This window comes from Kitasatospora phosalacinea (assembly GCF_000716545.1).
GTDB classification, from domain to species: domain Bacteria; phylum Actinomycetota; class Actinomycetes; order Streptomycetales; family Streptomycetaceae; genus Kitasatospora; species Kitasatospora phosalacinea.
Map to the genome: position 1 here is coordinate 53,955 of NZ_JNWZ01000011.1, position 52,036 is coordinate 105,990.

Sequence of the window (52,036 nt, forward strand, 5' to 3'; positions counted from 1 at the left end):
GGCCAGGTACCCGGCCCAGGCCCCCCAGTCGTGGGCGATCAGGAACGCCGAGTCCAGCCCCAGCGCGTCCAGGAAGCCCACCAGGTCGGCCGCCCGGGCCTCGGTCGACCAGCGCCCGGGCGCGCCCTCCGACCAGCCGAAGCCGGGCATGTCCAGGCAGAGCAGCCGGAAGTCCCCGGCCAGCAGCGGCACCACCCGCCGCCACGCGAACCAGTGCTGCGGGAAGCCGTGCACCAGGACGACCGGCGGCGCCCCGGCGGGCCCCGCCTCGGCGTAGTGCAGGCGTAGGCCGCCCACCTCGGCCGTGCCGTGCCGCACTCCCGCCAGCTCGGGCAACGGCCTTCGTGAAGACATCGGTTGACGTGGCATCGGTTCTCTCCCCAGTCGGTTCCGGCGAACGCCTCGCCCTTGCAGAGGAGCGGAACGGGCACCGCACTCCACCCGGGCCCGCGTGACGTGCGTCACCACCTCCGGGCGGCGGTCAGGCCGCGCTGTCGGCCCGGCCCGGCGGGGTGTCGGCGCCGGGGACGCCGTAGGCGGTCCAGAGCGGCATGACGCGCGGGGTGACGGCCGGACCGGGGGCCCGGTGGACGGCGATCCGGGTGGCGGGGCCGTGGACGAGCGGGAGCCTGGGCATGATCGTGCGGCGCAGCGAGTGCGGGGACAGCGGGTGCCGGAACCGGGAGCAGACCGGGAGCGTGTTCGGCGGCCGGACGGGCGCCGGCGGCGGGACGACCGGGGCGGCGCCCGCCCGGTGGCGGCCCTTGCGGGCGTCGGCTCCCGTGCGGTGGCGTCCGGTCGGGGTGTCGTGGGCGCCGGAGAGGTACCAGGCGAGGGTGAAAACGAGGAAGAGTGCGGCGATGGCGATGCAGGGGGCTGCCCAGGCGCTAAGGTGGAACACGTCGAAGTCCCTTGAATTTGCGATGTTCGGGAGGATCGCTTCGACTCCGCCCCGGGGGTGTTCGCAGCACCCGCCGGGGCACTTCTCTGTCGAGCGACCCGATTTCCCCGAACGCTAGGCAGCGGTGAGGGAACTGTCGAACCGTCAGGTTCGAACAGCGACACCCGGACCGGACCTGCGTTCACCCCTCCGGGCGGTCGAGCTCCCCGGCGTTCCCCCAGCTCGCGGCCGGTACGCCACAGTTGCGCCCGGGGATCGCCAATTCCACGCCACGGCAAGAGTGTTCGGCACGCCTGGGAGTGAATTCCGCGATCCGCCGGTTGACGCCCGGCAGCCCGCCGAACGCCCGCTCAACTCCGCCCGTGCCACCGCCCGTTGTAGTCCTCGGCGGCCCTCAGTACGGCGGCCCGGGCCTCGGCCGGGTCGATCTCCGGCAGGGCGAACAGGCCCGGCGCGGCGGCCAGGTGACGGTCGTGGTCGTCGTCCCAGCGCCGCACCGTCCAGCCCGGCCAGCGCGCCGGGACGGCCTCCGGCTCGGGGAGGTTGGTGAGCGTCCACCAGCCGAGCGTGCGGCGCTCCGGGTCGAGGTGCAGGCCCGCGTCGGCGGCCACCTCGCAGTAGCCGAAGTCGGCCGCCCCGTCCAGGCGTTGCAGCAGTCCGGGGCCCTCCGTGACGGGGTGGCCGCCGATGTCGGCGAGCAGGTGGCAGCGGTCCTGCCCGACCGTCACCACGACGAGCGCCGGCTCCTCGGCCCCGGTCTCCCACTCCTCGGTGACCAGCGGCGCGGGCACCGGTCGGACGTCCCGGTCGCGGACGGCCTCCGGGTCGAGGCCGAGGTGCCGCAGCAGGTCGGCGTTGCCGTCGTGGCACCAGCGCAACTCCCAGCCGGGCCAAGCCTCCTGGAGCAGCTCGAAGGTGGCCGCACGCAGCCGGGGGTCGGTGCTCGGGCCCTCCCAGGCGAAGAACAGCAGCACCCGGCGCGGCAGGTCGACCAGCACCGAGCCCTGGCAGAACACGTCGTCCAGCCAGTACCCGCCGGGTCCGAGCGCCCGCATCCGTTCGACGGTGCGCGCCGGCCCGGACAGCAGCGCGAGGTCGAGCCCGACGGCTCCGTACCTGTCCACGTACGGCCCGTGCACGGCCCGGTTCCCGTCCAGCAGTACGTAGTTCGCGCGGTCTCCCATGCCCGCCAGCCTGCCCCGGAGACCGCCCCGGCCGCCAGCGCCGTACCGGCGGCCGGGGCGGAGGCGGGTCAGAAACTGTCCGGGTTCCAGGGGGCGCGGGCGGTGCGCAGCAGGGTGTCCGCCCGGGCGGCCGCGTCCGGGGTCAGCTCGGTGAGCAGGGCGGCGTCGGCGAGGGCCGCCGCGCTGCCGCCGCCTAGGTAGAGGGCGCCGAGCCGGGAGACGTCGAGCGCGAGGTCGGCCCGGTCGTAGGTGGGGGTGACCCGGCCGGTGCCGTCGGCGGCGCTCTCCAGGGCCCAGCGCCCGGCCGTCCAACCGGCGCGGTCGGTGACGTCCAGCACCAGGCGACCGGGGGCCTCGTAGCGGCGGGCGGCGAACGCGGCGGGCAGGTCGAGCAGCCGCAGCCAGGTGAAGTCGGCGGCCTCCTCGTGCGGCTTGGCGCCGCGCGGGTCGTTGAGCAGCAGCGGCAGCACGTCACCGGGGCCGAGGTGCGGGGCGACCACGTGGCGCACCCAGTCGACGGAGAAGGCGAACGTCCAGAGCGCGTTGGCGGTCTTCCGGTCGAGCGCGATGAAGTCCCGGACGGTCAGCGGGCAGTCCGGGTAGGAGCCGTCCCACTTGTCGTCGACGGTGTAGTTGACCATGCCGGTGAGGGTGCCGTCGGCGGTGCGGTGGAAGGCGGTGAAGCCCTGCTTCCAGTCGAAGCCGGGCAGGTCGATCTCGCCCGCCCGCAGCCGCCACCAGGCTTCGGGGCGGCCGATCGCACCGGGCTGGGTGGGCTGCCAGCGCTCGTGCAGTTCGGGGCCGTGCTTGCGGAACTCCTCCAGGGTCGCGAAGTCGATCCGGTGGCCCTCGTGCACGGGCAGCCCGGCCCGGACGCCGCCGGAGCGCAGCACGTCGACCCGCCAGCCGGCCAGCGGGGCGGCCGAGCCGAAGCCGAAGCGGCCGTAGATGTTGTGCTCGGCGGCGATCAGGATCGCGGCGGCCGCACCGCGCTCGCGGGCGGCGGTCAGGTCGTGCCGCATCATGCCGCTGAGCAGGCCGCGCCGGCGGTGGGTGGCGTTGACCGTGACGCCGGTGATCGCGTCGACCGGCAGCAGCGCCCCGCCGGGCACCGTCAGCCCGGTGTCGAAGCTGCGGAAGGTCGCCACGCAGCGCGGCCGGCCGCCCGCCGCCGGGCCGTCGTGGTCGAACGCCCCCAGCATCCGCCCCGGCTCGAACAGCAGCTCCCGCCACTCCGTCGCCGGGGCGACGTGCGGACGCATGAACCCGAGCGCGACCGCCCGGTCCCAGTCGGCCAGTTCCTCGTGGGTGATCGGCCGGATCTCGATGCCCCGGTCGGGGCCCTGCTGCGCGTCGTTGCCCATCGAGCCACCGTACGACGGCTTCCCGCCCCCGGGCATCCGGTTTTCCGGCCGGTCGGAGCCGGTGCGGCCCGCGCCCGCACGAACGCGAGCACGGGCGCGGGCACCGGCCACGGGGCCTAGAGGCCCCAGGTACCGCTGGCCCAGAGCACCCGGCCGTCGCGCTGGTAGACCACGAAGTTGCCGTCGTCCTGGAGGATGGCGTACGCGCCGGGGTGCCCGCCGGTGTTGGTGGACCAGATCGCGTTCGTCCAGCTGCCGAAGCTCTCCAGCGGGTAGAGCACCAGGTTGCCGTCGTCCTGCATCCGCAGCGTGGAGCGCTCGTGGCCCCAGGTGTTGGTGGACCAGATCGCCTTGTCGTCGCGCTTGCGGTACATCACGAGGTTCCCGTCCCGCTGGAGGATCAGCCAGGCCGAGGCCGACTCCGTCCAGGAGCCCGAGAGGATCACGCCCGGCGAGTCCGCCACCCCGGGGCAGAAGGCGGACGGCTCGTCGAAGGTGCTGGTGCTCCACAGCTTGCCGGGCGTGCCGACGATCAGGAGGGCGCCCGGCAGGATGGACAGGGTGGCGCCCGGCTGCCCCCAGGTGCCGCTGGACCAGAGCGCACCGCCGGTCTCGGGGCCGCCTCCGGCCTGGTACACCACGAAGTTGCCGTCGTCCTGGAGGAGGCCGTACGCGCCGGGGTGGCCCCAGGTGCCGGTGCTCCAGATCGGGTGGTTCGGGCCGCCGGTGGAGTTGACCAGGTAGAGCACCAGGTTGCCGTCGGGCTCCATGGTCAGGACGGCCTTCCCGTCCTTCGCCGCCAGGCTCTGTCCGCCGGTCAGCTTCCAGCCGGCCGTCTGCCGGTCCGCCACCGTGGTCGGCGCGGGCAGCTGGCACTTGGGCGACGGCGCCGCCGGGTCCGTCGCCGCCTGTGCGGCCGGCACCGTGCCGGCCATCGCCGCGGCGGCCAGCAGACCGGCCGCCGCCGCACGCATCACGCGTCGCCGCATGAGGTTCCCCCCTCGTGTCACTGCGAATTTTCGTGGGCGAACCTAGCCCGCGCCGGAGACAGCGGGAAAAACGTTTCCCCGCAGCCCTCTTGGCATCCTCGGCCACGATGTCTCCCGGTGCCTCCCGGTGCCCGGCCGCACCGCGCACCGCAGAAAACGCTTTTGAGCCAAAGTGGCTGACGCATGCTACGTTCACCCGCGAAATTCAGCGGACGACACCGAGGAGACTCCATGCGACGGCGGGCGATACGTGCAGCGGCGGCCGGTCTGCTGGCCGCGGCGGCGGTGGCCGGCACCGTGCCGGCCGCACAGGCGGAGCCGGTGATGCCGACCAGGAAGTGCCAACTGCCCTTCTACCCGTGGGCGGGCCTGGCCGAGCAGACGGCCGGGTGGCGGCTGACCGCCGGCCAGAGCCTGGTGGCCAAGGACAACGAGTCCATCCTGGTCATGCAGGCCGACGGCAACCTGGTGCTCTCCCTGGTGAACTCCACCGGCGGCCCGAACCACGAGATCTGGAGCAGCGGTACCTGGGGCCATCCGGGCGCGTACGCCGTCCTCCAGGACGACGGCAACTTCGTGGTGTACCGGGCCGGAGGCGGCCCGGAGACCGGTGGTGCGCTCTGGTCCACCGGCACCTGGGGCCTGCCGGGCGCCACCGTGGCCCTCTGGCCCGGCGGCAACCTGATGGTCGGCACCCCCGACCGGACGTGGCGCACCTACACCGCCGAAGAACCGTCCGCCCTCTGCCCGGGAGTGGACGGCGCGACGGACGAGCTCCGCCAGGGCTCCTGGGCGCAGTCGGCCTCGGTCTGGCTGGTCGTCCAGCCGGACGGGAACGTCGTGCTGTACCGCAAGCGCGACGACAAGGCGATCTGGTCCACCGGCACCTGGGGTCACAGCAACTCCGTGCTGCGGATGCAGGCCGATGGGAACCTGGCCGTCTACCCGGTGGAGAGCTACGGCAGGTGGGACAGGTCCCTCTGGGCCAGCGGTACTTGGGGCCACCCGGGCGCGTATGCCGTCCTCCAGGACGACGGCAACCTCGTCATCTACCAGCGCGACGGCCAGGCGATCTGGGCCACCGGCACCTGGGGACAGTGACCGCCGCGGACCTGGGCCGACGCCCCCGCCCGCCCGAGCGGGCGGGCGTTCAAGCGCGGGCGGGCGCTCAGGGGCGGGCGGGCGTTCAGGGCCGGGCGTAGAAGTCCGGGCGGCCCATGATCCACAGGCTGGCCTGCTTGATGGCCGCACCGGGGCGGGGGGCCTCGATCATCTGGTCGTCGCCGAGGTAGATGGCGACGTGGTAGATGTCCGCCGCGCGGCCGGTCTTGGTCCAGAACACCAAGTCCCCGGGCCGGAGTTGGGCGTAGCTGACCGGGGTGGACTCGGCGTACTGGTCGGCGGCGAAGTGGGTCAGGCTCTTGCCGCCGCGGCGCCAGGCCATCATGGTCAGGCCGGAGCAGTCGTAGCCCTGCGGGCCCTCGCCGCCCCAGATGTAGGGCAGTCCGACGACGGAGCGGGCGAAGGCCAGGGCGGCCGCGGAGCCGCCCGCCGACCAGGCGCTCTCGCGCTGCTGCGGGGCGGCGTGGTGCCGGGCGGCCTCCTCGGCGGCGGCCCGCTGCTCCGCCTCGGCCTGGGCGCGGCGGGCGGCCTCCTCGGCCTCGCGGGCGGCGATCGCGGCCAGCGCCTCCTGCCGCTGCCGTTCGAGTTCGACGGTGGTGTCGCGGGCGGCGGCGAGTTCGGCGAGCAGGGTCTCCCGGCGGGCGGCGGTCTCGGCGACCTTGGCCTGCTGCTCGGTGACGCGCCGCTGGGCCTGCTCCTTGGCGGTGCGGACCGCCCCGGCGGCCGCTCGGGCGGCGGACTCGGCGGCGCGGGCCTCGTCGGCGGCGCGGGCGGCGGCCTTCGCGGTGGAGGTGGCGTCGTCGAGGATCTGCCTGGTCCGGGCGCCGGCGGTGCCGATGGCGGCGGCCCGGCCGGACAGCGGGGCGGTGCCGCGCGAGTCCAGCAGGGCGTCGACGGCCGAGAGTTGGGGGGTGGCGCCCTGCCGGTAGATCTCGGCGAGCAGTTCGGCGGCCCGGTCGGCGGCTTCGGTCCGGTCCGCTTCGGCGGCGGTCGAGCGCGCGGCGGCGGCCCGGGACGCCTGCTCGGCCCGGCCGAGCCGGACGAGCGCGCCGTTGTACGCCTCCACCGCCTGTTCGGCGGCCTGCCCGGCCTGCTCCGCCTCCCGCCGGGCGGCGGCGAGTCCCGCTTCGACGGCGGCGGCGTCGGCGGCCTTGGCGTCCGCGTCGGCCCGGGCCCGGCCGACGTCCTCCGCGGAGGGGAAGCCGGGCTGCGGGTCGTCGGCGGGCCGGTCGGCTCCGGGTGCGGCGGCGGGCGCCGCGGGGGCGTTCGCGGCAGGGGCGTTCGCGGCGGGGAGCAGGGCGAGCAGGGCGGCGGTGGCGAGGAGGAGGGTGGGCAGGAGCCTGCGCGGCATGACGGTCCCCTCTCGGCGGGCGGCGAGCGACGGCGGGTGCCGGTGACGGTCTCTGACGACCAGCCGGACATCCCATGAGGTGATCATTCGGTCACGCACCGCAAGATTCTCAGACCCGGCGGTGGCTCAGTGCCATCGCCATGCGGCCGCGCGGGTGAGATGTCGGATTGTCCGAACGGGCCTGTGCGCCGAGCGGCCGGGGCGTCCGAGGACCTCGCGGACCGCCGCGCCCGGCCCTGCCGCCCTCGTCGGCCCCCGGGTCAGCGCACCCGCCCCGAGGGCCGCCCCGGCCCGGTCGCGGTGGTCCGCGGCCGCCCGGCCCGGACGGTGCGCCGCCGCCGCTGGGCCCGGGCCCGCCGCGCCGGGTCGCCGTGCGCGGCACCGGCCCCGGCCGCCCCGCCCGCACCCCCGTACCCGCCGCTCCCCGCGCCGACCGCGCCCCGCCCGGGGCGGCGCCGGTGGGCCAGCGCCCGGGCGGCCATCCGCTCGGCCACCGCCTGCGCCTTCGGGTGCCCGGCCGGAACCTTGTCGGGCGCCCCGGCGATCAGGTCGAACAGCCAGGTGCGGGCCCGGTCCGTCCGCGCGTGCAGCCGCCGCTCGCGCCGGGTCGCGCGCGCCATCCGCCGGGGGCGTCCGGTGTAGCGCCAGCGCGCCCACGGGCTGCCGGGGCGGGCCAGCCGGATCGCGCCGATCCAGGACAGGCCGGGCACCATGATGCCGAGCAGTCCCGTCCAGACCTTGCCCTTGAGCAGCGCGACCAGGCAGACCAGCGCGTTGATCCCGATCACCGCGACCAGCCCCCAGCGGGTGTCCTGCCCGGGCACGACGCCGAGCGGCACGTAGCCGGTGAGCAGCAGTGCGGTGAGCAGGATGCCGAGGATCACCGCGTCCACCGACTTGCGGCCCTGTTCGCTCCAGTACACGTCGTCCAGGTGCAGGATCAGCGCGAACTCGTCCAGCACCAGCCCGCAGCCGATGCCGAAGGAGAGGCCGAACCAGTCGGTCCAGGGGTGCCCGCCGTCGGTGGCGAAGGTGCCGATGCCGCCGAGCAGCAGGAAGCCCAGGCCGAACACCATGTGGTGGATGTGCAGGCCGCCGGGGGTGATGTTGCCGGGCCACCAGCGCACCTGGGCGCGGATCATCCGGGTGCTGAACCGGATGAACGCGAAGGAGGCGATGAACCCGACCAGCAGCAGGAACAGCGGCTGCTTGTGGGCGTCCACGATGTGGTGGCGGTAGCCGTCCAGCAGTGCACTGATCATCGGGCGGTGCCTCTTCTTGCAGGGGGTGGCGCGGGGTCAGAAGCCGCGGGTGCGTTTCGCCGCCCGGCGCGGGATCAGCGCGTGCGGGGTGTCCCGGTCGCTCGCGCCGGGGTTCTTCAGGAACAGCCGGGCCACCTCGCCGCCGAGGTTGACGCCGATCGCCAGCGCCAGTGCCAGCGCGACCGCCCGGGAGGCGGAGACCAGCCCGGACGCGGGGTGGCCCTGGGCGAAGGCCAGCATGCCGAGGTACAGCGCCGAACCGGGCATCAGCGGACCGATCGCGGCGGTGACGTACGGCAGCGCGGAGGCCGCCCGGTAGCGGGCCAGCAGCTGTCCGAACAGGCCGACCAGACCGGCCGCGAGGCCGGTGGCGACGATCGGCGAGACGTCCGCGTTGTTGGTCAGCACGCCGAACACGGACCAGCCGACGGCCGCGTTTATCACCACCATCGGCAGCGAGTGCCGCTCGGTCTGCAGCAGCATCGCGAAGGCCAGCGCCAGCACCATCGCGGCGACCAGCTGGACGGGCGGGTTGGTGCTGCCGCCCAGGCTCTCGTCCGGCCGCAGCCTGGCGTTGTAGTTGACGCCGACGTACAGCACCAGCATCACGCCGATGACGATGCCCGCGATCAGGTACACCACCTCCAGCAGCCGGGCCGCGGCGGTGATGTAGAAGCCGGTCAGGCCGTCCTGGACGGCGGCGACCATGGCCCGGCCGGGCAGCAGCGCGAACAGCCCACCGGTGATCACCACCGAGCCGCGCAGGTGCAGTTCGTTGAAGGACAGCAGGATGCCGCAGAGCGCGGCGGGCATCGCGGCGACCACGAACTGGTAGAACTCGGGCAGCCCGCGGCGGGCGATCGCCGAGGCCAGCCGGTCGCCGACCACGGCGGTGGTGAACGCGGAGACGAACACCAGCCAGGCCGTGGAGTCGATCCGCCCGCCGACCAGGAAGGACGCCGCCCCGGCCAGCAGCCCGGTGGCCAGCGCCATCAGCCACGCCGGGTAGGGGTGCCGGTTGCGGCGGATCCCGGCCAGCCGCCGGTACGCGTCGTTGACGCTGACCCGCTCGGCGGTGATGTCGGCGACCAGCTCGTACACGGCGGCCAGCCGGGTGTAGTCGGAGGTGCGGCGGCGCACCACCCGGTCCGCGGTGACCGGCGGGTCGATCAGCGAGGGCTGGTGCGAGATCGAGATCAGCGTGAAGGTGACCTGCGGTTCGCAGTGGTCGAGCCGGTACGCGTGGGCGATGCCGAGCATCGCGGCCTCCACGTCCTCGGCGGCCTCGCCGCTGGCCAGCAGCAGTTCGCCGATCCGCAGCGAGAGGTCGAGGACGCGCGGCACGTTGCGCTGGGCCTGCGCGCCGGCCGAGGGGTGCAGTTCGCGCGGGGTGCGCTCGAACGCCGGGCGCTCGGCCATCGGCGTCCGCAGCAGGGTGCGCATCCGGTCCGGCCAGGGGGCGTCGCCGGGGGCGCCCTTGTGCAGCTCGGCCAGGTCGATGCCGTGGGACGGGGTGTAGCCGGCCGCGTTCCACTCCTCGGGCGTCAGGGTGTCCTGGGCCAGCGGGCCGCGGCGGGGCCGGACGGCCTCGGTGGCCTCGGGCCCCGGTTGGCGGCCGAGCAGCCCCTCGGTCTGCACCGGCTCCGGCGCGTGCGGCACGCTGACGGCCCGTCCGATCGGCGGCGCGTCCGGTCCGAGCAGACCCTCGGTGGGCGGCGCTTCCTGCGCCGGCGCGCCCTCCGGCTCGCGATCGGACACGGTACTTCCTCCACCACCCCGGCCGCCCGCCCGGTCGGGGCCGCCTCCTGGCCTCCACCTTGCCCGATCGGCGGCGCGGGTGCGAACAGCGTCTGACGTGGGCCGCGCCACCCGGGCCCGGTCGTCCGGGGCCGGGGACATGCCCCGCACCCCTCCGGAGTGGAAGCCCGCAAATCGGACACAATGTCCGGTTATGAGCGAGCAGCGGACGACGCCCGACACCCCCGGGGACAGCGGCGGCGAGAGCGTCACCACCGTGATCGTCGCGGGCCTGTGCAACCTCGGCATCGCCCTCGCCAAGGCCGTGGCGGGCGCGATCAGCGGCTCCAGCGCGATGCTCTCCGAGGCCGCGCACTCCTTCGCCGACACCGTCACCGAGGTGCTGCTCTTCTTCTCCCTCAAGCGCAGCACCCGCCCGGCCGACGGCAAGCACCCGCTCGGCTACGGCCGCGAACGCTACCTGTGGGCGCTGCTGGCCTCCTTCGCGACCTTCGTCGGCGGCGCGGTGTTCTCGGTGCACGACGGCGTCCACACCCTCCGGTACGGCGAGGAGCTCGGCAGCCCCGGCCTGTCGTACCTGATCCTGGCCGTCGCCTTCGTCCTGGAGTCCGTCTCGCTGGCCCGGACGGTCCGCCAACTGCGCGGCGAGACCCGCCGGCTCCGCGTCGGCGGCTACCGCTACCTGCGGCACACCTCCGACACCGCCGTGAAGGCCGTCTTCCTGGAGGACTGCGCCGCGCTGATCGGCCTGCTGCTCGCCTTCGGCGGCCTGCTCGGTGCCGAGCTCACCGGCGACGCCCTCTGGGACGGCCTGGCCTCCGTCCTGATCGGCGCCCTGCTCGCCTGGGTCGCCTACGTCCTCGCCCGCGACAACGCCTCGCTGCTGATCGGCCGTTCGCTCCCCGACCGCTACGAACGCACCATCACCGACACGCTCACCTCCCAGCCCCGCGTCGTCCGCGTCCTCGACCTGGTCACCAGCGTCCACGGCCCCGACGACGTCCTGGTCGCCGCCAAGGTCGACTTCGCCGACCTGGCCACCGCCGCCGAAGTGGAAGCCGCCTGCGACCAGGCCGAACGCGCCATCCGCCGGGCCGTCCCCGCCGTCACCCGGGTCTACCTCGACCCGACCCCGCCCGGCCGCTGACGTTCGGAGAGCGGCGGTGTCCAGGACGAGGTCGTCGGGGACGACGGCGGTGACCGCCATGTGCCGGTTCGGGGAGCCCGGCAGGTCGAAGCCCGCCCCGGAGGACGACGGGATCGCCTTCCGGGGCGGGCGGCCGGGTCGGGGCGTCAGAGCTCGTAGGCGTCGACGATCTTCTGGTGGCGGGTCAGGTCGGCGCCCGCCGCCTCGGCCAGGGCGGGCCAGGCGAGGGGGTGGGCGAGGTGGGCGGTGAGGGTGGTGAGGAGGGCGTCGGTCCGGGCGGCGGTGCCGGTGGGCGGGACGCCGAGGGCGGCGTAGATGCCGGGGAGGCCGTCCTGCTCGCCGCTGGGGTCGGCGATCCGGTAGCCGTCGCCGCTGTAGACCCAGACGGCGTGCCCGGCGTCCCGGAGGGCGTCGCGCAGGGTGTACCACTGCTCGGGTTCGGGGCAGGCGCCGTCGATCCAGTAGGTGGTGTAGCCGGCCGGGTCGAGCAGGGTGAGGAGTTCGAAGACCGGCCGCCAGTCCTCGGCCTCCGGCGAGTCCGGCTCGGGGCGGTCGTTGAGGACGGCCGGGGAGAACACCACGATGTCGCCGTGGTTGAGGCCGACGTCCTCGCCGAGCACCGGCAGCACCTTGGCGGTGGCCGGGCCGGTGCGCAGCGCGGGCAGGTCGGTGGTGGTGCCGTTGGCCCGGCGGACGCGCAGCTCGATCAGCTGCCACTCCTCCTCGACCGGGCCGCTGTCGGTGTCGAACTCGATGCCGAGCCGGGCGCCGGCCGCGCGGACGGCCGCCCAGTCCCGGTTGGCGGTGGCCGCCGTGATCAGGTGCCACAGGTCGGGTTCCTGGACGGTGCGGTGCGCGTCGTCCTCGCCCGCCTCGGCCGGGTCCACGGCGTGCTCCAGCAGTTCCCGGTAGAGCCGCTGGGCCTCGGCGTGCTCGCCGCGCCGGGTGGCGGCGGCCGCGGCCAGCCGACGGGTGTTGAGCGCGTCGGGCGAGTGGACGAGGACGGCCGCGCACTGCTCGCCGACCTCCGCCCAGCGGCCCTGGGCGGCGGCCCAGCGGGCCCGCAGCCAGTGCGCGTCGGCCGGGTCGCCGGCCTCGGTGAGCCGGGCGGCCAGCCGGTCGACGCCCTCGCCGTCCTCGGCGTCGATCAGGAGCTGGCCGAGCATGCCGGTGAGGTACTCGTGGCCCGGGTCCAACTCCAGCTGGGCCCAGGCGAGTTCGGCGACGGCCCGGGTGTGGCCGAGGGCGCCGAGGGCGCCGGCCAGGTTGACCACCAGGACGGTGTCGGGCCGCTCGCCGAGGGCCAGCGCGGCGGCCAGCAGTTCGGCGCCGGTCTCCGGGTCGGGCCGGTGCTCGGCCAGCCAGGCGGGCAACTCGTCCACCGGCACCGGGAGTTCGGGGCGCGGCAGGGCCTCGGCGGCGGCCCGCAGCGCGGCCACCTGCTCGGCGACGCCCTCGGTGCGGCGGAGCCGGCCGAGCTTGCGCTCGCCGGTGCGGGCCAGCGTCAGGGCGACCTCGCGGGCGCCCCGGGCGACCGCCAGCCGACCGGCTCGCAACACCAGGTCGAGGCACGGACGGTGCGATCCGGCGGTGTCCAACTCGCCCGCCCAGGAGGCGAGTCGAGCGCCGAGTGCGGCGTCGTTTTCGAACTGCCCTGCCGCGCAGAGCAGTTCGACGGCGGCGGACCAGCGGTGCCGGATGTCCGGGTACCGGTCGGCCTCCTCGGCTTCCGGCAGCAGCTCCAGCGCGTGCCCGGTGCGGCCGAGCGCGGCGAACTGCAGGGCGCGGCCGGCCGCGAGCTTGCGCCGGTCGTCGTCGTCCGGCCGGTTCCCGGCGGCGACGTAGGCGCGCTCGGCGGTGTCGTACGCGTCCAGCGCGTCCTGGTACCGGCCGAGCCGGTGCAGGGCGGAGGCGCGGCTGTGCGCGAAGGACAGCGAGACCCGCTCGCCGGCCGCGGCGATCCGGGTCTCGGCCCGGTCGAGGTGGGCCAGCGCGTCCGCCGGGCGGCCGTCGTCCTCCAGGGTCTCGGCGTACTCGCGGGACAGGCAGTCGAAGCAGGACCGGGCCGGTTCGACCCGCTGCAGCGCCTCCTCCAGCACGGCGAGCCGCTCCGGGACGTAGCCGGGGCCGTCGATGTTGGCGTGGCAGATGGTGAAGTCCTGGACGGCGCACACCGACTGCGGGCAGGACGCGGTCTCCTCGCGGTGCGCGAACTCCAGCAGCGACACCGCCTCGGACATCGCGGCCTCGCCCTGGTGGCGCTTGTTCAGCAAGTTCTGCAGCCGCCAGTGCCGCAGGAACACCTCCACCCAGGGCAGGCCCAGGGCCCGCGCGGAGGCCAGCGCCTCCGGGAACATCGCGTCCAGCTGCTCGTTGCGGCCCTCCACGGCGTGCCCGGCGATCTCGGCCAGCGCGTCGGCCAGCCGGTGCTGGCCGGACTCGGCGAGCTGGCGGTGGGTGTCGTGCACCCAGGACCAGATGTCGGTGGTCATCGTTCCTCGTCCCCCTGGGGAAGCTCTGCGGCGTCTGCGGAGATGGTGTCGGGCACCGCCGACAGCCCGTCGGCGGGCACGGCCGCGGTGAGCGCGGCCACGGCGGTGGAGATCCCGGACAGCGCCGCCCCCAGGTCACCGCCCGCCGAGCCGGAGGCCGCCGCCATGATGACCTTCAGCGAGCGCAGCAGCGCCGCCGCGGTGGCCGCTCCGGTGTGCCCGTCCCGGTACGCGGCCAGCAGGTCGCGGACGGCCGGCGAGGCCAGGTTCAGGTACAGCCTGGCCTTGACCGCGCCGTCGGTGCGCGCGGTGAACGCCCGCGCCAACTGCAGGGCGGCGGACGGGATCCGGGCGTCCGCCCGGTCGTCCTCGATCCGCGCCTTGAGCTCGGCCTCGCGGTCCGGCACCAGCACCAGCGGCAGCCCGGGCGGGTCGAACCTGGCGGGCACCAGCTGCTCGCCGTCCTCGGCCAGCGCGGCCGCCAGCCAGGCCTGCTGCTCGGCGGGCAGCGGCACGTCCGGGGCCCGGAACAGCTCCTTGTTGCCGCTCTCGCTGCCGAGTTCGACGATCCGGCACTCGCGCAGCCGCGCGTAGCGGCGCAGGAACGGCAGCACCGCGTACCGGTCGCCGCGGGCGATCGGCACCTGCATCGCCCGGTACAGCATCTCCTCGAAGCCGCCGCCGCTGCCCAGCGCCACGTGCACCGCGCCGGAGCCCGCGGCCCGCAGCGCGCCGGCGGTCAGCTCGCCCTGCGAGGTCGGCACCGGGACGTCGTCGGCGAGCAGCGTGAACAGCCGGTCGTCGCAGAGCGCCGCGCCCAGCAGGTCCTGGCCGTGCCGGGCCAGGATCCGCCGCCAGGCCGCCGGGTGCAGCCGGGCGGTCTCGTACAGGCCGTCCACGATCGCGTCGGCGAGCGCCTGCTGGAGCGCCCGGTAGTGCTCGTCGCGCTGCAGGTCCTCGCGGCTGGCGGTGGGGGTGAGCCGGGTCGACTCGACCACGCCGCCGATGAAGCCGGCCCAGCTGGGCAGCAGGTCGCGGGCGTCGTCGGCGAGCAACATGCCGCGCAGGTAGACCGCGAGGTCCCGGTTGTCGCTCGACCCGTACGTCCCGCCGTCCTGCACCCAGAGCAGCCCGACCGCGTCGGTGCGGCCCTCGACCGGCGTCACCGGGAAGGCGGTCAGCGGTTCGAAGCTGCGGGCGAACGCCGAGGCGAAGCGCATCCGGTGCGGGTGCGCCGGGCCCGGCACGTCCTGCCGCCAGGGCACCACCACGTCGTTGACCGGCTGCTCGTCGTCGCCGACGTACACCGCGATCGGCAGCAGCACGCAGTACCGCGCCAGCACCTCGCGCAGCGCGTGCTCGTCGGCGAGGTGCGCGTGCTCGGCCTTCAGCCGCAGCCGCACCACCGTCCCCGGCCCGGGCCGCGCCGGGGCGGGCTCCACGCTGTACTGCTCGCCGCCCCGGCTGCGGTAGGTGTGCGCGGCCAGCGGCTCGCGGTGCGAGGCGGTGGTGACGGTCACCTCCTCGGCCACCGAGAACGCCGAGAGGAAGCCCAGCCCGAAGGCGCCGATCAGGTCCTGGTTGCCGGTGAGTTCGCGCAGCATCCGGGTGTAGCCGGTGCCGACGGTCGCCAGGTACGCGTGGATCTCCGGCTCGGTCAGACCCGCGCCGTTGTCCTCGATCGCCACCGTCCGCGCCGCCGGGTCGCCGGTGACCCGGATCAGCGGCCGGTACGCCCCCTCCGGGTCCTCCAGCTTCCGCCGGGTGTGCGAGTCGTGGGCGTTCTGCACCAGTTCGCGCAGCGCCACCAGCGGGGTGGAGTAGAGGTGCGTGGCGAGCACGCCGACCAGGCCGCCGAGATCGACCTCCGTGGTGCGGAGATCCGTCGAGTTCTCGGTCGCGGGGAATTCGGCGCCACTTCCGTCGGCTCCGGAAGCAGGGGGAAGACCATCAGACATGAGGCCCCAGTGTGCCAGTACGACAATCGGGGGACCACTGCTTTCCGATTTCCCGTTTCTGTCGATCCCCGGTCAAGCTGACGTTGACATGCGGAGATCGCGGCGGGCCCGCCCGGAACGGTGAAATCCCTTGCGGGCACGGTGTTCTGCCGATCGGCGCCGATCACTGCCGGTTCCGACGCTATTCCATAAGAGTGACACCTTCGGGCGGACCCGCGTGCCCGGGCTGGAACCCGAACGGCCCAGTGGGCAATCCTGATGGCGCGACGCCGGGAACCGGCGCGAACGGGGCGGCCACCCCGCAGCGTCACATTCGCACCAGTTAGCAGGGAGACCACCGTGTCCCGCATTCGCGCAGCCGCCGTCGCCACCGCCCTCGGCGCCTTCCTCCTCGCGGGCGTCGGCACCGCGGCCGCCGACGACGGCGTCGGCGCCCTCCAGTCCGACGCGAACCTGGCGCACACCGTCTCCTACCCGTTCGTCCTGTACTAGGAGCGCGCGGGGGGCGGGCCGGCGACCGGCCCGCCCGGCCCCCGCGGAGCCCGCCCTCCAGCCCGCTCACCAGGCCGTCCGCCTCCCTGGACACCGGAAGCTACTGGCGATTAACTTGAGCGACCAGCCGCCGCCGAAGGGAGCGCACCGTGCGCCGCACCGTGTACAACGAGGACCACGAGGCGTTCCGGGAGACCATCCGGGACTTCATCGCCAACGAGGTCGTCCCGGTCTACGAGAGCTGGGAGGAGGCCGGCCACCCGCCGCGCGACTTCTACCGCAAGCTCGGCGAGCTCGGCGTCTACGGCATCGAGGTCCCGGAGGAGTACGGCGGCGCGGGCGAGTCCGGCTTCAAGTACCAGGCGGTGATCACCGAGGAGACCGCCCGCGCGGGCGTCACCTTCGGCTCCTCGGGCGTGCACACCGGCCTGGTGCTGCCGTACCTGCTGGAGTACGCGAACGAGGAGCAGAAGCGGCGCTGGCTGCCCGGCTTCGTCTCGGGCGACATCATGACCGCCATCGCGATGACCGAGCCGGGCGCGGGTTCCGACCTGGCGGGCATCACCACCACGGCGAAGCTGTCCGAGGACGGCACCCACTACGTCCTCAACGGCGCCAAGACCTTCATCACCGGCGGCGTGCTGGCCGACCTGGTGCTGGTGGTCTGCCGCACCTCCCCGTACGACCCGGCGGACCGCCGCGCGGGCCTGTCCATCCTGTGCGTGGACACCAAGTCCGAGGGCTACGCGGTCGGCCGCAAGCTGCAGAAGATCGGCCTGCGCACCTCGGACACCGCGGAGCTGTCCTTCACCGACGTCAAGGTGCCGGTGGCGGACCTGCTCGGCGAGGAGGGCAGGGCGTTCTCCTACCTGACGCACAACCTGGTGCAGGAGCGCCTGGCCATCGCCGTCGGCGCGTACGCCTCGGCGGCGGCCGCGGTGCGCTTCGCGGTGCAGTACGTCAAGGACCGCAAGGTGTTCGGCAAGGCGGTCGCCGAGTTCCAGAACACCAAGTTCTCGCTGGCCGACTGCCAGGCCCAGGTGCTCGCCCAGCAGGCGATGGTCGACCAGGCGCTGGAGCTCTACCAGAACGGCGAGCTGACGGTGGCGGACGCCGCCGCGGCCAAGCTGTTCTGCACCGAGTCGGCTTCCGGGGTGATCGACCGGTGCCTGCAGCTGCACGGCGGCTACGGCTACATCCTGGAGTACCCGATCGCCCGCCTCTACACCGACAACCGGGTGTTCCGGATCTACGGCGGCACCAGCGAGGTCATGCGGACGATCATCGCCAAGTCGCTCGGCCTGTAGCCCGGACGCGGGCGGCACGGGGGCGGGCACCCGGTCGGGTGCCCGCCCCCGTCCCGTCCCGCCGCCGCTCCGGTCAGTTGGCGCCGGCGCGCCAGGCCTCCAGTCCGGCCGCCGAGGCGGCCCTGGCCTGGTGGAAGGTGCGCTGCGCCAGTTCGGCGGGCTGGGTCTCCAGTGACCGGACCCAGCCCCGGCCCGCGTTCGCCAGGGCGGCGCAGACCAGGACGGTGCCGGTCAGTCCGACGACGGCGCCGAGCCCGGTGAGGGCCGCGCCGGCGGTGAGCATGCCGCGGTTCACCTGGAAACCGCCGAAGGTGATTCTCTGATTGGTCGCCATAGGGCCAACCATCGGCGCACCGCCGCCGCCCCGCACGCCGAGCGGACCACTCCTTGACCCCTGCGCGTGATTCCAGCGCGCGACACGCGCGGGGCGCCGCCTAGGGTCGGCCGCGGGGCCCGGTCGGCGGGCCCGGTGGTGCGGGGGGCCAGACGGAGGAGAACGCGATGACCGAGCAGCCGGCCCGGATCGACCTGAACGCCCTGGCCGAGGAGCACGCCGCCAAGGCCGCCGCCAGCCCGCACGGCCGCAGCGCCCACCTGCTGCTGCACGACGGCGTGCTGCGGCAGACCGTGATCGCGCTGCGGGCCGGTGCGGTGCTGGACGAGCACAACGCCCCGGTCGCGGCCAGCCTGCAGGTGCTGCGCGGCCGGGTCGCGCTGACCGTCGAGGGCCGCCGCCAGGAGGCCGGCCCGGGCGAGCTGCACTCGATCCCGCAGGAGCGGCACGGCCTGCTCGCCCACACCGACGCGGTGGTGCTGCTCACCGCCGTCACCGCCTGACGCCCCGGGCGCCCGGCGCGCCTTCGGGAGGGCGCCGGGAACGCCGGACGGGCCTGCCGCGTCAGCCCTTCGCCCCGCCCAGCACGTCGTCGGAGACCAGGGACAGCCCGAGCAGGTACTGCTCGCCGCTGGGCGCCAGCTCGGGGCTGATCAGCCACTGGGCCGCCTGCCCGAGCAGCAGCGACTGGTAGAAGATGCCCCGGGCCAGCTCCTCCGGGGTGTCCGCCACCTCGGCCTTGCCCTGGAACAGCGCGGCCAGCCCGAGCCGCCCCGCCTTCTGCGCCGCGGCCAGCCGCTCGGGCAGCCCGGGCAGGTGGTCGAGCTGGGCGAGCAGTTCGAACTGCACCGTCCACAGCCCCCGGTGCTCGGCGAAGCTGTCGCGCACCGCGTTCCAGGCCCGGACGAAGCGCTCCCGGGGGTCGTCGACCTCGGTGGCGGTGGACAGCGCGGCGCCGACCGAGTCGCCCCACTTCCCCATCGCCTCGACCAGCGCCTCGACCAGCAGGGCGTCCTTGGATCCGTAGTGGTAGCCGATCGCGGCCAGGCTGACGCCCGCGCCGGTGGCGATGTCCCGGGCGGTGGTGCGCCCGTAGCCCTTCTCTTGCAGGCAGCGGGCGGCACTGGCCAGCAGGTCCTCACGATTTCCCATGTCCGCGATGCTAGCCCCGTCCAAGACGATTGTCTTGCTCGAACGTCTGGGACGATTGATTTAGACGCTTGTACTAGACAGTTGTGCAAGACGCCCGTACAGTCATCGCCATGACCACCGACCACCGCACCGACCGCCGCACCACCGACCGCGCCGACCGCGCCGACCGCGCCGACCGCCGGGCCTGGCTGGGCCTCGCCCTCCTGCTGCTGCCGACCCTCGTCCTCGCCATGGACATGGGCGTGCTGTTCTTCGCCGTCCCCTTCATCGCCACCGACCTGCACCCCAGCGGCACCCAGCAGCTGTGGATCATGGACATGTACTCGTTCCTGCTGGCCGGGCTGCTGATCCCGATGGGCGCGCTGGGCGACCGGATCGGCCGGCGCAAGCTGCTGATCGGCGGCACCGCCGCCTTCGCGGCCGCCTCGCTGGTCGCCGCCTGGTCGGACGGGGCGGGCCGGCTCATCGCCGCCCGGGCCCTGCTGGGCATCGCGGGCGCGGTCTTCGGGCCCTCCACGCTGGCCCTGATCCGCAACATGTTCCCCGACCCCAAGCAGCGGCAGTCCGCGATCGGCGCCTGGAGCGGCGTGATGATGGCCGGCGCCACCCTCGGTCCGGTGCTCGGCGGGCTCCTGCTCGACCACTTCTGGTGGGGCTCGGCCTTCCTGATCGCCGTCCCCGCGATGCTGCTGGTGATGTTCCTGGCGCCGGTGCTGCTCCCCGAGTACCGCGCCCCGCAGCGGGGCCGCTTCGACCTGCTCGGCGCCGCGCTCTCGATGGCCGCCGTGCTGCCGGTCGTCTACGGCGTCAAGACGCTCGCGGTGGACGGCTGGAGCCCGCTCCCCGCGCTGGTGCTGCTCGCCGGCCTGGCGGTCGGCGGCGCCCTGGTGGTCCGGCTGCGGACGGCCGCGAACCCGCTGATCGACGTCGGCCTGTTCCGGATCCGCACCTACACCGGCGCGATCACCGTCAACACCATCGCGATGTTCGCCATGATGGGCTTCACCCTCTTCACCTCGCAGTACCTGCAACTGGTCAAGGGCTACAGCCCGCTGTCCGCCTCGCTCTGGGCACTGCTGCCCAGCGTCGGCGTCGGCGCGGCCGTCGGCGGGTTCGGGGCGCTGGCGGGCAGGGTGCGGCCGGCCGTGCTGCTGGTCGCCGGGTTCCTGGCCGCCGCCGCCGGGTTCGTCGCGATGGCCCTGGTCGGGCCGGACTCCTCGCTCGCCCTCCCGCTGGTCGCGGCCGGCGTGATCGCGGCCGGCTCGGTCGGCACCGTCAGCATCACCGGCGAGATGGTGCTCTCCGCCGCCCCCGCCGACCGGGCCGGCGCGGCCGGCGCCACCTCCGAGACCGCCCAGGAGCTCGGCAGCTCGCTCGGCATCGCCGTCCTCGGCGCGGCCGGCGCGGCGATCTACCGGTCCCGGATGGACGGCGCCGCCCCCGAGGCCGCCCGCGACACCCTCGGCGGGGCCGTCACCACCGCCGCCCACCTCCCCGGCGAGGCCGCCGACCGGCTCCTGGCCACCGCCCGCGACGCCTTCGCCGACGGGATGCACGTCGCCGCAGTGGTCGGCGTCCTGGTCATGCTCGGCGCCGCGCTGGCCGCCCACCTGCTGATGCGCCACCTGCCGGTGCCCGGAGCGGCGGACGCGGCGGCGCAGCGGGAGGAGGAGGAACTGGCCGCGTAGGCCCGCGGCGGGGGCGGAGGTCGGACGCCGGAGGAACCGTGGAGAACCGCGCCGGGGCGGCGAACGCCCCGGCGCGGTTCCGCTCGTGGGTGCGGACAGGCCCTAGGGTCGCCGTATGGCGGAGGACCACCGGGCGGACGACCGGGAGCCGGAGGAGTTGGACTACCGGTTCACGCTGGCGAACGAGCGGACGTTCCTGGCCTGGATCAGGACCGCGCTGGCGCTGCTCGCGGGGGCGGTGGGGCTGGACCAGCTGACGCCGGACCTGGCGCCGGTGCCGGTGCGGGTGACGCTCTCGGTGCTGCTGGCCGCCGGCGGGGCGGGCCTGGGCTGGGCCGCGTACCACCGGTGGGTGCGGGTGGAGCGGGCGATGCGGGCGGGCGGCCCGCTGCCGGCGACCCGGATCATGCTGGTGCTGACGGTGTGCGTGGCGGTCGCGGCGGCGGTGTTCTCGGTGCTGATCATCGGCTGGTCGCGGTGACGGCCGCCCCCCGCGACCCGGGGCTGCAGCCGGAGCGGACCCTGCTCGCGTGGAGCCGCACCGCGCTGGTGCTGGCCGCCGACGCGCTGCTGGTGCTGCGCACGGGGTACGTCCGGGGGCAGCCCGGACTGGCCGCGCTGGGCGGGGTGTTGGCGGTGGCGGCGGTCGGCCTGCACGCGCACGGGGTGCGGCGGCGCAGTGCCGTGGAACACAGTCCGCACGTCTCGGCGGGCCGGTGGTGGATGCGGGGGCTGACCGCCGCGGTGGTGCTGACGGCCGCCGGGGCGGTCTGGTCGGTGCTGGTGGGCACGGGTGGGTGAGGCCGCCGGGCCCGCTCCGCGCCCCCCTCCTGGTGGTACAGACCACATGACTCGGATCACCTGTTTTTCGGCGGCTGTTTGCCGACGGGTGTATACGTTCGCCGACAAGGCCAGGCATACTGGCCGAGTCGGGCGTTCCGCCCGAGCCCTTAGTCACAGCGAGAACTTCCACGAAAGGACCGGTGGTCAGGGATGTTCCGTAACGGTCTTGAGCCCTGGCACATCGCCATCATGGTGGTGGTGCTGGTCCTGCTGTTCGGCTCGAAGAAGCTGCCCGAGATGGCCCGCGGCCTCGGCAAGTCGATGCGCATCCTGAAGGCGGAGACCAAGGCGCTGCGCGAGGACGACGCTCCCGCGGAGGCCCAGAACGGCACCGCCGCCTCGCAGGCCGAGCAGCCGCGTCCGGCCGTCGAGCCGACCGTGGTGACCAAGGCCACCGAGCCCACGAAGTCGACCACGGCCTGACGCCCCGTCGGCCCCGGCCGACCCCGCTCGCCGTACCGGAGCCCCCGGCCCGTCGCCCTGACGGACCGGGGGCTCCGGCGTGTCGGCACGCCCGAGTGGCTGACCGTTTCGTTCTGGTATCTGCTGGTATCGACCTGACGGCGGATCACCAGGGAGGCACCGGATGGCGGCGGACCCGTCGGACGAGCGGGAGCTGGTCGATCTGCGCGAGCGGATCGCCGTCCTGGAGCGGCAGGGGCAGCCCCGGCGGGAGCACCACCGGGTGCGGTCCTTCTTCGCGGTGCTGCTGATCGTGCTGGCCGCGGTGCTGACCCCGCTCGGGGTGGTCGCCGCCTGGAGCAAGTCGCAGGTGACCGACACCGACCGGTTCGTGTCCACGATGGCGCCGCTGGCGTCCGACCCGTCGGTGCAGGGCGCGGTCGCCAACCGGGTGACCACGGCGGTGATGCAGCAGCTGCCGATCACCGACCTGATCAACGACGCGGCCCCGAACGACCGGCCGCTGCTGGACGCCGCGCTGGGCAAGCTCGGCCCGGCGCTGACCAGCGGGCTGACCGGCTTCGTCCACGACCAGGTGCTGCGCTTCGTCCGGTCCGACGCGTTCGCCACGGTCTGGACGGGCGTGCTGCGCAACTCGCACGCCGCGTTCGACAAGGTGCTGACCGGGCAGGGCGGCGGGGCGGTGCAGGTCAAGGGCGACACCGTCAGCCTGGACCTGGCGCCGGTGGTCGCGGCGGTGAAGGACCGGCTGGTGGCGGGCGGGCTGGGGCTGGCGTCGAAGATCCCGGAGGTGCACACCGACTACACGCTGGTGCAGTCGGACGCGGTGCGGAAGGCGCAGACCGGGCTGCGGCTGCTCGACCTGGCCGGATTCTGGGTGCCGGTGCTGGCGCTGCTGTGCGCGGTCGGCGGGATCGCGCTGGCGGCGCGCCACCGCCGGGCCACCGTCTGGGCGGCGCTCGGGATGGCCGCGGGCGCGGGGGTGCTGGGCATCGGGCTGAGCGTGTTCCGGGCGATCTACCTGGACAAGCTGCCCGCCGACGTCGACCAGGCCGCCGCGATGGCGGTGTACGACACGCTGGTGCGCTACCTGCGGGCCGCGATCCGGATGGTGCTGGCGCTGGGCGTGGTGATCGCGCTGGCCGCCTGGCTGACCGGCGCGGGGCGCCGGGCCGGCTGGGTGCGGCACCTGTGGCGGTCCGGCCCGGGCGCGGTGCGGCAGGCCGCCGAGGGGATCGGCATGAGGCTCGGCCCGGTCGGCCCGTTCGTGCACCGCTGGAAGGCCTGGCTGGGCTGGGGCGCGGTCGCCGTCGCCGCCGTGGTGGTGCTGACCTGGAGCTACCCGACCGCCGCGGTGGTGCTGTGGACGGCGGTGGTGCTGCTGGCCGTACTGGCGGTGCTGGAGTTCCTGGACTCGCCCGCCGACACCCCCGGCACCCCCGACGCGCCCGGCACGGACGGCCCCGCGGGCCCGCCCGCCGGCGGGAAGGCCGCGGCGGCGTGAGGGGACTCGTCCGGACGTACGTCGCCGTGCTGGGCGGCCCGGTGCTGCTGCTGACGGTCTACTTCGCGGTGCCGCTGGGCTGGTTCGGGCCGCACCACCCGACGATCAGCTGGATGGCGTTCGGCGTGCTGCTGGCCGTGCTCGGCGTCGGGATGCTGCGCGAGGTGCGGATGCAGGTGCTCGGCCAGTCCAGGCACCCGGTGCCGCGGATCCTGATCCTGCTGTGCGGCGCGCTGGTGGTGTTCTCCGCCGCCTACCTGGCGATGTCCAAGCACCCGGGCGAGCTGGACGGGCTGGTCACCAAGGTCGACGCGCTGTACTTCACGGTGATCACCATGGCGACCGTCGGGTACGGCGACATCCACCCGTCCGGGCAGGCCGCCCGGATCATCGTGATGCTCCAACTCCTGTACACCGTGGTGTTCCTGACCACCGGGGTGACCGCGCTGACCAGGCAGGTGAAGACCCGTGCGGTGCAGCGGGCCCACCACCGCGGGCGCGCCGGCGACTGAGGTCCGGCGGCCGCGCCGCGGGCGGGTGCTTCCGGGGGTCAGTCGAGGATGGCGTCGATCTCCACTTCGACGAGCCAGTCGGGATCGATGAAACGCGACACCTCGACGAAGGTGCACGCCGGACGGACCGAGGCGAAGCGCTCTCCGTGCGCTCGCGCGGCTTCCTCCCAGCGGGTCACGTCCGTGAGCATGATGCGGGTCCGCACGACGTCCCCCAGCGACGCACCGGCTGCCGCCAGCGCGGTCTCCGCGATGTCCAGGCACCGCACGGTCTGGGCGTAGACGTCGCCCCGCCCCACGGTCGTCCCGCCGTCCCCGATGGGAGCGGTGCCGGCGACGACGACGTGCGCCCCCTTGCGGACCGCCCGGGAGAACCCTATTCGGGGTTCGAGCGGCGATCCGGAACTGACCATCTGCCGACCAAGATCCATCGCACCATGCTCCCAGATCACCGCACTCGGCAACAGCCCCTAATCGTCCTGCTGGGCGGCCTGCAGGTGCACCGCCGTGGTCAGGGCGGCGATCCGGGTCTGCCAGCCGATCAGGACGGGGGCGTCCACCGCCTTGTGGCGCTGGAGGTCGCGGACCAGCTTCTGGGCGTCCTTGAGGGAGTCCTCGGCGTCGGCGGGCTGCCTGTCGTTGACGGACTGGGCGGCCCGGGCGAGCAGGGCGGTCAGGTCGTCCTGCTTGTCCCGGTCCCGGTCGAAGTCGGCCTGCGCCACCTCGGCGCGCAGCTGGGTGAGTTGGGCGACCACGGGACCGCCCTTGGGGGTGGCGGAGGGCTTGGGCGAGGCGCTGGGCTTCGCGGTGGCGGACGGGGGCGGGGTGGGGGCCGGGGAGGGCGTCGGGCTGGGAGCCGCGGTGGTGGCGGCCGTCGGGGCCGGGGTGCGCCGGGCCTCGGGGGCGGCGTCGCCGCCGCCGAGCGAGAACGCGGCGATGCCCGCCACGCAGGCGATCACGGCCGCGCCGACGCCCGCGTACACCAGCGGGTTGCGGCCGCGCCGGGGCGCGGGCTCCTCGTCCTCGTAGCGGGCCGGGGGCAGCAGCGGGGCCTGCACCGGCGGCAGCACCGAGGTGCGCTGCGGCTCGGTCCAGGGCTGCCGCGGGGGCGGGGCGGCCCGGAAGGCGTCGGCGGGGACGGGCGGCAGCACCTGGGTGGCCGCGCCGAGGAGTTGGGCGGTGCGGTCGGCGGGGGCGGCCGGGACGGCGGCGAGCAGTTCGGCGGCCGCGGCCCTGGCGTCGGCGGGGCGCTCGGCCGGGTGCTTGGCCAGCAGCCGCAGGATCGCGGCGTCCAGCGCGGGCGGCACGTCGGGGCGGTGCGCGGAGACCGGGACCGGGTACTCGGTGACGTGCTTGAAGGTCACCGCGACGGGGGTGTCGGCGGTGAACGGCGGCGCGCCGGCCAGCATCTCGTACAGCACGCAGCCCACCGCGTACAGGTCGGCGCGGCCGTCGACCTCCCCGGCGGTGGCCTGCTCCGGGGAGAGGTAGGCGGCGGTGCCCAGCACGGACGCGGTCTGGGTGAGCTGCTGCCCGGAGGAGGAGCCGGCCCGGGCGATGCCGAAGTCGACGACCTTGACCTCGCCGTCCTGGGTGATCATCACGTTGCCGGGCTTGATGTCGCGGTGCACCAGTCCCCGGGCGTGCGCGGCGGCCAGCGCGTCCAGCACGGCGGCGGCGATGCCCGCGGCGCGCTCCACCGGCAGCACGCCCTGCTCGGCGATCACCCGGCCCAGGGTCGCGCCGTGCACCAGTTCCATCACCAGGTACGGGGAGCCCCGGTCGACGCCGGAGTCGAAGACGGTGACCACCCGGGGGTGCGCCAGCAGCGCGGCCGAGCGGGCCTCGCGGGCGAACCGCTCGGCGAACCTCGGGTCGTCGGCCAGGCCGCCGTTGAGCACCTTGACCGCCACCGGGCGGCCCAACTGGTGGTCCACTGCGCGGTACACGGTGGCCATGCCGCCGACGCCGAGGATCTCGCCGAGTTCGTAGCGGCCGTTCAGCGCGCGTCCGATCATCGGATACTCCCATCACCTCGGTCCGGCACCCGTGAACCATAGCGGGCCGGGCCCACGGGAGTTCACGGGCGCTGCACGAGCAGGACGGCGGCCAGGGCGGCGAGGGCGACGGCCAGCAGGGCCCGGCAGAAGCCCTGCGGACCGTGCGCGGCGCGGCGGGTGGTGCGGCGGGCGGCGCGGCGGGCGGCGCGCTCGGCAGCGGGCGAGGTGCGGGGGAAGGTCATCGCGTCAACTCCGGTTCGCCGGGGCCTGGAGCGAGCCGTAGCGCTGCATCCGCTGCCAGCGCAGCCGGTTGCCGGCCAGCGCGGTCCACACCGACTGGATCACCACCAGGTACATCAGTTGGCGGTAGACGACCTGCTGGAGCGGCAGCGTCCACAGCGGGCCCAACCGCTCGCCGTCCAGCCGGAACGCGTAGCAGGCCGACAGCGCCTGCAGCACCAGGAAGCCCAGCCAGACCGCGGCGATCCGCGCCGGGTCGAGGAACAACAAGCCGTAGAGCGCGAACACGTCCACGGCCGGGGCCAGCAGCGGCAGCAGCACCTGGAACATCAGCAGGTAGAGCAGCCCCCGGCGGCCCAGTTTGCCGGCCTGGCCGCGCTGGGCGAGTGAGCGGCGGTGCTTCCACATCGCCTGCAGGGTGCCGTAGCACCAGCGGTAGCGCTGGCGCCACAGCGCGGAGAGCGAGGCCGGGGCCTCGGTCCAGGCGACCGCCCGCTCCTCGTAGACCACCCGCCAGCCGGCCCGGCACAGCGCCATGGTCAGGTCGGTGTCCTCGGCCAGGGTCTCCTCGGCGACGCCGCCGAGCCGCAGCAGGGCCGAACGGCGGAACGCGCCGACCGCGCCGGGGACGGTGGGCATGCACTGGGCGAGGTCGAAGAAGCGGCGGTCCAGGTTGAACCCGACCACGTACTCGATGTGCTGCCAGCGGCCGAGCAGCCCGCCCCGGTTGATCACCTTGGCGTTGCCGGAGACCGCGCCGACCCGGCGGTCGGCGAACGGCTGCACCAGCAGCCGGACGGCGTCCGGCTCGAACACGGTGTCCCCGTCGACCATCACCACCAGCTCGCAGCTCGCGTGCCGCAGACCGTTGTTGAGCGCCGCCGGCTTGCCCGCGTTGGCCTGCCGGAGCACCCGGACGCCGGGCAGGCCGAGCGACTCCACCAGGTCCGCGGTGCCGTCCGTGGAACCGTCGTCGACCACGACCACCTCCACCGGGTGGTCGGAGGCCAGCAGTGAGCGCACCGCCGCCTCGATGCCCGCGCGCTCGTTGTACGCGGGCACGATCACGGTGACCGGCTCGGTGACCGGCGGGCCCCAGCCGCGGCGGCGCAGGCGCCGGTGGCGCCAGGCCGCGAGCAGCAGCACCGCCGCGCGCACCACGCTGATCGCGCCCGCCGCCCACAGCAGCCAGCCGAGCACCGCCACCGCCCCGTCGCCGCCGGCCAGGGCGAGCAGCAGCGCCCGGCCCTGCCAGTGCTCGGCGCCGCTCGCCGGGCGCGCCGTGTCGGCGATCGACGCCGTCTCGGAGACCGTGCCGACCCGGTAGCCGGCCTGCTTGAGCTTCGGCAGCAGCTCGGCCAGCGCGGTGACGGTCTGCGAGCGGTCGCCGCCCGCGTCGTGCATCAGCACGACCTGCCCGGCCGGGCCCTGCGGGGTGGCGGCGGCGACGATCCGCTCGACGCCAGGGCGCCGCCAGTCCTCACTGTCCAGGGTGGTCAGCACGGTCAGGTAACCGGACTGCCCGGCCTGCCGGACGGCCTGCCAGTCGGCGTCGGTGAGCGCGTCGTTGGACGAGGAGTACGGGGGCCGCAACAGCGCGGTGGTGGTGCCGGTGGCACCGGCCACCGCGAGCTGCGCCTCGCGCAGTTCGAGCGAGCGGCGCCACGGCGCGGCCTGCCCGAGGTCCGCGTGGGTGAAGGTGTGGATGCCGAGCTGGTGCCCCTCGGCGAGGATCCGGCGGGCGAGTTCGGGGTGGTCGGCGACCTGGGTACCGACCACGAAGAAGGTGGCGTGCACCCCCTGCTGTTTCAGCACGTCCAGGATCTTCGGCGTCCAGACCGGGTCGGGGCCGTCGTCGAAGGTCAGCGCGACGGTGCCCTCGGCGGGCCGGGCGGTGCGGGGCGTCGCCGCGGAGGCGTCGATCACCGGTCCGCCGTGGGCGGCCTCCGGGGGGACCGCGTAGGCGGGCCCGGCGGGGTGGGCGGCGCCGTCGGGCGCCGCCCCGTACATGTGGCGGGTGTAGCCCTGCAGCAGCAGGGCCGCGGCCAGGGTCACCACCAGGGCCGTCAGCAGCAGCCAGTGGGTGCGGGGCGCCGGCTGTCGCACGACGCCCCGGCGGCCCCGGCGACCGCGCTGGGCGGGGCCGCCGCGGCGGGGGGAGGTCCGGGGGGAGGTCATCGGGGCTCGCTAGGGGCTCTTGGTGGGCTTCCGGCTGTTGCTCGGCGCGTCGCTCGGCCTGCCGTGCGAGACCGCCGGGCCGGGGGTCGTCGCCGCGGCCGGCGGCGCGGCGGTGGTGGGTGCCGCGGTCCGGCCCGCGGTGTTCGCCGCGACCGGCGGCGCGGCGGTGGCCTGGGCCTGCCGGGTGGCGGGGGCGGTGGTCCGGGCGGGTCCGGAGGTGGGCCGGTCGTCGGCCGCCGACCCGGCGCTCGGGGCGGGCGGTTCGGTGGAGACCGGGATGCTCGGACCGGCCGGGGCGGCCGGCTTCGGCAGGAACGGCGCGTCGAAGGACGGCCCGCCGAGCGCGCTGCTCGCCACCAGCGCCAGGTATCCGACCGCCGGGACGGCCAGCAGCCATCCGAGCCGCCGCGAACGGCGCTGGCGCCGGCCGCTGGCGTCGACGAACACCGGAGCGGCCGGGTCGGTGGGCCGCGCTGCGAGCGGGGTTTCGGTCACCGTGGTTCCTGGGCTCGGACCGGCTCGGGCGCACCGGTGGGCTGGGCCCCGGACGGACGGTGGACCCGGGGGAGTCCAGCCGCCCGTCCGGAGCGGGTTCTCCGACCGGCGGCGGACCCGGGGGAGTCTTCTGCCGGTCGGAGCCTGTCCCGGTCGGACGCGGGCCCGGGGGAGCCCGCCGTCCGTCCGGGGTCGGCACCGGACGGACGGCGGGTACAGGGGCCCGCCGGCCGCCCGGAGGCGGTGCCGGTCGGACGCGGCCCGGGGGAGCCGCGGTCCGACCGGAGTTCGGTGTCAGTCCTGGCCGTTCCCCCCGCCGGACGGCCGCTCGCTCCCGCGTCCCCACCTGCCGGACGAGGACGAGGGAGACGGTGACGGTGACGGCGAGGCGGACCGGCTCGGGGCGGTCGTGGACCTCCCGTGGCCCTCCCCGCCCGGCTGGTCCCCGCCGTGCGCGGCGAGCAGCGCGCAGAAGCCGGTCACCTTCTCCGGTGCGCCGGCCGCCTTCAGCAGCTCGGCGAGCGCCGGGTCGGTGGCGGCCTCCTTGGGCTTGCTGCCGCCCGCGACCCGCCCGGCGAAGCCCTCGCAGAGCTCCGGCAGGTCAGGCAGGCCGGCCGGGTCGGTGGAGACCCGCCCGGTGGGCCGGGCCGGGCCGCCGGAGCGGCTCGGCGAGGCGCTCGGCCGGCCGGTGCGGTCGGCGCCGGTGCCCGCGGGGGACGGCGGGGCGGACGGCCCGGCGGACGACGGCGCGGGCGCCGCGCCGGTGGCCGACGGGGCCGGGGCGGGACCGCCCAGCACCTCCGGCAGCCGACCGGTGGAGGCCGCGACCGCGACGCCGCCCACGGCGGTGACGCCCAGCGCGACGGCAACGGCCTTCGCACTGAGGGCACGCGCGAGCGCGCTGTCCGCCATCTTCCGTCTCCGGTGCTGCGTGGGGGTCGGCTGGCGACGAGCCTGCCGGAACGCGGCCACGGCCCCCTCTTCGCCGGGCAGCGGGCCGTCACCGGCCGCCCGGCTCGTCGCAGCGGCGGCGAGCAGGGCGGCGAGCTCCGGCCGTCCTGGCGCGGACTGCTGCCCGGCGGAGGGGTCCTGACCGGCCTCCGGGTCGACCGTGACACCGTCGAGCAGCCGCTCGGCGGTGGCGCGATCGATCCGGCGGGATCGGTTGGTGCTCATCTCATGTCCTTCAGCGTCGGCACCTGCGCCGGTGTCACACCCTGCGCGGAAATTCTTTTCCCGGCCCCCCGGCGGGGCGCTCCGGCCACCGCTCCCCCGCCCTGCTCCAGCATCTTGGCCAGCCGCTTGAGCCCCCGGTGGGCGGCCATCCGGACGCTGCCCGAGCGCTTGCCGAGCACCTTCGCGGCGCTCTCCGCGTCCAGCCCGAGCACCACCCGCAGCAGCACCGCCTCGGCCTGGTCGGGCGGCAGCGAGGCGATCAGCGCGAGCGCGTCGGAGGTGGCGACGGCGGCCATCACCTGGCCCTCGGTGTCCTCGGCGGCGGCCAGCTCGGCCAGGTACTCCACCGGCAGGTCGGCGACCGGGCGGCGGCGCAGGCGGCGCAGGTGGTCCATGGCCCGGTTGCGGGCGATCGTGGCGGCCCAGCCGCGGAAGCCGTCCGCGTCGCCGCGGAAGCCCGGCAGGTCGCGGGCGATCTGCAGCCAGGTCTCGGAGGCGATGTCCTCGGCGTCCTCGGCCCGCCCTCCGACCAGCACCCGCAGGTAGCGCAGCAGCCCCGGCTGGACGGCCCGGAACAGGACCCGGAACGCCTCCTCGTCACCGTCCCGGGCGGCGCGGACGGCTTCCGCGAGGTCGGCCCGCCGGGCGGGCGGGCGGTCCGGTGCATTCGGACGGCCGAGCCGGTCCCCGTCGTCCGCCCCGTGGTGTTCAGCTCTGTGCACCCGCCACATCATGGGCCATCCGGAGGCACGCTCCCACCTCCGGGGCGCCGCCGGGCCCGTGACGGCGCGGTGGCCGATCGGTGGCGGCCCGGTGCGGGAGCGGTGCCCGCCGGCGCCGCGCCGGCCCCCGCCGCCGGGCAGGGTCGCAGGGCCCGCGTCGCCCCGACCTTCGTCCCGCCGACTGCCGTCCTTCGCCCGCGGTTCGGCCACCCTCCCTCGCCATACCGTGCAAATACGGGGCAATTCGCCCACGTGCCATCCATCGGACGAGGAGGCCGGAGCCGTCATGCGCACCGCCCAGGAGCTCTACACCGCGGGGATCCGCGACCACTTCGCGCCCGCGCTGCGGCGGCTCGGCTTCCGGGGCTGGCGGCACTCCTTCTCGCTGCCCGACCGGGACCGCTGGGCGGTGCTCGGCGTGCGGTCGGAGCCCGACGGCGGGCGGGTCAGGTACACCGTCTACCTCTCCGTCACCGACAAGTCCGCCTGGGACCGGCGCAGCATCCGGCCCGACGCCAACTCCCCCACCGGGTTGGAGCGCTGGCACTCCCCGATCGGCGAACTGCTGCCGGTCGGCGGCGAGGTCTGGTGGGAGGTCGCGCCCGGGCCGCGCTGGCTGATCGCCGTCGAGGACTCGGTGGCCGCCGTCCGCGGCTACGCGCTGCCCGAGCTGCGCCGCCGGCTGCGCGCCGAGGACCGCGAGCACTACCTCGGCCAGGCCGAGCTCGACGGCGTCAACGGCGCCCTCGCCGCGGCCGCCGTCGCCCGCATCCAGCGCGCCGAACTCGTCGGCGGCGCCCTGGAGCTGCACGGCGCGTGGAGCCGGCACGACCCGGCCGCGCACGCCGTCCTGGCCGGCGCCGCCCGCGGCTTCCTGTCCGCCCGGGACGCCAGGTTCCGCACCGTACGGGTGCTCGACACGCTCGGCCGGACGCTGTGGGAGTTCCGGCACGCCGCCGACGGGAACCATCCCGGCGCCGACTGAGTCCCTGTCAGTGGCGGTGCGCCGGGCGCACCGCCGGGACGACACGGGGCGCGCACAGCGGGGGCTGACATGACGACGGGGACCACGGCGGTACCGCACGAGGAACGCCGGCTCGACTGGGACGGCTGCCTGAACGTCCGCGACCTCGGTCTGCTGCCCACCCTCGACGGCCGGCGCACCCGCACCGGCGCGGTCGTCCGCGCCGACAACCTCGACCGGCTCACCGCCGAGGGCCAGAACTCCCTGGTCGCGTACGGCGTGCGCACCGTCGTCGACCTGCGCGACGCCGCCGAGTACCGGCCGCTGCTGCCCGCGCCCGACGACGTCGACCTGGTCCGCGTCCCGCTCGACGCCCTGGCCGGGCCCGACTGGTGGGCCCGGTTCGGCGGTCTGGACGGCACCCCGCTGTCCTTCCGCCCCTACCTCGACCACTGCCGGCAGGCCGTCGCCGACCTGGTCGCCGCCGTCGCCCGGGCCCGCCCCGGCGCCGTCGTGGTGCACTGCGGGGCCGGCCGCGACCGCACCGGCCTGGCCGCCCTGGTCCTGCTCGCCCTCGCCGGGGTCACCCCCGCCGCGATCGCCGAGGACTACCTGCTCTCCGCCGCCAACCTGCGCCCGCTGTGGGCCATCCTGGACCGCTCCGGGGAGGAGGCCGGCATCGCCCGCGTCCTCGCCGACGCCGACACCACCCCCGAGCAGGCCCTGCACGAGGTCCTGGCCGAGTTCGACGCCGAGCGGTGGCTGCCCGCCGGGGACGTCGCCGCCGTCCGGGCCCGGCTGCTCGGATAACCGCTCGCCGTGCGGGCGGGGCGCGGACGAGACTGTCCGGCATGACGAACTTCTCCCTGTTCGACACCCGCGGTTACCCCACCGTCGACGTCCGCACCGGCTACGCGGGGTGGGTCGACAGCTACGAGAGCACCGTCCAGGACGCGATGGACGTCGACGTGCTGGCCCGGCTCACCGTCCCGCGCTGGGCCGACGCCGCCACCGCCGCCGACCTCGGCTGCGGCACCGGCCGCACCGGCGCCTGGCTGCGCGGGCGCGGCGTCGGGGCGGTCGACGGGATCGACCTCACCCCCGAGATGCTGGCCCGCGCCCGCGAGCGCGGCGCGCACCGGCGGCTGGTCGAGGGCGACCTCGCCGCGACCGGCTTCGCCACCGGCGGCTACGACCTGGCCGCCTGCTCCCTGGTCGACGAGCACCTCGCCGACCTCGGCCCGCTCTACCGCGAGGCGCACCGCGTGGTCCGCCCCGGCGGCCTGTTCGTCCTGGTCGGCCTGCACCCCGCCTTCATCATGGCCGCCGGCATGCCCACCCACTACGACGGCCCCGACGGTCCGATCGCCATCACCACCCACGTCCACCTGGTCAGCGACCACCTCACCGCCGGCCTCGCCGCGGGCTGGCGGCTCGCCGAGATGCGCGAGGAGGTCGTGGGCGACCGGTGGACGGCCCTGAAGCCCAAGTGGGAGCGGCACCGCGGCCACCCGGTCTCGGCGGCGTACGTCTGGCGCAAGGAGTAGGGCCGCCGGGGAGCCCGGGAGCGCACCGGCCGGAGCGCTCCCGGCCGCACGCCCGGCCTCCTCAGAAACCCGAGTTCGGCGCCGTCACCATCCGGGTGCGGCCGTCCGCCCGTGCGGCGAGGCCGGCTTCGAGGCGCAGGGCGCGGGCCGGTCCGAGGAGGGCGAGCGCCTCGGGGACGGGGGCCCAGCGGTGGGCGTCGAGCTCGCCGGGCGGGAGGGTGACGGGGGTGTCGGCGGGGAAGACGCCCAGGTCGAAGAGGAAGTGGCAGGCGGGGTGGTCGAGTTCGCCGCTGGGGTTGGTCCAGGCGACGGCCAGGAGTTCGCCGGCCTCGCGGCGCAGCCCGGTCTCCTCGTGGAGTTCGCGGGTCGCGCACTGCCGGGGGTTCTCGCCGAGGTCGACGGTGCCGCCGACGAACTGCCAGGCGTCGCGGTAGCCGGCCTTGACGATCAGGACGCGGCCGTCGGGGTCGGTGATCAGGCAGCCCGCGGCGGCGTACACGCGGTGCAGGGAGGCGAGCCACTCCTCGCGGGAGGCGAATTCGGGTGCGTCGGCCATGGCACTCCTTCGGCGGGGGCGGGAGCTTGCGGCCCCACTCTCCCACCCCCGCCCGGGCCCGGACAGCCCTCAGTGCGCGGAGTGCCGCTCCGCCCCCCGGTGCCGGTGGCCCGGCAGGTCGGCGTGGGTGGCGGGCCCCTCGGCGGGGCCGGCCGCCGCGGGCGCCCGGCGGCCGCCGTGGCTGAACACCTCGTCCGCGTAGTGCGGGCCGCCGCGGGTTTCGAGGGCCGCCCCGCCGTGCAGCCGCGGGGGGACGGCCGTCGGATCGGCCGCCATGCCGCGCTCCGCGAGCAGTTCCTCACCGCCCCGGAGGAGCATGGCCGTCCTGTCGGTCGAGCGCTCGGTCATCACCTGGCTCCCTTCGTCGGACCTCCATCAGACCGATATGCCCGGTATCAGGCGATATACACCCGGACGCCTGACCGCCCCTGCCGGAACGGTCCGATCGAGGCCACGGCGGTGTGGGACCATGCCGCGTGGCCACGGTGATACAAGCCGACGAATCCCAGGGATCCCGAACGACCCCGCCCCCGCGCCGGACGCGGACCCGGCGGGCGGACCGCGTCCGCCACCCCGCCGCGCTGATCCGGCTGGCCGTCGGCGGGGGCTGGATCACCCTGGTGCTGCTGCTGGCCTGCTACGCCCGCTCCTCCGCGCTCGGCCTGGACAGCGACGTGGCCCGCGGCGTCGAACTGCTGCCCTGGCCGCCCGCCAAGCTCACCGCCGCGCTGTGCGGCACCGCGCTGCTCACCGTGCCACCGGCCTTCGCCGTCGACCGGGTGCTGCGCGGGGAGGGCCGCCGGGTCGCCGACGGCGTGCTCGCCGCCGTCCTCGCGTACGGCCTCTCGCTCGGACTGGACCTGCTGGCCGGCGACTTGACCGCGCTCACCCACCCGCTGCCGCTCGGCGGCGGCCGCACCGACCCGGTGTACGGGCACCTCGCGCCGGTACTGGCCTTCATGACCGCCCTCGGCACCGCCGGGCGCCGCCGCTGGCGCACCGCGCTGGGCGTCACGCTGGGCCTGTCCGGGCTGTCCGGCCTGGTCACCGGCTACGCCACCCCGCTGTCGCTGGTGCTGGCGCTGCTGCTCGGCTGGACCACCGCGCACGCCGCCCGGTACGCCGTCGGCGAGCCGGTCAGCGAACCCACCGAGGAGCAGATCGCCGCCGCCCTGGCCGGCTCCGGCGTCCGCCCGGACGCGGTGCTCATGCTCGGCAGCGGCCGCTACCTGGTCACCCAGCACGACGGCCGCCCCGACCTGGACGTCCACCTGCTCGACCGGTACGCGCAGGCCAGCGGGCTGCTCGGCCACCTGTGGCTGGCGCTGCGACTGCGCACCGCGCCCCGCCCGCTCGGCCTGCACCCGCTGCGCACCGGCCTGGAGCACCAGACCCTGCTCGGCCACGCCGCGTCCGCCGCCGGGGCCCGCACCCGCGCCCCCGTCGCGGTGGCCGAGCTCGGCCCGGACGCCGCCCTGGTGGCCTACCGGCGGATCGACGCCCGGCCGTTCGGCGAGCTCTTCGACGAGCCGCCCCACCCGGACGGCGAGGCCGCCGCCGTCCCCACCGACGCCGAACTGCGCGACGCCTGGCAGCAGTTGGCCCTGTTGCAGCGCCGCCGGATCGCCCACCGCTCGCTGGCGCCGAACACCGTGCTGCTGGACGCCGAGGGCAAGGTCCACCTGGTCGGCCTGGCCCGCGGCGAGATCGCCGCGAGCGAACTGCTGCTGCGCCTGGACGTCGCCGGGCTGCTCGCCGTCCTCGCCCTGTACGCCGGGCCCGCGCGGGCGGTGCGGGCCGCGGTCGAGGTGCTCGGGCCCGGACCGGTCAGCGCCGCGCTGCCGCTGCTGCAACCGATCGCGCTGGCCCGCCGCACCCGGGCCGCGCTCGCCCGGCACAAGGAGCTGGCCGCCGACCTGCGCGCCGAGGTGCAGCGGCGGACGCCGCAGGCCACCGCCGTCCCCGTCCGGCTGGAACGGCTGCGCCCGCGCACCCTGCTCACCATCGTGGCCTGCGTCGCGGTCGGGTACGCGCTGCTGCAACTTCCCAACCCGGTCGCGGTGGTCTCCGGGGCCGACCCGCTGTGGCTGGCCGGCGCGGTGCTGTGGGCCGCGGTCAGCTACCCGGTGGCGAGCTTCGCGTTCAGCGGCTTCGTCCCCGAGAAGCTGTCCTTCCGCTCCACCCTGGCCGCCCAGGTGGCCGGCTCCTTCGTCAAGGTGGTCGCTCCCGGCGGCGTCGGCGGGCTCGCCCTGAACACCCGCTACCTGCAGTGCGCCGGCGTCCCCACCGCGCAGGCGATGTCCAGCATCGGCGTCAGCCAGCTGTTCGGCCTGCTCCTGCACATGCTGCAGCTCGCCGTGTTCAGCGCCCTGGTCGGCGTGGACACCGCCGGGGCCGGCGAGTCGTCCTCCCCGCTGACCAGCGGCTGGGTGCTCTGGCTGGCCGGCGCGGTCACCGCCGTCATCGCGGTGTCGGTCGCCGCGGTGCCCTCGCTGCGGCGGCGCGCCCAGACCCTGCTGCGGCCGCTGCGCGCCGAGGTGCTGCCCCGGCTGCTCGACCTGGCCCAGCGGCCCGGCCGGCTCGCCACCGGCGTGGCCGGGCAGCTGCTGGTGTCGATGTGCTTCGTGCTGTGCCTGTACTGCTGCACCCGCGCGGCCGGCCAGCACCCGGGGTTCAACGCCGTCGCGATGACCTTCCTGGCCGGCAACGCGGCGGGCAACGTGCTGCCGACGCCCGGCGGCGTGGGCGGGGTCGACCTGCTGATGCCCACCCTGCTGTCGCTGACCAGCGGCGTCGGCCAGGACGGCGCGCAGGCCTCCGTGCTGCTGTTCCGGCTGCTCACCTTCATCCTGCCGGTGCTGCCGGGCTGGGCCGCCTTCGCCTGGCTCAAGCGCCGCCAGGCGATCTGACCGGCGGGCCGGTCGGGGGGCTACTCGCGGTAGTCCTCGTCCTCCAGCGCGACCTCCCGGACCTGCTCCACCGCGTCGCCCTCGTCCGCGGGATCGGTGCCCCGCTCGCGCTGCTGCCGCAACACCTCCAGGTCGTCCACCTCCGGCTCGGCCGCCGCCCGCTCCTCGTCGGCGGCCTCCAGCACGGTCGGGGACTGCTCGTCGACGTCCTCGGGGTACTCGGGGTTCTCGGGGTTCTCCGCATTGGCACGCATACCGCCAGTATCCGACCGAACCCGCGGGAACCCGAGCCTTTCCGGCGGCGGGTCTCGCGCCCGGGCCCGGGCGCGCGGGCTCAGGCCCCGGCGGGGACGCGGCGGTTGGCGGCGGGCACGACCAGGGGGGTGCCGGTCTCCGGGTCGGGGATGACCCGGCAGGGCAGCCGGAAGACCTCCTCGACCAGTTCGGCGGTGACCACGTCCCCGGGCGGGCCGGCCGCGACCAGCTTCCCGTCGCGCAGGGCGACCAGGTGGGTGGCGTAGCGGGCGGCCTGGTTGAGGTCGTGCAGGACGGCGACCAGGGTGCGGCCCTGCTCCCGGTGCAGGCGGGCGCACAGGTCCAGGACCTCGACCTGGTGCGCGATGTCCAGGTAGGTGGTGGGCTCGTCGAGCAGCAGCAGCGGGGTCTGCTGGGCCAGCGCCATGGCGATCCAGACCCGCTGGCGCTGGCCGCCGGAGAGTTCGTCCACCGGCCGGTCGGCGAGTTCCGCGACACCGGTGTCGGCCATCGCCTCGGCGACCACCCGCTCGTCCTCGGTCGACCACTGGCGCAGCACGCCCTGGTGCGGGTAGCGGCCGCGGGAGACCAGCTCGGCGACGGTGATGCCGTCCGGGGCGATCGACGACTGCGGGAGCAGGCCCAGCGTCCGGGCGACCTGCTTGGCGGGCAGCGTGGCGATCGACCGCCCGTCCAGCAGCACCTGCCCGGCGACCGGCTTGAGGGTGCGGGACAGCGCGCGCAGCAGGGTGGACTTGCCGCAGGCGTTCGGGCCGACCACCACGGTGAAGGAGTGGTCGGGGACGTCGACGGTCAGGCCCTCGGCGATGGTGCGCTTGTCGTAGGCGAGGGTCAGGTCGCGGCCGGCCAGGCGCGACGCGGGCTGGGCCATCGGGGGCTCCGTTCGGGACGACGGGACGGGCGGGGGCGCGGACGGGTGCGCGGACGGGTCGGGGCCGGTCACAGGCGGCCGGCCCGGCGCTGGGTGGCGAGCAGCCAGACCAGGTAGCCGCCGCCCAGGACGCCGGTGACCACGCCGACCGGCAACTGGCGCTCGCCGAACAGGTGTTGGGCGGCGAAGTCCGCGGTGACCAGCAGCGCGGCACCGGTGCACATGGACGCGGCCAGGTTCGGGCCCGGTGAGCGGGTGATCCGGCGGGCCAGCTGGGGGGCGGTCAGGGCCAGGAAGTTGACCGGCCCGGCGGCCGCCGCGGCCAGCGAGGCGAGCAGCACGGCCGCGCCCAGCAGCGCGATCCGCAGCCGCTCGGGGCGCACGCCCAGCCCGCTCGCCGCGTCGTCGCCCAGTTCCAGGGCGCGCAGCGCCGGGCCGCACACCAGCAGCACCAGCGGGACGAGCACGGCCAGCGCGACCGCCAGCGGGCGGGCCTGGTCCCAGCCCCGGCCGTCCAGGCTGCCGGTGAGCCAGAGCACCGCGCGGGCGGCGTCCATCAGCTGGGTGCGGGTCAGCAGGTAGCCGTTGACGCCGGTGAGGATCGCCGCCGTCCCGATGCCGACCAGCACCAGCCGGGCGCCCTGCACCCCGCCGCGCCAGGCCAGCGCGTAGATCAGCGTGCCGGTGGCCAGGCCGCCCGCCACCGCGCCGCCCGCCAGCGCGGCGCTGGAGCCGCCGGCCACCACCACCAGCAGCGCGCCGGTGGCCGCGCCCTGGGTGAAGCCGAGGATGTCCGGGCTGCCCAGCGGGTTGCGCACCAGCGTCTGGAACAGCGCCCCCGCGAGCGCCAGCGCCGCGCCGACCAGCAGCGCGGTGGCCACCCGGGGCAGCCGCAGCTGGTTGACGATGTAGTCCTGCGCGGCGTCCCCGCCGCCGAACAGCGTCCGCACCACGTCCCCCGGCGCGATCGGGAAGTCCCCCCGCCCGAGCGCGAGCACCCCGACCCCGACCGCCACCAGCAGCGCCCCCGCCCCCACCGCCAGCCCCCGGGGCCGGTACCGCACCGAGAACCGCGCCACCCGCAGCGTCCTCACGCCCCCACCTCCCCGGCGCGGGCGGCGGGCCGCGGGCCTCGTGTCGTCGTCGTCATCATGCGCGGGCCTTCCCCCGTCGTGCGAAGTACAGGAAGAACGGGCCGCCGAGGACGGCCGTGACGATGCCGACCTGGAGTTCGCCGGGGCGGCCCAGGACGCGGCCGAGGACGTCGGCGCCGAGCAGCAGGACGGGGGCCAGGACGGCGCAGTACGGGAGGAGCCAGCGCAGGTCGGGGCCGGTGAGGGCGCGGACCAGGTGCGGGACCATCAGGCCGACGAAGACGATCGGGCCGCAGGCGGCGGTGGCCGCGCCGCACAGCAGGGTGACGGCGGCGATCGCGGCGGCCCGGATCGCGGCCGGCCTGGCCCCGAGGGCCCTCGCCGCGTCGTCGCCGAGCGCGAGCGCGTTGAGCGGGCGGGCCAGGCCGAGCGCGAGCAGCGCGCCGGCGGCGACGAACGGCAGGACGCCGAGCACCGTGGAGGTCTGCGCGCCGGCGAGCGAGCCGACCGTCCAGAAGCGCATCTTGTCGAGCGAGGCGGTGTCCAGCAGCATCACCGCGCTGACGTACGAGTAGAGGGTGGCGTTGAGCGCGGCGCCGGCCAGGGCGAGCCGGGCGGGGGTGGCGCCGCGTCCGCCGCCGACGGCGTACACCAGGACGGAGACCAGGGCGGCGCCGGCCAGGGCCCACCAGACGTAGCCGGTGAAGGAGGTGACGCCGAGGACGGCGGCCGCGGTGGCGACGGCGGCGGCGGCGCCGGCGTTGATGCCGAGCAGGCCGGGGTCGGCGAGCGGGTTGCGGGTGAGGGCCTGCATGACGCCGCCGGCCAGGCCGAGCGCGGTGCCGGCGAGCAGTCCGAGCAGGGTGCGGGGCAGCCGCATCTCGTGGACGGCGGTGTAGCCGGGGGCGTCCGGGTCGAGGAGTCCGTGCCAGACCTCGGCAGGGCTCAGCTGTCTGGCGCCGAGGCCGAGGCTGAGCACCAGGACGGCGAGCAGCACGAGCAGCCCGGCGGCCAGGCCGAGCGCGCGGGGCGAGCCGCGGCGGGCGGTGGCGGCGCCGGGTATCGGGAGGGAGCCGGTGGTGCTCAAGGGTGCTCCGGGTGGGTCGGGGACGGGTCGGCGGGCCCGGGGGCCTCCGTACCGCAACTTAGGTTAGGTTAACCTACGTAAGCCCGGCGGCTACCGCCGGGTACCGCACTCCGGCACTCCCACCGGCGTGCGGTTCCCCCCTGCCCCGAAGCGCCCGAACCGAGGTACCGCCATGCCGTCTTCCCCCCGCCTGACCCGTCGCGGCCTGCTCGCCGCGGGCGGAGCCACCGCCCTCGGCGCGGTGCTCGCCGCCTGCGGCTCCTCCGGCGGCAAGGCGTCCGGCGGGTCCGGGGACGCGGCGGGCGGCGGCCCGTGGACCTTCACCGACGACCGCCCGCAGGCCGTCACCGCCAAGGGCGTCCCGTCCCGCGTGGTGGCCTTCACCGGCGCCGCCGCCGCGCTCGCCGACTTCGGCCTGGACGAGCAACTGGTCGGCGTCTTCGGCGAGACCAAGGCCGCCGACGGCAAGGCCGACCCGCAGGCCGGCAGCCTCGACGTGAACAGGATCGAGGTCATCGGCAACGCCTGGGGCGAGTTCTCGATCGAGAAGTACGCGGCGCTGCGCCCCGAGCTGCTGGTGACCCACATGTACGACCCGGGCGCGTACTGGTACGTGCCGGACGAGTCCAAGGACAAGATCCTGCCGCTCGCCCCGCAGGTGCTGATCTCCACCGGCCGGGTCACCATCACCCAGCCGATCGAGCACTACGCCAAGCTCGCCGAGTCGCTGGGCGCGGACCTGAGGGCGCCGAAGGTGGTCGACGCCAAGGCCCGCTTCGAGAAGGCGTCCGAGGAGCTGCGGCAGGCGGTCAAGGCGGCCGGGGGCGTCAAGGTGATGGCCTGCTCCGGCAGCGCCGACCTGTTCTACGTCTCCAACCCGAAGATCTCCTGCGACCTGATCTACTTCGCCGAACTGGGCGTGGAGTTCATCCAGCCGGAGAAGACCGACGGCGGCGACTACTACGAGGGCCTGAGCTGGGAGAACGCCGGCAAGTACCCGGCCGACCTGCTGCTGCTCGACCAGCGCTCCACCGCCCTCCAGCCCAAGGACCTGGCCGCCAAGCCCGCCTGGGGCCAGCTGGCCGCCGTCAAGGCCGAGCAGATCACCCCCTGGGACGCGGTGCCGCGCTTCTCGTACGCCGGGTTCGCCCCGCTGATCGAGCGGCTGACCGCCGCGATCCAGAAGTCCCGCAAGCTGAGCTGAAGGACCGCCCGATGACCGGCCAGGCCCAGGAGTACGACTTCTTCCCGGCGCACGTGGTGCGCACCCGCCGACTCGGCCCGACCCTGCTGCGGGTCACCTTCGGCGGCGAGGCGCTGCGCGGCTTCGCGAGCGGCGGCCGCGACCAGTCCTTCTCGCTCTTCCTGCCGCGACCCGGGCAGGCAGAGCCGAACCTCCCGTACGCGCAGGGCGAGGGCTGGTTCGCCGCCTGGCGGGCGCTACCGGCCCACGAGCGGGCCGTGATGCGCTCGTACACGATCCGCGCGCAGCGGGCCGAACCGCCCGAGGTGGACGTCGACTTCGCGCTGCACGGCACCGGCGCGGACGCCGGACCGGCCACCACCTGGGCCTCGACGGCCGGGCCCGGCGCGCGGGTGGTGCTGCTCGGTCCGGCCGTCGCCGACAACCGCTCGGTGGCGTTCCGGCCGCCCGCGGACGCCGGCTTCGTACTGCTGCTGGCCGACGAGACCGCGCTGCCCGCGGTCGGCGGCATCCTGGAGTGGCTGCCGGCCGGCACCCGGACGCTGGCCTGGATCGAGGTGCCGGACGCCGCCGACATCCAGGACCTGCCCGCCCCCGGGGGCGCGGACATCACCTGGCTGGTCCGCGCCCCCGGCGCGCCCTCCGGCCTGCTGCCCGCCCTGCGCGCGGCCGGACTGCCCGACGGCGCCCCGTACGCGTGGATCGCCGGCGAGTCCGGCACCGTCAAGGAGCTGCGCCGGCACCTGGTGCGCGAACGCGGCGTCGACCGGCGGGCGGTGGCGTTCTCCGGCTACTGGCGGCGCGGCGCGTCCGAGGACCGGCTGCGCGAGGAGGCGTACGCCGGGCAGTCCTGACCCGCCGCGGTTCGACGGAGGCCCGTCCGGTCCCACCGGGCGGGCCTCCGTCGTGCCGTGACACCGAGACTTAATGCCCCATCAGTGCTCTTGCAATAGCTTTGCAATAAGGTGGCAGTCGCAACTGACCCTCCGTCGAACCAGAAGGGCCGCTCCGCCATGGGTGCCTACACGCTGCCTGACCTGCCGTACGACTACTCCGCCCTGGAACGGGCGATGTCCGCCGAGATCCTCGAACTGCACCACTCCAAGCACCACCTGGCGTACGTCAACGGCGCCAACTCGACGCTCGACCAGCTCGCCGAGGCCCGTGACAAGGAGCAGTTCGGCTCCCTGGTCGGCCTGCAGAAGACGCTGGCCTTCCACCTCTCCGGCCACGTCCTGCACTCGCTGTTCTGGCAGAACCTCTCCCCCGACGGCGGCGACCGCCCCGACGGCGCCCTCGCCGACGCCATCACCGAGCACTTCGGCTCCTTCGAGGCGTTCCAGAAGCAGCTCACCGCCGCCACCGTCGGCGTCCAGGGCTCCGGCTGGGGCGTCCTCTCCTGGGAGCCGCTCGGCGGGCGCCTGATCGTCGAGCAGGTCTACGACCACCACGGCAACGTCGGCCAGGGCAGCGTCCCGCTGCTCGCCTTCGACGCCTGGGAGCACGCCTACTACCTGCAGTACAAGAACGTCCGCCCCGACTACGTCGACCGGCTCTGGTCCGTCGTCAACTGGCAGGACGTCAGCGCCCGCTACGCCGCCACCCGGCAGGCCTGAAGCCCGGCGGCGGGGGCACCCGGCGCACTGCCCCCGCCGCCGCCCGGCCTCCTAGGACGAGACCGCCCGGCCGCGCCGCAGGAGGCGGAGCACGAGCAGCGCCCCCAGCAGGAAGGCACCCGCCGCGACCAGCGCCGAGACGTGCAGGCCGGGCACCGGGCCCAGCACGCCCGTCAGGGTGCCGAACAGCGCCACGCCGAGCGAACTGCCCACCTGCCGCGAGACGTTGAACACCGCCGAGGCCGTCCCCGCCGCGGCCGGCGGAGCCGCCTCCAGCACCGCGACGGTGGCCGCCACCACCGTCAGCGGCGTCGCCAGACCGGTCGCCGCCAACGCGAACAGCAGCACCGGGTACGGGGTGTCCGGCCCCGCCGCCAGCCAGCCCAGGAACCCCGCCGCCCCCAGCAGCAGCGCACCCGCCATCGGCCGGTACGGGCCGTACCGAGCCGCCAGCCGGCTCGACAGCGGAGCCGCGGGCAGGCCCATCCCCACCGACGGCAGCAGCGCCAGCCCCGCCCCCAACGCGCCGTAGTGCAGCACCTGTTGGAAGTGCAGCGTCAGCACGTACAGCATCCCGTAGTACCCCAGGCTGAGCAGCAGCCCGACCGCGACCACCACCGCGAGCCGCCCGTCCCGCAGCAGCGCGGGCGGCAGCAGCGGCACCCGGGCGCCCGGCCGCCGCGCCGATCGCCGCTCCAGCCGCAGCTCCACCCGGACGAACCCGGCCAGCGACGCGGCGCCGACCGCGAACGCGGCCCACACCCACGGCGAGCCCCAGCCCCGCGCGCCCGCCTCGTTCACTCCCCCGACCAGGCCCACCAGGCCCACCACGCCCAGCAGTTGGCCCAGCGGATCACCCCGCCGCCGGGCCGCCGGCGGAACCGCGGCCCGGACGTACCGGCGGGTCAGCACCGCCGCCAGCGCCGCCACCGGCAGGTTCACCCAGAACACCCACCGCCAGCCCAGCCCGGCCACCAGCAGCCCGCCCACCGCCGGGCCCGCGCCGAACGCCACCGCCGAGACCAGGCCCCACACCCCCACCGCCCGGGCCCGCAGCGCGCCGTCCGGGTACGCCGCCCGCAGCAGCGCGAACGAGGCCGGCACCAGCAGCGCCGCCCCCGCCCCCTGCCCCAGCCGGGCCCCGACCAGCACCGCCCCCGATCCGGCCGCCGCACAGAGCGCCGAAGCCGCCGCGAACAGCCCGAGCCCCGTCAGGTACAGCCGCCGGTGCCCGAACCCGTCCCCGAGCCCGCCGCCGAGCAGCAGCAGCGCCGCGAACACCGTGCTGTAGCCGTCCACCGCCCACTGCAGCGCGGCCGCCCCCACCCCCAGCGAGGCCCGCACGCCCGGCACCGCCACGTTCACCACCGTGACGTCCAGCATCACCAGGAAGTGCCCCAGGCTCAGCGCCACCAGCGGCGGCAGGGCGAGCCGCGCCGACGGCGGCCGCAGGGAGGTCGGAAGGGTCCGCGCTACGGAAGTCATGACGGCAGTCTCGGCGCGGAACACTTCGTCGCCCGACGAACTGTGCCCGCCGTAGGCTGGACCGGTGCCCACTCCCCCCGCTCCCTCCAGCGGCCAGCCCGACGTCGCCCGGGCCGCCGCGCTGCTCGCCGACCCGTCCCGGGCCCGGATGCTGAAGGCCCTCAGCGACGGCCGCGCCCTGACCGGCGCCGTCCTCGCCGCCGAGGCGGGCGTCGGCGCGCCCACCGCCAGCGCCCACCTGGCCAGGCTCCTCGACGCCGGGCTGGTCACCGCCCGCAGCAGCGGCCGCAACCGCTTCTACCGGCTGGCCGGCCCCGAAGTCGGCCACGCCCTGGAGGCCCTCGCCCTGATCGCGCCCCCGCTGCCGATCACCTCGCTGCGCGACAGCGGCACCACCAACGCGCTGCGCCGCTCCCGCACCTGCTACGACCACCTGGCGGGCCGGCTCGGCGTCGCCCTGATGGGCACCCTGCTCGACCGCGGCCTGCTGACCGGCCACGACGGCACCCACCGCCCGGCCACCGCCGTCCGCGACCGCGCCTCCGGCTACGGCCACGACCACCACTACCGGCTCACCCCGTCCGGCCGCACCGCCCTGCACCGGCTCGGCATCGACCTCGACGCCCTGCCGCCGCGCCGCCCGCTGGTCCGCTACTGCGTCGACTGGAGCGAACAGCAGCACCACCTGGCCGGCGCCGCCGGGGCCGCCCTCACCAGCCGCCTGCTCGACCTGGGGTGGATCCGGCACGGCGTCAGCCCCCGCGTCGTCCACCTCACCCCGTCCGGCGCCGACGGCCTCGCCGACTGGATCGGCCTGCGGCCTAGCATGGATCCGTGAACGGGGAACAGGACGAGGCGGTACGGGAGTTCGAGAGCCACCGGCAGCGGCTGTTCTCGCTGGCGTACCGGATGCTCGGCTCGGCCGCCGAGGCGGAGGACACCGTGCAGGACGCCTACCTGCGCTGGCACGGCACCGAGCCGGGGCAGGTCGCCGCGCCCGGGCCGTGGCTGAACAAGGTGGTCGCCAACCTCTGCCTGAACCGGCTCACCTCGGCCCGGGCCCGCCGCGAGGAGTACCCCGGCACCTGGCTGCCCGAACCGGTCGCCACCGGGGCGCTCGGACCGATGGAGCGGGCCGAGCAGCGCGAGGCGGTGTCCTTCGCGGTGCTCACCATGATGGAGCGGCTCTCCCCGCCCGAGCGCGCCGCCGTCGTGCTGCGCGACGCGTTCGCCTACAGCCACCGGGAGGTGGCCGGCGTCCTGGACTGCACCGAGGCCGCCGCCCGTCAGCTCTACCACCGCGGCCGCAAGCACCTCGCCGCCGAGGCCCCGCGCCCCGCCACCGTCGACGCCGAACAGAACGCCGCCCTGCTCGGCCGCTTCCTGCGGGCCGCCTCCGAAGGCGCCCTCGACCAGCTCGAACAGCTCCTCGCCGAACAGGTCGTGGTCTGGGCGGACGGCGGCGGCAAGGTCCGCGCCGCGCTCCGGCCGGTGCACGGCCGGACCAACGCCGCCCGCTTCCTGGCCGGCCTGTTCGAACGGTTCACCGAGGGCGTCCGGTTCGAGCTCGCCGAGGCCAACGGCACCGCCGTCCTGCTCGGCTGGGAGGGCGACGCGCTCACCTCCGTCGGCGCGGTCGACGCCGGACCGGACGGCGTCACCGACGTCCGGATCCTCCGCAACCCGGACAAGCTCGCCCACTACGCGCGGCGGCACCGCGCGCTGTCACAGAACGGCTGACCGTCCGGTTCCTTCCGGTGAGAACCCCTCCCGGAAGGAATCCCGACCGTGAACGACCGCAACGACCTCCCCCTGCTGGTGACCGGCGCGACCGGCGTCCTCGGCCGCGAGGTGCTGCGCCACGCCCGCACCACCGGCCGCCCCGTCCGCGCCCTCACCCGGCGCACCGCCCACCCCGGCCACCCCACCGACACCGGCACCGGCACCGGCACCAACAGCGACACCGACTGGTACACCGGCGACCTCACCGCCGGCACCGGCCTGGACGCGGCGTTCGCCGGCGTCGACGCGGTGATCCACTGCGCGAGCGACCCGCGGCACCCGAAGAACGACCTGCCCGCCTTCCACCACCTGCTGGACGCCGCCCGGCGGGCCGGCGTCCGGCACGTCGTCAACATCTCGATCGTCGGCGTCGACCGGATCCCGATGAACTACTACCGGATCAAGCTCCGGGGCGAACAGCTCCTCGCCGCCTCCGGCCTCGGCTGGACCAACCTGCGCGCCACCCAGTTCCCCCAGCTCCTGGACGGCATGCTCGGCTCCCTCGCCAAGCTCCCCCTCCTCCCCATGGTCTCCCGCACCCCCGTCCAGCCCGTCCACCCCGCCGAGGTCGCCGCCCGCCTGGTCGAACTCGCCCTCGGCGAACCGGTCGGCCGCGCCCCCGACTTCGCCGGCCCCGAGACCCGCCTCGCCACCGACCTCGCCGCCGACTGGCTCCGCAGCACCGGCCGCCGCCGCCCGGTCCTCCCCCTCCACCTCCCCGGCCGCGCCGGCCGCGCCCTCCGCGAGGGCGCCCTCACCGCGCCCCGGAACGCGTACGGGACCCGCAGCTGGGCGGAGTACCTGGCCGGGAAGTAGGCGGAACGCGCACGGGAGAGCCCCCGGTCCCGCATCCCGCCGTTCTCACCGGGGCCCTGGCGGCACGCTCCCGTCCGCTCACCGGAAGGCGGGCAGCGCCCCGTTCGCCCAGTCCGCGAAGCTCCTCGCCGGGCGGCCGAGGACCCGCTCGACGTCCGGACTGACCCGCTGCTCCTCGGGGAGGGGCTCGCCCAGGATGTCGAGCGTGCCGTCGAGGACCTCCTCGGGCATGAAGCGGGCCAGGTGCGCGCGGGCCTGCTCGCGGGTGAGCTCGACGAACGCGACGTCCTCGCCGAGGACCTCCCCGAGCACGGCCGCCTGCCGACGGGGCGTGATCGGCTCGGGCCCGGTGAGGACGTACACCCGCCCGTGGTGCCCGTCCTCCCGGAGCGCGGCCGCGGCGACCGCCGCCAGGTCCGCCGGGTCGACGACCGGCAGCGCGACGTCCGCGAACGGGGCGTGCACGGTGCGCTGCCCTCGGACGCCCTCGGCCCAGGCGTACGCGTTGGAGGCGAACCCCCCGGCGCGCAGCACGGTGTACTCCAACCCGCTCAGCCGCAGGGCGAGTTCGAACTCGCGCAGCCGGGCGTGCGAGGGCGCCTGCGGCCTGGTCCCGTTGATCTGCGAGGAGAGCAGGACGACCCGCCGGACGCCGGACTCGCGGACCAGGTCCAGCAGTTCGGTGGCGGGCGCGCCGGGGCCGTTGAGTTCGCCGGCCAGCAGCAGGAACAGCGCGTCCGCGCCCTTCAGGGCGGGCCGGAGGCTCGCGAAGTCGGCGAGGTCCGCGGTGACGTGGGCGACCGTGGCGGGGAGGCCGCCGTCCGGCGCCCGGCGGGAGACCGCGGTGACCTGTTCGCCCGCCTCGGCGAGCAGGGAGATCAGCGGGCGGCCGACGTTCCCGGTGGCTCCAGTGACAACGATCATGATCGCACTCCTCGGTTCGGGGGATCCGATCCCCTTGCCTGTCTTGGTTGTTGCGGCCCGCCGACCGCGTTCCCGAAGTTAGCATCGGAAAGATAGTAGGTACCTAGAGGAAACCGACCCTCGACTTCCGCCCCCACACCTGCACCCGCACCCGAACCCGGACCCGAGCCCGACAGATCTGTCGGTTCTTCTCCAGGGTTCTGCGAAGTCCCCGACCCGGCGCCGGGGCCGCCGCCCAGGCTGGGCCCATGCCACAGACGCCCACCGCGGACCCCCGCCCGGACTTCCGCGCCGCCACCGAGGGGCTCGGCGCGATCCTCACCGACCTCCGCACCGACCAGCACGACCTGGCCACCCCGCGCCCCGAGTACGCCGTCCGCGACCTGGCCGACCACGTCGTCGCGGTGCTGCGGCGGAGCACCGCGACGGCCGGCGGCGACCCGTTCACGGCGGTGCCGCACTTCGCCGCCGACGCCCCGGACGGCGGGTGGGCCGCCGCCTGGACGGAGACCGGGGAGGGCTTCCGGGCCGCACTGGGCCGGACCTTCGCCCTGCCGTGGGGGCCTCCCGGGCGCGGCCGCCGCGGTGATCTGGACCAACGAACTGGCGTCGCACGGCCGGGACTTCGCCAGGGCCACCGGCCGGGCGGTGGACTGGCCCGCCGAGGCGCCGGCCGCCCCGCCGGCGGCCGTGGAGCGGGCCGTCCCGGACGGGCCGCGCGGCGGACGGGTGCCGTACGGGCCGGTCACCCCGGTGCCGGCCGACGCGCCCGCCATCGACCGCCTGGTCGGCTGGTACGGCCGCCGCCCCTGACCCGCCCCGACCCTGTGGAGCCCGGAGGGCAGCCGGAAGTCCGGCGGCCCTCCGCCGTCGGCGGCCCCGTCAGTCGAAGCCGCGGCCGCGCTCGGCGGACCGGCTCTCGCCGACCGTCCGGGGCGCCAGCAGGGCGCCGACCAGGCCGATCGGCACGTGGACGAAGAAGATCCAGCGCCGGCCGGGGCCGTCGGTGAGCACCCCGCCGAGCGTCACCCCGACCACCGCGGCCAGCCCGGACCGCGCCCCCAGGCGCCGAGCGCCTTGTTGCGTTCGGCGCCTTCGGCGAAGTTGCCGCCGAGCAGGGCGAGCGCAGCGGTGGCGATGAACGCGGCGCCCAGGCCCTGCGCGCCGCGGGGGGCGATCAGTTGCCAGGCGTCCTGGCCGAGGCCCGCGGCCAGCGAGGCCAGGGCGAACAGGACCAGTCCGAGGTGGACGGGGCGACGTTGACGATCGAGACGTCGAGGAAGGTCGTGAAGCCGGCCAGGCACAGGAAGGCCAGGATCAGGCCGGGGCGCGCAGCGCGTCTCGCACGGCCATCTCACTCCTGTGAGTCGTTGGTGCGGGGAAGTAGCGGGTGGTGCCGGAACGGAGCCGGATCGGTAGCTTTTTGAAAGCTAACACCCTGGCTACAGTGAGTACCTTGAAGAAAGTGACGGACGAGAGGGTGTGCACGATGGCAGCGCAGAGCCGATCCACGACGGACCCGGCCCCGACCGGGCAGCACGCACCGGGCGGCGGCGGTGCACAGGCATGCCCGATCACGCCGGTGCTCGACATCGTGTTCAGCCGCTGGACGACGCCGATCCTGTGGACGCTGAACCGGTTCGGCCGGCAGCGCTTCGTCGAGCTGAACCGCAACGTCGGCGGCATCACCGCGAAGGTGCTCACCCAGCGCCTGCGCCAGTTGGAGCGCGACGGCCTGGTGGTGCGCACCTACCACCCGGAGGTGCCGCCCCGGGTCGAGTACGAGATCAGCGAACTCGGCCTCAGCCTGGCCCCGCTGTTCGCGGCGCTCACCGACTGGTCGGCCGAGCACCTGCCCGAGGTCGAGCGCGCCCGCACCGCCTTCGACGGGACCGGCGCCTGACCCGCCCGGGGAGGGCCGCCCGCCCGGTCCTCGTCCACGGCCCGCCGCGGATCGACACCGGCGCCCGGCTCGCCACCTTGCACGGCCCCCGGTCGGCCCCACCCGCAGGGAGTTCGACCTGCTCCACCTGCTCGCCGCCCACCCGGCACCGTGCTCCCCCGCCGCCAGATCACGGCCCGCGTCCGGGCCGACACCCGGTCACCCCGCAGCCGCGCCGTCGACACCCGCGTCAGCACCCTGCGCGCCAAACTCGGCCCCGACTGGATCGTCACCGTCCGCGGCATCGGCTGCCGCTTCGGCCACCCGGGCTGACCTCGGCCCGCCCTCCGCACCGGGGCGGTGTTCGATCACCCGGCCCGGGGCATGCTGCGGCTGGACGCGGTCGGTGACCGTCCGCCGCCCGTGCCGCCGTCCGGCGCGGCGATGAACACTTCGGAGAGGAAACCGTGAACCAGACCTTCGCCCTCGGTGGCGACCTGACCGTCCGCCGCCTGGGCTTCGGCGCGATGCGGCTGACCGGGCCCGGCGTGTGGGGGCCGCCCGCCGACGTCCCGGCCGCGCTCGACCTGGCCAGGCTCGCCGTCGAACTCGGCACCACCTTCATCGACACCGCCGACTCCTACGGCCCGGGCACCAGCGAGGAGTTGCTCGCCGAGGCCCTGCACCCCTACCCGGCGGGCCTGGTCATCGGCACCAAGGCGGGCCAGTCCCGGCCCTCGCGCGACGAGTGGGTGCCGCTGGGCCGGCCCGAGTACCTGCGCCAGCAGGCCGAACTGAGCCTGCGCCGGCTGCGGTTGGAACGCCTCGACCTGTTCCAGCTGCACCGGATCGACCCCGGGGTGCCGGCCGCCGAACAGTTCGGCGCGCTCGCGCAGCTGCAGAAGGAGGGGAAGATCCGGCACATCGGCCTGTCCCAGGTCAGCGTGGCCGAACTGACCGCAGCCCGGGCCGAGATCGATGTGGTCAGCGTCCAGAACCGCTACAGCCTCACCGACCGCGCCGACGAGGACGTGCTGGAGTACTGCGAGCGCGAGGGCATCGCCTTCATCCCGTGGCTGCCCATCGCGAGCGGCGAACACTCCCAGCAGGACCGGGGCGCGCTGGCCGAGGTCGCCGCCGAACTCGGCGCGAGCACCACCCAGGTCTCGCTGGCCTGGCTGCTGCACCGCTCCCCGGTGGTCCTGCCGATCCCCGGCACCAGCTCGGCCGCCCACCTGCGGGAGAACACCGCAGCCGCCGATCTCCAACTGACGGCCGAACAGTTCACCCGCCTCGACACCGCCCACCCGGCCCCCTGACCCACCACACCCCCGGGGCCCCCACAACCCCGACCGGCGACAACCCCACGAACCGAAACTCCGGCATCACGACGCCCCCTGCCACCGCCCTCCGCCCACCCCCACCATCGACCGCACCCGGGGCCGGGGCCGGGGCAATGACAGAGGGCCTGGGGCCTTCGCCCGTGAAGGTGGACACGCGGTCATTTGTCACGCGGCGAGCGTGAGCTTAGCGGTGTGGTGTCGGCGTTCGTATTCGTTGGGGCTGAGGTGGCCGTTGGCGGAGTGGCGGCGGCGGGTGTTGTAACGGGTGAGCCAGGCGAAGACGGTCCTCCTGCAGGTGGCGGGGTCGCCGAAGTTGTGGGCGCCCTGGAGCGTCTCGCGTTTGAGGGAGGCGTGAAAGCTCTCGCAGGCCGCGTTGTCCGCGCTGCTGCCGACCGCGCCCATCGACTGGATGACGCCCATGTCCGAGCACAGGCCGGCGAAGGCCCTGGACGCGTATTGCGACCCGTGATCGGTGTGGAACACCGCCCTGTCCAGACCGCCGCGGGTCGCGGCGGCCATCCGCAGTGCGTCGGCGACCAGGCCGGTTTGCATGTGATCGGCGATGGACCAGCCCACGACCTTGCGGCTGAAGCAGTCCAGCACGGTGGCCAGATAGAGGAACTCCCCGTCCGCCAGCGGCAGATACGTGATGTCGCCCATGTACTTGCGTCCCGGTTCGGTGGCGGTGAAGTCCCGCTGGAACAGGTCCGGGACCAGTTGCGTGGCCGGGTCCGCGACGGTGGTGCGGACCCTTCTTCGCAGGCGGACGCCGGCGATGTTGTGCGTGCGTATCAGCCGGGCGACCCGCTTGTGGTTGATCCTGGCTCCGGTCTCTCGCAATTCCGCGGTCACCCTCGGCGAGCCGTAGGTCCCGCCGGAGACGGCGTGGATCCGGCGGATCTGTTCGGTCAGGACCTGGTCCTCGCGTCGGCGGACGGCCCTGGCGTCGGCCCCGCCGAGCCACTTGTAGTAGCTGGACCGGTTGAGGTCCAGGACCTGGCACAGCCGCTTCACCTCGTAGGCGTCCCGGTGGTCGTGGACGAACTGGAAGCGGCTCACCAGTTCGTCTCGCCGGCGAAATACTTG

55 protein-coding genes (1 of these 55 running past the window's edge) are annotated in these 52,036 nt (G+C 75.3%); 25 read left to right on the plus strand and 30 right to left on the minus strand.

Features of this window, described 5'->3' with window-relative positions; all coding sequences use genetic code 11:
• The 5 genes from OO48_RS07530 to OO48_RS07550 all read right to left on the minus strand — a co-directional run.
• Positions 1–336: the beginning of an alpha/beta fold hydrolase gene (locus tag OO48_RS07530; RefSeq protein ID WP_157845395.1), read on the minus strand. The gene continues 531 nt to the left of window position 1, outside the view; 336 of the gene's 867 nt are visible here — the first part of the coding sequence; it begins with the start codon at positions 334–336; its stop codon lies beyond the left edge, outside the window.
• 145 nt (positions 337–481) lie between these two features.
• Positions 482–901, minus strand: a complete 420-nt coding sequence (locus OO48_RS07535) for a hypothetical protein (protein ID WP_033213592.1) — start codon at positions 899–901, stop codon at positions 482–484.
• 350 nt (positions 902–1,251) lie between these two features.
• Complete coding sequence (locus OO48_RS07540; protein WP_033213593.1) at positions 1,252–2,085, minus strand: hypothetical protein; 834 nt, start codon at positions 2,083–2,085, stop codon at positions 1,252–1,254.
• Positions 2,086–2,153: 68 nt separating this feature from the next.
• Complete coding sequence (locus OO48_RS07545; RefSeq protein ID WP_051731850.1) at positions 2,154–3,449, minus strand: GNAT family N-acetyltransferase; 1,296 nt, start codon at positions 3,447–3,449, stop codon at positions 2,154–2,156.
• A 116-nt stretch (positions 3,450–3,565) separates the two neighbouring features.
• Positions 3,566–4,438 carry a hypothetical protein gene (locus OO48_RS07550; protein WP_081951971.1) on the minus strand — a complete coding sequence of 291 codons (873 nt, stop codon included), beginning with the start codon at positions 4,436–4,438 and terminating at the stop codon, positions 3,566–3,568.
• 231 nt (positions 4,439–4,669) lie between these two features.
• Between OO48_RS07550 and OO48_RS34930 the strand changes: the two genes are divergently transcribed.
• Positions 4,670–5,539, plus strand: coding sequence for a hypothetical protein (locus OO48_RS34930; RefSeq protein WP_051731851.1), 870 nt, complete (start codon positions 4,670–4,672; stop codon positions 5,537–5,539).
• Positions 5,540–5,624: 85 nt separating this feature from the next.
• Here OO48_RS34930 and OO48_RS40585 read toward each other — a convergent pair whose 3' ends face one another.
• The 3 genes from OO48_RS40585 to OO48_RS07570 all read right to left on the minus strand — a co-directional run bounded on the left by OO48_RS40585 (position 5,625) and on the right by OO48_RS07570 (position 9,931).
• Positions 5,625–6,911, minus strand: coding sequence for a C40 family peptidase (locus OO48_RS40585; protein ID WP_051731852.1), 1,287 nt, complete (start codon positions 6,909–6,911; stop codon positions 5,625–5,627).
• Between the two features lie 260 nt (positions 6,912–7,171).
• Positions 7,172–8,173, minus strand: coding sequence for a hypothetical protein (locus OO48_RS07565; RefSeq protein WP_051731853.1), 1,002 nt, complete (start codon positions 8,171–8,173; stop codon positions 7,172–7,174).
• Between the two features lie 36 nt (positions 8,174–8,209).
• Entirely contained in the window at positions 8,210–9,931 is a 1,722-nt protein-coding gene (locus tag OO48_RS07570) for a threonine/serine exporter family protein (protein WP_033213595.1), read from the minus strand.
• 193 nt (positions 9,932–10,124) lie between these two features.
• On the opposite strand from OO48_RS07570, the gene OO48_RS07575 reads away from it, so the two are divergent.
• Positions 10,125–11,078: a cation diffusion facilitator family transporter gene (locus OO48_RS07575; RefSeq protein ID WP_033213596.1), complete on the plus strand. Its 954-nt coding sequence runs from the start codon at positions 10,125–10,127 to the stop codon at positions 11,076–11,078.
• A 146-nt stretch (positions 11,079–11,224) separates the two neighbouring features.
• Here OO48_RS07575 and OO48_RS07580 read toward each other — a convergent pair whose 3' ends face one another.
• The gene (locus tag OO48_RS07580; RefSeq protein WP_033213597.1) at positions 11,225–13,570 is read right to left on the minus strand and encodes a hypothetical protein; all 2,346 of its coding nucleotides are present in this window, start codon (positions 13,568–13,570) and stop codon (positions 11,225–11,227) included.
• Entirely contained in the window at positions 13,567–15,528 is a 1,962-nt protein-coding gene (locus OO48_RS07585) for an ATP-binding protein (protein WP_033213598.1), read from the minus strand. The genes OO48_RS07580 and OO48_RS07585 overlap by 4 nt, the downstream gene beginning before the upstream one ends.
• 339 nt (positions 15,529–15,867) lie before the next feature.
• Here OO48_RS07585 and OO48_RS38820 point away from each other — a divergent pair, with 339 nt between their 5' ends.
• Both OO48_RS38820 and OO48_RS07590 read left to right on the plus strand, forming a co-directional pair.
• A complete protein-coding gene (locus tag OO48_RS38820) occupies positions 15,868–16,020 on the plus strand; it encodes a hypothetical protein (RefSeq protein WP_167346429.1) in 153 nt (50 codons plus the stop codon).
• Positions 16,021–16,169: 149 nt separating this feature from the next.
• The gene (locus OO48_RS07590; protein ID WP_033213599.1) at positions 16,170–17,327 is read left to right on the plus strand and encodes an acyl-CoA dehydrogenase family protein; all 1,158 of its coding nucleotides are present in this window, start codon (positions 16,170–16,172) and stop codon (positions 17,325–17,327) included.
• Between the two features lie 73 nt (positions 17,328–17,400).
• Here the strand turns inward: OO48_RS07590 and OO48_RS07595 are convergent, their stop codons facing one another.
• Positions 17,401–17,661 carry a hypothetical protein gene (locus OO48_RS07595; RefSeq protein WP_033213600.1) on the minus strand — a complete coding sequence of 87 codons (261 nt, stop codon included), beginning with the start codon at positions 17,659–17,661 and terminating at the stop codon, positions 17,401–17,403.
• A 167-nt stretch (positions 17,662–17,828) separates the two neighbouring features.
• Here OO48_RS07595 and OO48_RS07600 point away from each other — a divergent pair, with 167 nt between their 5' ends.
• Positions 17,829–18,164: a cupin domain-containing protein gene (locus OO48_RS07600; protein WP_033213601.1), complete on the plus strand. Its 336-nt coding sequence runs from the start codon at positions 17,829–17,831 to the stop codon at positions 18,162–18,164.
• Between the two features lie 61 nt (positions 18,165–18,225).
• Here the strand turns inward: OO48_RS07600 and OO48_RS07605 are convergent, their stop codons facing one another.
• Complete coding sequence (locus tag OO48_RS07605) at positions 18,226–18,813, minus strand: TetR/AcrR family transcriptional regulator (RefSeq protein WP_033213602.1); 588 nt, start codon at positions 18,811–18,813, stop codon at positions 18,226–18,228.
• Between the two features lie 110 nt (positions 18,814–18,923).
• Here OO48_RS07605 and OO48_RS07610 point away from each other — a divergent pair, with 110 nt between their 5' ends.
• From OO48_RS07610 to OO48_RS07635, 6 genes are all read left to right on the plus strand, one after another.
• Complete coding sequence (locus OO48_RS07610; RefSeq protein WP_051731854.1) at positions 18,924–20,501, plus strand: MFS transporter; 1,578 nt, start codon at positions 18,924–18,926, stop codon at positions 20,499–20,501.
• A 115-nt stretch (positions 20,502–20,616) separates the two neighbouring features.
• Entirely contained in the window at positions 20,617–20,982 is a 366-nt protein-coding gene (locus tag OO48_RS34330; protein WP_051731855.1) for a YidH family protein, read from the plus strand.
• Complete coding sequence (locus tag OO48_RS07620) at positions 20,979–21,302, plus strand: DUF202 domain-containing protein (protein WP_051731856.1); 324 nt, start codon at positions 20,979–20,981, stop codon at positions 21,300–21,302. Before OO48_RS34330 ends, OO48_RS07620 begins: the two co-directional genes overlap by 4 nt.
• A gap of 192 nt (positions 21,303–21,494) precedes the next feature.
• Entirely contained in the window at positions 21,495–21,767 is a 273-nt protein-coding gene (gene tatA / locus OO48_RS07625) for a Sec-independent protein translocase subunit TatA (protein WP_033213603.1), read from the plus strand.
• Positions 21,768–21,930: 163 nt separating this feature from the next.
• On the plus strand, positions 21,931–23,271 hold the full coding sequence (locus OO48_RS07630) for a membrane protein (RefSeq protein ID WP_033213604.1): 1,341 nt from the start codon (positions 21,931–21,933) through the stop codon (positions 23,269–23,271).
• Positions 23,268–23,783, plus strand: coding sequence for a potassium channel family protein (locus OO48_RS07635; protein ID WP_051731857.1), 516 nt, complete (start codon positions 23,268–23,270; stop codon positions 23,781–23,783). The genes OO48_RS07630 and OO48_RS07635 overlap by 4 nt, the downstream gene beginning before the upstream one ends.
• 38 nt (positions 23,784–23,821) lie before the next feature.
• Here the strand turns inward: OO48_RS07635 and OO48_RS07640 are convergent, their stop codons facing one another.
• From OO48_RS07640 to OO48_RS07665, 7 genes are all read right to left on the minus strand, one after another.
• Entirely contained in the window at positions 23,822–24,214 is a 393-nt protein-coding gene (locus tag OO48_RS07640; protein WP_033213647.1) for a RidA family protein, read from the minus strand.
• A gap of 39 nt (positions 24,215–24,253) precedes the next feature.
• Positions 24,254–25,801: a protein kinase domain-containing protein gene (locus tag OO48_RS07645; protein WP_051731858.1), complete on the minus strand. Its 1,548-nt coding sequence runs from the start codon at positions 25,799–25,801 to the stop codon at positions 24,254–24,256.
• A gap of 62 nt (positions 25,802–25,863) precedes the next feature.
• Positions 25,864–26,025 (minus strand): hypothetical protein, encoded by a 162-nt coding sequence (locus tag OO48_RS38115; RefSeq protein WP_157845396.1) that lies wholly within the window; start codon positions 26,023–26,025, stop codon positions 25,864–25,866.
• 4 nt (positions 26,026–26,029) lie between these two features.
• Positions 26,030–28,201, minus strand: a complete 2,172-nt coding sequence (locus OO48_RS07650; protein ID WP_081951975.1) for a bifunctional polysaccharide deacetylase/glycosyltransferase family 2 protein — start codon at positions 28,199–28,201, stop codon at positions 26,030–26,032.
• A gap of 9 nt (positions 28,202–28,210) precedes the next feature.
• Positions 28,211–28,696: a hypothetical protein gene (locus tag OO48_RS07655; protein WP_033213605.1), complete on the minus strand. Its 486-nt coding sequence runs from the start codon at positions 28,694–28,696 to the stop codon at positions 28,211–28,213.
• A gap of 294 nt (positions 28,697–28,990) precedes the next feature.
• A complete protein-coding gene (locus OO48_RS38120) occupies positions 28,991–29,872 on the minus strand; it encodes a hypothetical protein (RefSeq protein ID WP_051731859.1) in 882 nt (293 codons plus the stop codon).
• Entirely contained in the window at positions 29,869–30,603 is a 735-nt protein-coding gene (locus OO48_RS07665) for an RNA polymerase sigma factor (RefSeq protein ID WP_245194547.1), read from the minus strand. The genes OO48_RS38120 and OO48_RS07665 overlap by 4 nt, the downstream gene beginning before the upstream one ends.
• 277 nt (positions 30,604–30,880) lie before the next feature.
• Between OO48_RS07665 and OO48_RS07670 the strand changes: the two genes are divergently transcribed.
• The 3 genes from OO48_RS07670 (at position 30,881) to OO48_RS07680 (ending at position 33,105) form a co-directional block, all read left to right on the plus strand.
• Positions 30,881–31,579 carry a hypothetical protein gene (locus OO48_RS07670; protein ID WP_033213607.1) on the plus strand — a complete coding sequence of 233 codons (699 nt, stop codon included), beginning with the start codon at positions 30,881–30,883 and terminating at the stop codon, positions 31,577–31,579.
• A gap of 69 nt (positions 31,580–31,648) precedes the next feature.
• On the plus strand, positions 31,649–32,368 hold the full coding sequence (locus tag OO48_RS07675; RefSeq protein ID WP_033213608.1) for a tyrosine-protein phosphatase: 720 nt from the start codon (positions 31,649–31,651) through the stop codon (positions 32,366–32,368).
• A gap of 41 nt (positions 32,369–32,409) precedes the next feature.
• Positions 32,410–33,105, plus strand: a complete 696-nt coding sequence (locus OO48_RS07680) for a class I SAM-dependent DNA methyltransferase (protein WP_033213609.1) — start codon at positions 32,410–32,412, stop codon at positions 33,103–33,105.
• Between the two features lie 61 nt (positions 33,106–33,166).
• Here OO48_RS07680 and OO48_RS07685 read toward each other — a convergent pair whose 3' ends face one another.
• Both OO48_RS07685 and OO48_RS07690 read right to left on the minus strand, forming a co-directional pair.
• Entirely contained in the window at positions 33,167–33,661 is a 495-nt protein-coding gene (locus OO48_RS07685) for an NUDIX domain-containing protein (protein WP_033213610.1), read from the minus strand.
• Positions 33,662–33,730: 69 nt separating this feature from the next.
• The gene (locus tag OO48_RS07690; RefSeq protein ID WP_033213611.1) at positions 33,731–34,009 is read right to left on the minus strand and encodes a hypothetical protein; all 279 of its coding nucleotides are present in this window, start codon (positions 34,007–34,009) and stop codon (positions 33,731–33,733) included.
• A gap of 128 nt (positions 34,010–34,137) precedes the next feature.
• Here OO48_RS07690 and OO48_RS07695 point away from each other — a divergent pair, with 128 nt between their 5' ends.
• Complete coding sequence (locus OO48_RS07695; protein ID WP_051731860.1) at positions 34,138–36,570, plus strand: lysylphosphatidylglycerol synthase transmembrane domain-containing protein; 2,433 nt, start codon at positions 34,138–34,140, stop codon at positions 36,568–36,570.
• A gap of 20 nt (positions 36,571–36,590) precedes the next feature.
• Here OO48_RS07695 and OO48_RS07700 read toward each other — a convergent pair whose 3' ends face one another.
• From OO48_RS07700 to OO48_RS07715, 4 genes are all read right to left on the minus strand, one after another.
• Positions 36,591–36,824 (minus strand): hypothetical protein, encoded by a 234-nt coding sequence (locus tag OO48_RS07700; protein WP_033213612.1) that lies wholly within the window; start codon positions 36,822–36,824, stop codon positions 36,591–36,593.
• 80 nt (positions 36,825–36,904) lie between these two features.
• The gene (locus OO48_RS07705) at positions 36,905–37,717 is read right to left on the minus strand and encodes an ABC transporter ATP-binding protein (RefSeq protein ID WP_033213613.1); all 813 of its coding nucleotides are present in this window, start codon (positions 37,715–37,717) and stop codon (positions 36,905–36,907) included.
• A 68-nt stretch (positions 37,718–37,785) separates the two neighbouring features.
• On the minus strand, positions 37,786–38,811 hold the full coding sequence (locus OO48_RS07710) for a FecCD family ABC transporter permease (protein WP_033213614.1): 1,026 nt from the start codon (positions 38,809–38,811) through the stop codon (positions 37,786–37,788).
• Positions 38,812–38,866: 55 nt separating this feature from the next.
• Complete coding sequence (locus OO48_RS07715; RefSeq protein WP_033213615.1) at positions 38,867–39,898, minus strand: FecCD family ABC transporter permease; 1,032 nt, start codon at positions 39,896–39,898, stop codon at positions 38,867–38,869.
• Positions 39,899–40,070: 172 nt separating this feature from the next.
• Between OO48_RS07715 and OO48_RS07720 the strand changes: the two genes are divergently transcribed.
• The 3 genes from OO48_RS07720 to OO48_RS07730 all read left to right on the plus strand — a co-directional run bounded on the left by OO48_RS07720 (position 40,071) and on the right by OO48_RS07730 (position 42,718).
• Positions 40,071–41,102, plus strand: a complete 1,032-nt coding sequence (locus tag OO48_RS07720) for an ABC transporter substrate-binding protein (RefSeq protein ID WP_033213616.1) — start codon at positions 40,071–40,073, stop codon at positions 41,100–41,102.
• Positions 41,103–41,113: 11 nt separating this feature from the next.
• The gene (locus tag OO48_RS07725; protein WP_033213617.1) at positions 41,114–41,956 is read left to right on the plus strand and encodes a siderophore-interacting protein; all 843 of its coding nucleotides are present in this window, start codon (positions 41,114–41,116) and stop codon (positions 41,954–41,956) included.
• Positions 41,957–42,115: 159 nt separating this feature from the next.
• Positions 42,116–42,718, plus strand: a complete 603-nt coding sequence (locus OO48_RS07730) for a superoxide dismutase (RefSeq protein WP_033213618.1) — start codon at positions 42,116–42,118, stop codon at positions 42,716–42,718.
• A 51-nt stretch (positions 42,719–42,769) separates the two neighbouring features.
• On the opposite strand, the gene OO48_RS07735 is transcribed toward OO48_RS07730, so the two are convergent.
• Complete coding sequence (locus OO48_RS07735; protein ID WP_081951979.1) at positions 42,770–44,203, minus strand: MFS transporter; 1,434 nt, start codon at positions 44,201–44,203, stop codon at positions 42,770–42,772.
• Positions 44,204–44,267: 64 nt separating this feature from the next.
• On the opposite strand from OO48_RS07735, the gene OO48_RS07740 reads away from it, so the two are divergent.
• Genes OO48_RS07740 through OO48_RS07750 form a run of 3 tightly spaced genes read left to right on the plus strand, consistent with a single transcriptional unit; the run spans position 44,268 to position 46,801 of the window.
• A complete protein-coding gene (locus OO48_RS07740) occupies positions 44,268–45,041 on the plus strand; it encodes an ArsR/SmtB family transcription factor (RefSeq protein ID WP_033213619.1) in 774 nt (257 codons plus the stop codon).
• A complete protein-coding gene (gene sigJ / locus OO48_RS07745; protein WP_033213620.1) occupies positions 45,038–45,943 on the plus strand; it encodes an RNA polymerase sigma factor SigJ in 906 nt (301 codons plus the stop codon). The genes OO48_RS07740 and sigJ overlap by 4 nt, the downstream gene beginning before the upstream one ends.
• A 48-nt stretch (positions 45,944–45,991) precedes the next feature.
• Positions 45,992–46,801 (plus strand): SDR family oxidoreductase, encoded by an 810-nt coding sequence (locus tag OO48_RS07750; protein ID WP_033213621.1) that lies wholly within the window; start codon positions 45,992–45,994, stop codon positions 46,799–46,801.
• Positions 46,802–46,879: 78 nt separating this feature from the next.
• Here OO48_RS07750 and OO48_RS07755 read toward each other — a convergent pair whose 3' ends face one another.
• Entirely contained in the window at positions 46,880–47,725 is an 846-nt protein-coding gene (locus OO48_RS07755) for an NAD(P)H-binding protein (protein WP_033213622.1), read from the minus strand.
• A 585-nt stretch (positions 47,726–48,310) separates the two neighbouring features.
• Here OO48_RS07755 and OO48_RS07760 point away from each other — a divergent pair.
• A complete protein-coding gene (locus OO48_RS07760) occupies positions 48,311–48,538 on the plus strand; it encodes a DinB family protein (RefSeq protein ID WP_051731861.1) in 228 nt (75 codons plus the stop codon).
• 69 nt (positions 48,539–48,607) lie between these two features.
• Here the strand turns inward: OO48_RS07760 and OO48_RS39605 are convergent, their stop codons facing one another.
• Together OO48_RS39605 and OO48_RS39610 are read right to left on the minus strand one after the other, a co-directional pair.
• Positions 48,608–48,754 carry a hypothetical protein gene (locus tag OO48_RS39605; RefSeq protein WP_245194548.1) on the minus strand — a complete coding sequence of 49 codons (147 nt, stop codon included), beginning with the start codon at positions 48,752–48,754 and terminating at the stop codon, positions 48,608–48,610.
• Complete coding sequence (locus OO48_RS39610; protein ID WP_033213623.1) at positions 48,751–49,029, minus strand: MFS transporter; 279 nt, start codon at positions 49,027–49,029, stop codon at positions 48,751–48,753. Before OO48_RS39610 ends, OO48_RS39605 begins: the two co-directional genes overlap by 4 nt.
• 185 nt (positions 49,030–49,214) lie before the next feature.
• Between OO48_RS39610 and OO48_RS07770 the strand changes: the two genes are divergently transcribed.
• The 3 genes from OO48_RS07770 (at position 49,215) to OO48_RS07780 (ending at position 50,926) form a co-directional block, all read left to right on the plus strand.
• On the plus strand, positions 49,215–49,628 hold the full coding sequence (locus OO48_RS07770) for a winged helix-turn-helix transcriptional regulator (protein WP_033213624.1): 414 nt from the start codon (positions 49,215–49,217) through the stop codon (positions 49,626–49,628).
• Positions 49,629–49,778: 150 nt separating this feature from the next.
• On the plus strand, positions 49,779–49,940 hold the full coding sequence (locus tag OO48_RS36005; protein WP_081951976.1) for a winged helix-turn-helix domain-containing protein: 162 nt from the start codon (positions 49,779–49,781) through the stop codon (positions 49,938–49,940).
• Positions 49,941–50,074: 134 nt separating this feature from the next.
• Positions 50,075–50,926 carry an aldo/keto reductase gene (locus OO48_RS07780; RefSeq protein WP_033213625.1) on the plus strand — a complete coding sequence of 284 codons (852 nt, stop codon included), beginning with the start codon at positions 50,075–50,077 and terminating at the stop codon, positions 50,924–50,926.
• Positions 50,927–51,115: 189 nt separating this feature from the next.
• Here the strand turns inward: OO48_RS07780 and OO48_RS07785 are convergent.
• Positions 51,116–52,036, minus strand: a 921-nt coding sequence (locus OO48_RS07785; RefSeq protein ID WP_245194549.1) for an IS3 family transposase, incomplete at its 5' end; no start/stop codon positions are given.

Coding starts and splice junctions, on each gene's coding strand:
- OO48_RS07600 (WP_033213601.1), top strand. CDS start 17,829: ATGACCGAGCAGCCGGCCCGGATCGACCTGAACGCCCTGGCCGAGGAG.
- OO48_RS07575 (WP_033213596.1), top strand. CDS start 10,125: ATGAGCGAGCAGCGGACGACGCCCGACACCCCCGGGGACAGCGGCGGC.
- OO48_RS07690 (WP_033213611.1), bottom strand. CDS start 34,009: ATGACCGAGCGCTCGACCGACAGGACGGCCATGCTCCTCCGGGGCGGT.
- OO48_RS07580 (WP_033213597.1), bottom strand. CDS start 13,570: ATGACCACCGACATCTGGTCCTGGGTGCACGACACCCACCGCCAGCTC.
- OO48_RS07640 (WP_033213647.1), bottom strand. CDS start 24,214: ATGGATCTTGGTCGGCAGATGGTCAGTTCCGGATCGCCGCTCGAACCC.
- OO48_RS07665 (WP_245194547.1), bottom strand. CDS start 30,603: ATGTGGCGGGTGCACAGAGCTGAACACCACGGGGCGGACGACGGGGAC.
- OO48_RS07685 (WP_033213610.1), bottom strand. CDS start 33,661: ATGGCCGACGCACCCGAATTCGCCTCCCGCGAGGAGTGGCTCGCCTCC.
- OO48_RS07680 (WP_033213609.1), top strand. CDS start 32,410: ATGACGAACTTCTCCCTGTTCGACACCCGCGGTTACCCCACCGTCGAC.
- OO48_RS07605 (WP_033213602.1), bottom strand. CDS start 18,813: ATGGGAAATCGTGAGGACCTGCTGGCCAGTGCCGCCCGCTGCCTGCAA.
- OO48_RS40585 (WP_051731852.1), bottom strand. CDS start 6,911: ATGCCGCGCAGGCTCCTGCCCACCCTCCTCCTCGCCACCGCCGCCCTG.
- OO48_RS07540 (WP_033213593.1), bottom strand. CDS start 2,085: ATGGGAGACCGCGCGAACTACGTACTGCTGGACGGGAACCGGGCCGTG.
- OO48_RS07720 (WP_033213616.1), top strand. CDS start 40,071: ATGCCGTCTTCCCCCCGCCTGACCCGTCGCGGCCTGCTCGCCGCGGGC.
- OO48_RS07585 (WP_033213598.1), bottom strand. CDS start 15,528: ATGTCTGATGGTCTTCCCCCTGCTTCCGGAGCCGACGGAAGTGGCGCC.
- OO48_RS07755 (WP_033213622.1), bottom strand. CDS start 47,725: ATGATCGTTGTCACTGGAGCCACCGGGAACGTCGGCCGCCCGCTGATC.
- OO48_RS07610 (WP_051731854.1), top strand. CDS start 18,924: ATGACCACCGACCACCGCACCGACCGCCGCACCACCGACCGCGCCGAC.
- OO48_RS34330 (WP_051731855.1), top strand. CDS start 20,617: ATGGCGGAGGACCACCGGGCGGACGACCGGGAGCCGGAGGAGTTGGAC.
- OO48_RS07675 (WP_033213608.1), top strand. CDS start 31,649: ATGACGACGGGGACCACGGCGGTACCGCACGAGGAACGCCGGCTCGAC.
- tatA (WP_033213603.1), top strand. CDS start 21,495: ATGTTCCGTAACGGTCTTGAGCCCTGGCACATCGCCATCATGGTGGTG.
- OO48_RS07735 (WP_081951979.1), bottom strand. CDS start 44,203: ATGACTTCCGTAGCGCGGACCCTTCCGACCTCCCTGCGGCCGCCGTCG.
- OO48_RS07650 (WP_081951975.1), bottom strand. CDS start 28,201: ATGACCTCCCCCCGGACCTCCCCCCGCCGCGGCGGCCCCGCCCAGCGC.
- OO48_RS07725 (WP_033213617.1), top strand. CDS start 41,114: ATGACCGGCCAGGCCCAGGAGTACGACTTCTTCCCGGCGCACGTGGTG.
- OO48_RS07770 (WP_033213624.1), top strand. CDS start 49,215: ATGGCAGCGCAGAGCCGATCCACGACGGACCCGGCCCCGACCGGGCAG.
- OO48_RS07550 (WP_081951971.1), bottom strand. CDS start 4,438: ATGCGGCGACGCGTGATGCGTGCGGCGGCGGCCGGTCTGCTGGCCGCC.
- OO48_RS07705 (WP_033213613.1), bottom strand. CDS start 37,717: ATGGCCCAGCCCGCGTCGCGCCTGGCCGGCCGCGACCTGACCCTCGCC.
- OO48_RS07545 (WP_051731850.1), bottom strand. CDS start 3,449: ATGGGCAACGACGCGCAGCAGGGCCCCGACCGGGGCATCGAGATCCGG.
- OO48_RS07645 (WP_051731858.1), bottom strand. CDS start 25,801: ATGATCGGACGCGCGCTGAACGGCCGCTACGAACTCGGCGAGATCCTC.
- OO48_RS38120 (WP_051731859.1), bottom strand. CDS start 29,872: ATGAGCACCAACCGATCCCGCCGGATCGATCGCGCCACCGCCGAGCGG.
- OO48_RS07670 (WP_033213607.1), top strand. CDS start 30,881: ATGCGCACCGCCCAGGAGCTCTACACCGCGGGGATCCGCGACCACTTC.
- OO48_RS07630 (WP_033213604.1), top strand. CDS start 21,931: ATGGCGGCGGACCCGTCGGACGAGCGGGAGCTGGTCGATCTGCGCGAG.
- OO48_RS07595 (WP_033213600.1), bottom strand. CDS start 17,661: ATGGCGACCAATCAGAGAATCACCTTCGGCGGTTTCCAGGTGAACCGC.
- OO48_RS07565 (WP_051731853.1), bottom strand. CDS start 8,173: ATGATCAGTGCACTGCTGGACGGCTACCGCCACCACATCGTGGACGCC.
- OO48_RS07700 (WP_033213612.1), bottom strand. CDS start 36,824: ATGCGTGCCAATGCGGAGAACCCCGAGAACCCCGAGTACCCCGAGGAC.
- OO48_RS34930 (WP_051731851.1), top strand. CDS start 4,670: ATGCGACGGCGGGCGATACGTGCAGCGGCGGCCGGTCTGCTGGCCGCG.
- OO48_RS07730 (WP_033213618.1), top strand. CDS start 42,116: ATGGGTGCCTACACGCTGCCTGACCTGCCGTACGACTACTCCGCCCTG.
- OO48_RS38115 (WP_157845396.1), bottom strand. CDS start 26,025: ATGACCTTCCCCCGCACCTCGCCCGCTGCCGAGCGCGCCGCCCGCCGC.